Origin of the sequence: Nocardia otitidiscaviarum NBRC 14405 (assembly GCF_000308635.1) — a bacterium.
GTDB classification, from domain to species: Bacteria; Actinomycetota; Actinomycetes; order Mycobacteriales; family Mycobacteriaceae; genus Nocardia; species Nocardia otitidiscaviarum.
The window spans coordinates 113670-170136 of record NZ_BAGD01000026.1; the positions used below are offsets into that span (position 1 = coordinate 113670).

Genomic DNA, 56467 nt, shown 5'->3' on the forward strand with positions numbered 1-56467 from the left:
GTCTCCGGGCGCAAGGTGGCGGTGCCCTACGCCGACACCGCGCGCTGGATCCTGATCCCCACCGACAACGGCATCGCGGTGGTGGACGGGGACGCGGCAGGGCTGACCCGCACCGCCAACCCCACCTCCGACGGCGTACCGGAATTCACCCTCGTCCTCGACGACGTGGCGATACCGGCCGAGCGGCTGCTGCCAGGCGGACTCGCCGAACTGCACCGCTGTGCGCTGGCGTGCCTCGGATCGGTGGCCGACGGTCTGCTCAAAGGGGTGATCGCGCTGACCGCCGAACACGTGCGCACCCGCCAGCAGTTCGGCCGTCCGCTGGCCGAATTCCAGGCGGTGGCACAGCAGATCGCGGACGTGTACGTGGTCTCGCGCACCCTGCACGCGGCCGCCGTCTCGGCGAATTGGGCGTTGGCGCAACCAAGCGATTCCGCCGAGCACAACGAACGTACCGATGACGACCTCGACGTGCTGGCCTACACGGTGGCCGCGGAACTGCCCGCGGCCCTGCAGAAGTGTCACCACCTGCACGGTGGCATCGGCGTCGATGTGACTCACCCGCTGCACCGCTACTACTCACAGGCCAAGGACATTGCCCGCTGGCTCGGCGGCGAATCCTTCCGGCTGGACCGACTGGGAGCCAGATGTACATCGAACTGACCGCCGAACAGCGGCGGTTGCGCGACGATCTACGTTCGTACTTCACCGGTCTCGTGACTCCCGAAGAGGAGGCCGAGATGCTGGTGAACCGGCACGGCGACGCCTACCGCGCGGTGGTGCGTCGAATGGGCTCCGACGGCTGGCTCGGTGTGGGCTGGCCGAAGGAGTTCGGCGGCCAGGGCTTCGGGCCGCTGGAACAGCAGATCTTCTACAACGAAGCCGTGCGCGCGGACGTGCCGGTGCCGCTGGTCACCCTGTTGACCGTCGGCCCGGCACTGCAAACCTTCGGCACCGAGGAGCAGAAGCGCAAGTTCCTGCCCGGAATCCTCTCCGGTGACATTCATTTCGCCATCGGCTACTCGGAGCCGGAGGCGGGCACCGACCTCGCCGCGCTGCGCACCAGCGCGGTGCGCGATGCCGACGGCGACTGGATCGTCAACGGGCAGAAGATCTTCACCACCGGTGCGCACGAGGCCGACTACATCTGGCTGGCGGCGCGCACCGGCACGGTGGAGTCCCGCCACCGCGGCATCACGATCCTGATCGTGGACACCACCGATCCCGGCTACTCGTGGACGCCCATCATCACCTGCGACGGCGCGCACCACACCAACGCCACCTACTTCGACAATGTGCGCGTGCCCGCGTCCATGACCGTCGGCGACGAGAACGGCGGCTGGAAGCTCATCACCACCCAGCTCAATCACGAGCGGGTGAGCCTGGGCCCGTCCGGCAAGATCGAACAGCTCTACGACCGGGTGCGGGAGTGGGCGCGGACGCAGGGTGTGCTCGGCGAGCCCGACGTCCGGCGCGCCCTGGGCCGCCTGCACGCCATGGTGCGGCTGAACGAACTGCTGAACTGGCAGGTGGCGTCCAATATGGAACGCTCCGACGCCGATCCGCGCGATGTCATCGCCGACGCCTCCGCCACCAAGGTGTACTCCACCGAGGCGCTGCAGGAGGCGGGTCGCCTGGCGGAGGAGATCGTCGGCCGCTTCGGCGATCCCGCCGAACTCGCCACCGCCGACCTGCTGACCTGGCTGGACCGGCGCACCAAGCAGAACCTGGTGGTGACCTTCGGCGGCGGCGTGAACGAAGTAATGCGCGAGCTGATCGCCCAGATGGGCCTGCGACTACCTCGCGTCCCCCGGTAGGAGTCGAGGTGTCCGGAGCCGTCGCGGTCGTCTCGAAGTCATGCGCGCTGTGTCCGATGGCCCAGATGGGCCCGCGACTGCCTCGCGTCCCCCGATAGGAGTCGAGGTGTCCGGAGCCGTCGCGGTCGTCTCGAAGTCATGCGCGCTGTGTCCGATGGCCCAGATGGGCCCGCGACTGCCTCGCGTCCCCCGATAGGAGTTCCCCAGTGTCACAGAGCTTCACGGCCGACGATATCGTCGCGGCCGCCGAGAAGATCAAGGCGGCGGGACAGTCCGCGCCGCGTCTGGCCCGTGATCCGGTGAACCAGCCGATGATCAACAACTGGGTGGAGGCCATCGGCGACACCAACCCGATCTACGTGGATGTGGAGGCCGCGCGGGCGGCCGGGCATCCCGACGTGGTCGCGCCGCCCGCCATGGCGCAGGTGTGGACCATGCTGGGCCTGAACGGGGTCCGGCCCGCCGACGATCCCATGAACGCCACCAACGACCTGCTGGACGCGGCCGGGTACACCTCGGTGGTCGGCACCAACTGCGAGCAGATCTACCACCGGTACCTGCGGGTCGGCGAACAGGTGAACGTGCGCAGCGCACTGGATTCGCTGGTGGGGCCCAAGCGCACCGGGCTGGGGGAGGGGTGGTTCGCCACCTACCGCACCAGCTGGTACGTGGGCGACGAACTGGTCACCGAAATGCTGTTCCGCATCCTCAAATTCGCGCCGGGAGCGGCGAAACCCGATCCGGCCGAAGACCTCGCGAAGCGGGTGCGGCCCACCGTCTCCAAGGACACCGAATTCTTCTGGGAGGGAACCAAGCTCGGGGAGCTGCGCATCCAGCGTCGCCCCGACGGCACCCTCCAGCATCCGCCGGTTCCGGCGCTGTGGAAGGACAAGACGGAGCAGACCGACTATGTGGTGGCCTCCGGGCGCGGCACCGTGTTCAGCTTCGTCGTACATCACGCGCCGAAGGTGCCCGGCCGCACGCTGCCGTACGTGGTGGCGCTGGTCGAACTGGAGGAGGGGGTGCGGATGCTGGGTGAGCTGCGCGGTATCGACCCCGCCGAGGTCGAGGTGGGGTTGCCGGTCGAGGTCGGCTTCGAGGCGCTCGACGATGACAACACCGTGCCGTACTGGAAGGCTGTGCGATGACCGCTCTGGAGCCCGCCACCGTGCGGGTCGGAACCACGCTGCCCGAGTTGGTGATTCACGCCGACCCGACCTTCGTGATCAGCTCGGCGCTGGCCACCCGGGATTTCCAGGACGTGCATCACGATCGCGACAAGGCGGTCGAGCGCGGTTCCAAGGACATCTTCGTCAATATCCTCACCGACACCGGCCTGGTGCAGCGTTTCGTCACAGACTGGGCCGGGCCGCGCGCCATCGTGAAGTCGATCGCGCTGCGGCTGGGCGTACCGCTGTACGCGAACGACACCCTGACCCTGACCGGCACCGTCACCGCCGTCGAAGGCGATGAGATCACCATCGAGGTCGTCGGCCGCGACAGCCTCGGCGACCACATCACGGCCAAGGCCGTCATCTCGCTGCAGGAGGCAGTCAAGTGACCACAGCAAGCGGTGGTCGGCCGACCGGCGGACTGAGCGGCCGCGCGGCCATCGTCGGCATCGGCGCGACGGATTTCTCCAAGGATTCCGGGCGCAGTGAACTGCGCCTGGCCGCCGAGGCGGTCACCGCCGCGCTCGCGGACGCCGGGCTGACCCCGGCGGACGTGGACGGCCTGACCACCTTCACCATGGACACCAACACCCAGGCCGCCGTGGCGCGCGCCACCGGCATCCCGAGCCTGAAGTTCTTCAGCAACATTCCCTTCGGCGGCGGCGCGGCCGCGGCCACCGTGCAGCAGGCCGCCATGGCGGTGGCGACCGGTGTCGCGGATGTGGTGGTGGCCTACCGCGCGTTCAACGAGCGCTCCGGAAATCGCTTCGGCCAGTTCGCCACCCACCTGGCCACCGGCAACCCGTCCTCCTCGGGTGTGGACAACGCCTTCTCCTACACCCACGGCCTCGGCACCCCCGCCGCCCAGGTGGCGATGGTGGCCCGCCGCTATATGCACGTCTACGGCGCGACCAGCGCGGACTTCGGCCGTGTCGCCGTCGCCGACCGCAAACACGCGGCCGTCAACCCCGCCGCCCACTTCTACGGCAAGCCGATCACCCTGGAGGACCACCAGTCCTCCCGCTGGATCGCCGAACCCCTGCACCTGCTGGACTGCTGCCAGGAAACCGACGGCGGCGTAGCCCTGGTCGTCACCAGCGCCGAGCGCGCCCGCGACCTCCCCAACAAACCCGCCGTAATCCTCGGCGCCGCACAGGGTTCCGGCGCCGACCAGTACGTCATGACCAGCTACTACCGCGACGCCCTCACCGGCCTCCCCGAAATGGGCCTGGTAGGCGACCAACTCTGGTCCCAGAGCGGCCTCACCCCCGCCGACATGCAAGCCGCCATCCTCTACGACCACTTCACCCCCTTCGTCCTCATGCAACTCGAGGAACTCGGCTTCTGCCCCCGCGGCGAAGCCAAGGACTTCATCGCCGACGGAGCCATAGAACTGGGCGGCCGCCTCCCCCTCAACACCCACGGCGGCCAACTCGGCGAGGCCTACATCCACGGCATGAACGGCATCGCCGAGGGCGTCCGCCAAATCCGCGGCACCTCCGTGAACCAGGTCGACGGCCTGGAGAACATCATCGTCACCGCGGGCACCGGCGTACCGACATCGGGCCTGATCCTCAGCACAAACTGACCGCTCCGGACGCACCCGTGCGCCGGGGGCGCAACCGCCTACCCCTGACGCACCGGCCGGTTGGCACGCGGGCGTTTGACAACGGCCAGATGCGCGGTGACGTAGCGGCCACGTGTGCAGCAGTCGTGTGGCCGTAGGCGGGTCGGCGTGTTGTCTATGCCGCTGACGAGTATTTCCGCCGATGCCTGGTATCTCGGATGGTATTTTTCTGGTATGGCTTGGACCATGCGCCGAGGCGCAAGTCGAGTCCGAAGGGCGCTCCAGCAGGAGATCACCAGGGATGCGGTCCGGGAGTACCTCATGCGGCATCGTCGATGGACGGAACCGCTGGTCGGCGACGAGTATACGTTCGACATGGGTGGTCCGATCGGCAAGGACGACATCCAGGATGCGATGAACCGGCCCGCATGATCGTCGTCGCCGGCACCTCGGGTCTGCTGGCACTGTTCAACCGCTCCGACCCGGAGCATTTCGCGGTACGGCGGGCGGCGGACGTCGCGAGTGCGCTGGTGGTGAGCCCGCTCGCGCTGACCGAGGTGCATCATGTGGCGAGCGCCCGCGTCGGCCGCAAGGTTGCCGATGCGATTTTGGGCAAGCTGGCCGATCGAATCGCCGCCACGCGCATCGTGCTCGGGGAAATCGTTGCCGCACAGTTGCATTCGGCCCTGGAGGTCCGCACCGCGTACCACGACCTCAACCTCGATATCGTCGACGCGACCTGCGTGGTGCTGGCCGACCACTTCGACACCGATCTGATTCTGACTCTGGACCGCAGGGATTTTCGCGTGATCAGGCCATTGCGCCGATACGCGGCATTCCAGATCCTGCCCGACGACTTCGTCGGGGGATAGTGACGCAAACAGCCGCACCGCTGGTGATCGGCCGAAGGACTATTTTTCGGCGGGGAGGCGTTCGGGTGGCTCCTGAATGTAGGGGTCGGGTCTGAACGGTTCGCATGTTTGCCGGGCCAAGTCGTTCTGCTGGCCAGGAAGTTCGGCGAACTCTTCGGTGGACTGGTCTACTACCAGCGGTCGTGGTGTCGAAGCCTTCTGCCCGCTGGCGGATGCCTCGGTGGTCATGGCGACGGTGTATCGGATGGGGGAATAGGATTCGGTGGGATTGCTCAACCTCAGTTCGCCGTCGTCGCCCATCTCGTAAACGCCGGGTGTGTTGAAGCGGCAGATGGTAACGACCCATTGGGTGTCGTCTTGCTGCGCGATGTCGACGGCTCGGTATGTTGCGCCCCCAGTCTCTGGGACGAGACCTCCTGGTATGCCGATATAGGGTCGACCTTCTTTGGTTACCTTGTCGTAGATCTCCGACAAATAGGACTCGTCTTCGCTGACGATGTAGTTGGTGATAGCCAGTCGAACACTGAGGGCAACCGCCGCCGCGTCCGCCTCTGCTTCATTGGCTGGGACTGCGATGTTCGACCTGAACTGCGGCGATGGATAGGGAAATGCTGCTGCCTGCGATTGCGACGTCTCGACCGTGCTCGTAACCGTTGCGGCGGGTGGCGAGCCAGTCGAGCACGCCGTCACCATGGCTGCGATCAACGTCGGAAGGGCGACGCCAGTGAGAGTTCTGAAACTCGGTTTCAAGTGTATTCACCACTTAATCTAGGGTTTCTGCTGACCTGTTCGGATAACCTCTAGGCTGGACCCATCCACGCCTACCCCCATGACGGTCTCCATGCCGTGAACCAGGCGATAGAAGGTGTTCAGGTCCGTGAATCCTTGCCCATTGAGGTAGTCCCAGAACTGTATCTTCTTCTCATCATTCACCGGGTTGTTCAAATCTATCGGCGTATTCGTAGCCGGGTCGATGAATTGCTGATCGAGTCGCCCGTTATCGAACGCGGATTGCATTATTGCCCGCTCGAAGTCCCTATATGCCTGGTCGTTCAGTTTAGACTCGCTGGGATACTGGACTGCCAGCTTATCTGGTTTGTCGATGTAGTCCTTTATGAGCGCGTCGACGCCCGCGTTGACAAGGAGCTTACCATTGGAGTTCACAGTGTCGATGGTGAACTTCTCTCCATCGGTCAGGTCTCTACCGATCATCCCGGGTAGCTTCTCGGTCAAGGCAAATTTGGCTGCATCCCCTGCATTGCCAACCAGAATATCTCCGATAATGTTCGCTGCCGCGAGCTTCCGGTCGTAGATCTCCTGTTGTTTATCGTTGTACTTGCTGATATTCTGCTCATCCTGATAGGTGAGCGCATTGGCTGCGGCATTCGTGATCCGGCTGTCCAGGCCAGCGAGTTGCTCGATATGAGGTCGCAGGTATTCTCCTGGCGACTGGTCGGTCTGGGAGAATGCGGCGTTCAACATCCTGGCCTCGTAGGCTTGGCGGCCCACCTCGAGCGTCAGGCGGCCCTCCTCGGACTGGCTGGCCAAGTACAACATTCGGTTGGCGCTGATGGATTCCAGTTGCGCCTCTCCGTAATCGGCGAGGTAGGCATTCCGGGGATTGCCGGCGGAGTCGATATAGGCGTCGATATTCGAACCCATCACATTCGCGAGTGCCCGGGACAGTTCCGGGTTGTCGGCGAATCCCTTCTCAGTCCGCTCGAATTCGCTCACGTCGAGACCGCCGGGGCGGTTCACCTGTGGCTGATCACCGCTGGGCTCGTACTCCTCGCGTGGTGCGAACAGATCGGGCAGGTGGGTAAGGGCCTCCCGGGCGCGCAGCGCTTGTTCGGTCGGCTGTCCGTCCGGGCCGACCTCGTGGGATTCGGTGCCGATCCAGTTGATCATCCGGCCGGCGGCCGTCCCGTCGTCCTCCCAGTCGCGCTGGAATATCCCGCGGATCACGTCCGGCTCGTACGGTTTGTAGCTCTGCCCCGGAACGTCCTTGCCGAACAGTTCCTCACTGCCGTTTCCGGTCAGCACCGCATAACTCGACTCGTGGTTGCGGGCACCGACCGACAACAGATCCTGGGCGGCCTGCTCCGTATTCGCCTTCCATTCCGCATCACCGGTGACAGGATTGATCTGCCACTGCCCATATTTCTGTTCGAAGGCGTCGTTATCGACCAACCATGCCTGGTGCGCGGCCTGACGGTCCAGTTCGACGCCGAGTCGCTCACCGGGGATAAAGCTCTCATCGGATGCTGCGAGGAACGATCCGAATCGAGCGACATCGTTGGAGTACTCGACGACCCGCGAGCTTTCCATCCAGCCCATCGGTCCCGCGCGATAGTCGTCGGGCACGTCCGAGGTGTTGCCGTCGGGGCCTGCGAGCAAGTTGTTGGGCCGGGTTCCCACGAACTCGCGGATTTCGGGGTGGAGTTGGTCCCAGCCACCAGTACCGGTGACGTTGCCGTTCTCGTCACGGGCGACGACGTTCTCGTTGGAGAGGGTCAGCAATCCGTTCGCGAGGTCTTCGCGAAGTGCCAGCGCCTCGGGTGATCCGTTCTTCTCCAAGCGGTCGGCGAGGTCGAGGAGACCGTCGCGTCCGGCTTCGTCATACAGGTTCTGCAAGTAGTCGAGTGTGGGCTGAGGAACGGTGACTTCCTCGCCGTTCGCGATGGCGGCGAGCTGCTCCGGGGTCAGTTCCAGTGCGGCGATTCGAGCGCCGATGCGGGCGGTCTCCTCATCGGATAGTCGGCCGTCGGCAATGGTCGCGCCGTCTTCCTGTCCTTGAGTTCGGCGGTCAGGGGCGTCCGGGAGCTCCTTGAAGGCGTTGGTGATGCTGTTGGCGACGGTGTCGGCAGCGGTCCCGGCAGCGGCCAGTCGTTTCTTCAGTTCGGTCCCGTAGTCACTGGCTTGGCGTTCGAGGGCGGCGATTTTGGTGGTGACGTCCTCGCTGCTGGGTTTCACCCCGTTGACCTCGGCGCTGGCGGCGAGGATCTGGCTGTCGCTGACGGCTACTTCACCGGTCTCCCGCCACTCGTATCCGGCGTCTTGGATTGTCTGCACCTGGTCGGCGACGGATTGCTTGGCGGTGCTGACGGTTGCGAGGTTATCGGCGATGGCGGTACCGGCCGCGGTGATCGCGGTACCGATCTTGTCGCCGTTTGTGGTGAGGGTGGTGCCGCGGTCGCGGAGGGAGGTGCCGAACTTGCCGCCGATCGCGGTGTCCGAGCCCTTTATTCCGTTGGTGGCATTGCCGAGTTGAGTGCGGAACCCCTCGGCCTGCTGGGTCCAGAACGTGGCTTGTCCCGCAAGTGCTTCGAGATCCCAGGATAGGACCTGTGACACGGTCGGACTCACCGCCCACCACCCGCCTGCTGGATTCTGGTGGCGGAGGCGGCATCCTGACCGAACTGCGTGACGATGCCGTTATTCGTGAGAGTGGCCACGAAACGAAGCTCTTCGGACGCTGCCTGAATAACTGCAACGGCTTTGGACTCGCCCGAGACACAGGCCGCATTGACGCTGGTGCCCGCGAGCAGCTCGGTGGTCGCCAACGCCCGGTTCGATTGGCCATCGGCTATTCCATCGAGACCGCCGGCAGCGGTGTCGAGCGTTGACACCACCGTGCGTGCGCCCTCTTTATCGAGGAAAACGAGATCATCGGCCACCAGGCACCCCCCGGGTTCGTTCGTTCCGAGCTGCAACGTTAGCCGATGAAACGGTGACCGTCAGCGCACACCCCAGCTGCCCACACCACCGAAACGTGCCGGGTATCACGCCGCGTACGCCCGGCGGAGGTCTGCCCTGCCCCAGGTGTAAGGTCGTCGGCCAGCAGCGTCTTGTGTGAAGGGGCATGATGTACTCACCACAATCCGGCGCGGATACATTGCGCGCCAGGATGAGTCGGCTCGCCGACGCCCAGAACTCCAGCCACGCCACATTGTCGGCGGCCGGGATCACCGTCGACGTCAAAGCCAGCGGTGAGGTCATCGGCATTCACTTGGCCTTCGACATTCACCAGGTCCCGGATTTCACCCGCTTGGGACAGGTGATCACCACATTGATCAACCGAGCACGAACCCAAGCGCAGCAGGAGATCACCCAACTTGTTCGTGAGGTACGGTCCGATCAGCGGATGGTGACCGTGCTCGAGAACGCCTTCGACGCCCCCGAGCGTGACCGCGCCGCCTCTTCCCCTACGGAGGCATGGGATGACGAATATTGGGAGCGACAGAAGTCGCCGTTCGCGCCGGAATGATCCTCAGCACGAACTGAACCACCCCGAAGCGTCGCTGCGTCTCGAGGTTCGGTAGCGCTGCTCATCCTCACGATGGACAACGCTGTGGCTCCTCAGGATTCCGCGGGCAGTCCGGCGGCATGGCGCATGGCCGCCTGGCCACGCAGCGAAGGGTGCGCAGACAGACGTAGCCCGCTGGTTCGGACGTAGGGTGAGAGCTCATGGAGTCGGACAGCAACCTGGAGAACTTACGGTCAGCGCTCTCATGTGTCTTCGAAAAACTCGGTGCGGAAAGCCTCACCGAGCCCGACCGGGTCGAGTTGGTGATGCGCGCCGAGATTGTTCAGGATCAGATCGACGCGATCCAGGACGCCGTCGGCGAAGAGTACGTGCGGACTGCGACACTGCCGGAGCCCTCAGGTGATCGGTTGTTCTGAAGCGCCGCGGGGCAAACGGGATTCACTGGTGGGAGAGCGCAGCGCCACCTGCTCGGCGGTCGACATTTCGGCCGGAGAGCTTCAGATGGAGTGGGTTATCGCGGTCGGGGAAGAGCTGGGCTAGCGCTGGCGGTATCCGTCAACCACTGGACGATCGCCTGGTTCGTTTCTTCCGGCCTTTCTTGCTGGATCCAATGGCCGCAGTCCAGATTGACGATTTCGACGTTGGGGACGAACTCCGACAGTTTGTCCGCCTTCTGGACCGGGTCGCGGTCGCCGTAGATCATGAGCGTGGGTTGTCGGATGATCGGGTTCGCGTCCGCCAGCAGGTGCCAGTTGCGGTCGAGATTTCGGTACCAATTGATGCTGCCTGTGAAACCTGAGGTTTCGAAGGCGGAGGTGAAGACGGCCAGTTCGCTGTCGCTCAGCAGGGGTTCTCCCCGTGGGGTTTCCGCGTTGGCGAGGTTGATCATCAGCATTCCCGGCTCCGGCGCTTCGAGTGGCACGTTCTTGCGGTAGAGGTTGCGGAGGAAGCGGGACGTGTTGGCCTCCAGTGCGGCGTCCGCGACGCCTGGCTGTCGATTGAAGTGCACGAAATAGAAGTCACCTCCGAGGATTTCCGCCATGGACTCGATCCAGGGCCGTTCGCCGCGCTCCTGGTAGGGCAGGCTCAGATTTATCACCCTGTTCACGCGGTGTGGATGCAGCAGGGTCAGGCCCCAGACGACCATCGCGCCCCAATCGTGGCCGACGAAGGTGGCGTCCTCGTATCCGTAGTGATCGAGTAGGGCGACGAGATCACCCGACAGGTGTTCGATGTCGTAGTCCGTTACCTCGGTCGGGCAGGACGAGTTGCCGTAACCCCGCTGGTTCGGGACGACGACGTGGTAGCCCGCGGCGGCGAGGGCGGGCATCTGACGTCGCCACGAGAAGGCATGTTCGGGCCAGCCGTGACAGAGCACTATGGGGTTTCCCGCATTCTCCCGGCCTGCTTCGAAGACTTCGAGTTCCACTCCGTTGACCGGAATGAGGGTGGGCTCGGGAAAATCGGTCGGATAGGTCATGGTCATGTCGCCATCTTGCGGAGCGAAACCGGTCATCTCATGACCGGTTTCTGTGAAATTCTTGCCGATGTGCGAACAGACCGACTGGTGGCCACCCTCCTGCTCCTGCAACAGCGCAAACAGGTGACGGCGGCGGAGGTCGCACGCGAGCTGGAGGTCTCCGAGCGCACCGCCCGCCGCGACCTCGACGCCCTGGCCATGGCCGGGGTGCCGGTCTACTCCACCCAGGGCCGCGGTGGCGGCTGGCGGCTCGTGGGCGGCGCCCGCACCGACCTGTCCGGTTTGACCGCGAGTGAGGCCCGCGCCCTGTTCCTGGTCGCCGGTCCGGCCTCCGCCGGGACGCCAGCCGTGAAAACGGCCCTGCGCAAGCTCGTCCATGCCCTGCCGGAGCCCTTCCGGGTGCAGGCCGAGGCGGCGGCGTCGTCCGTTGTCGTGGATCCGCAACCATGGGGGTCGAGCAGGGTCGAGCACCGGCCACCCCGCTTCCTCGACGAACTCCAGGACGCGGTGATCCGAGGCATCCAGCTGCGGCTCGGCTACGTCGACAGCACCGGAGCGGAAACCGAGCGAACCGTCCACCCGTTGGGTGTCGTCGCCAAGGGCCCCTCCTGGTACCTCGTCGCCAACACCGAAGCCGGTCGGCGCACCTTCCGAATCGACCGCGTCTCATCCGCCGTTCCGACCGACGATCCCGTGCACCGACCCGACGACTTCGACCTCGCCGAGAGCTGGCGCGAAATCGCCGACGAGGTCGACCGCGAACGAACCCCCCTCGAAATCCAGGCGGTCTGCGTGCCCCACGGCATCGACATCCTCCGGCGGGCGTTCGGCGGTCGGCTCGACGTGGGCGGCCCCACCACCGACGGCCACATCGAGGTCGTGATCCGCGGCCACAACGAATCCATGCTGGCCGGTGAACTTTCCGGACTGGTCGAATGGCTCGAGGTGACCGGCTCTCCGGGCGTGCGCCACCACTTGGCCGCGATCGGCCACGCGCTCGTCGAGAGATACGCCTGAGATCCATGGGCGTGCCGTAGCCGGTGGTGCCGAATCGTGGCTCGCGAGCTACTCCCGTGACCTCGACGGCATTCAGTCCGCCGGGCGGCGGTCGGCCAGGCCCTGGATGAGCCAGGCGTAGAGGAGGATCACCACTATCGGGGCGGCGATGGGGGCCCAGGCCAGGTGGATCGGTAGCAGGGCGGCGGCTCCGGCGGCGAGGGTGAAGACGATGGCGCCGGCTACCGAGGGGATGGTGGTGGGGACTACTCCGAGGGGGGCGGAGACGGTGGCGGTGTTGAGGAGGTAGGTGGTGGCTACCAGGCCGATGGCTCCGGCTTCGACCGCGCCGGTGTCGAGCCAGGCGACGACGGCGAGGGCGGCCAGGACGGCGGCGACGGCGAGGACGCGCCAGCGCCAGCCCGCGACGACGAGGGCGAGAACCGGGAGGGCCGTCCAGGGTTCGAGGAGGCCGACGGCGGTGGTGAGGAGCAGGCCGGACAGGACGGCGAGGAATCTGGTCATCGGCGCACCCGGACGGTCCGGCGGTGTTCGGGGATGAGGCGCATGACCTGGTCGAGGCGGGTGCCTTCGGGCCAGGCGACGATGTCGACGCCGACGGTGCCCATATCGCGGTACATGGAGGCGCGTTCCAACTGCCACATGCGGGCCAGGGTGTGGTCGAGGCCGTCGGCGAAGGGTGCGCCGCGCAGCACGTCCACCACCACGACGACGTGCCCGCGTTTGCGCAGATCGATGAGTGCCAAGGCGAATTGGGTGTCCAGCAGGGTGGAGAAGGCCACCACGATCGCGCCGATCGGCACGGCGGTGTGCGGGGCGAGGGTGCCGGAGGTGGGGATGTGTTCCTCACCGACGTCCAGGACGGCGTCGACGATGCGGTAGAACTGGCGGCGGCCGATATCGGGTCGCAGCCAGCGCGGCGACTTGCCGAGGCAGACCACGGCCGTGCGGTCACCGGCCTGCAGCGCCGACTGCGCCACCTGTGCCGCGCCGCGCACGGACAGCTCCAGCGAATCCGACGCCGGGCCGGGCGCCTGTAGTGAGGTGTCCACCAGCACAACCACATCCGCGGCCCGGTTGGTGAAGCGTTCGGTGACGAACAGCCGTCCGCGGCGCGCGCTCACCGGCCAGTTCACCGTGCGCAGCTGATCGCCCGGTGCGTACGCGCGCACATCGGCGAATTCCACGCCCGGCCCGTGCCGCCGGGTGAGATGGGTGCCGATGCGTTCGGGTAATTCGGTGCGGGGCAACCGCATTCGCTGCGGATCGGCGATCGGGTACACGAAGACCTCCCCGGCGGGCAGCCGCACCGACGCCACCGCCAGCCCGGCCGGGCTCAGTGCCGACACTCGGATGGGCACCGGAAAACGTCCCCAGCGTGGCGACGACAGCGCCAAACGCAGTCCGGCAGGTGCGGTTCCGGAGTCGACCGCCTCCTCCACGCGCATCTCCATGCCCGGAATCGGCTCCGGATGCAGCCGCAGCAGCGCATGCCCGGACTCCACGAATGTCGCGACCGCCAGGGTCACTTCCTCGGTTTCGAAGCAGCGCAGGATTCCGGCCCCGTCCACTTGGATGCGGGTGCGCGACTGTTGCAGCGGCGCGGTCGCCAGCACTCCGAGCATGGGGGCGGCGAAGACGACCAGCTGCCATTTGCCCAGCACGATGGCCAGCACCAGCGCGGGTGCGGAGGCCACGGCCAGCATGTACACCAGCGGCGCGGGCCGCCACCGCAATTCGGCCTCGGTGGCGGTGCTGGTGTCGCGGTGCCTCATGTCGTGGTGGCGCGCGGCACCGGCAGCCGTCGCAGCAGTTCGGCGATCACGTCCTCGCCCCGGATGCGGCGCACCCACATCTCGGGGCGCAGTGTGATGCGGTGGGCCATGGCCGGAATGGCGAGGGCTTTCACATCCTCGGGGACCACGAAGTCGCGGCCGTTCAGCAGCGCCCGCGCCCGCGACATCTGCACCAGGTCCAGTTCCGCGCGCGGGCTCGCGCCCACCTCCACCTGTGGATGGCCGCGGGTGGCCGACGCCAGCGATACCACGTAGCCGACCACGTCGGGGTGCACGCTCACGAACTCGACGGACTGCCGCATCTCCAGCAGGCCCTCGGCATCCACCACCTGCCCCACCTGGGTCGGGGCGGAACCGCGTTCGAGCCGCCGCCGGATCATCTGCGTCTCGTCCTGTTCGGACAGGTAGCCCAGGCGCAGTTGCATGGCGAAGCGATCGAGCTGGGCCTCGGGCAGCGGATAGGTGCCCTCGTACTCGATCGGGTTGTCGGTGGCCATGACGACGAAGGGCTGTGGCAGCGGGAAGGTTTCCCCGTCGATGGAGACCTGCCCCTCGGCCATGGCCTCCAGCAGCGCGGCCTGGGTCTTGGGCGGGGTGCGGTTCACCTCGTCGGCGAGCAGCATATTGGTGAACACCGGCCCGCGCCGGAAGCTGAAACGGCCCGAATGCATGTCGTAGATGGTGGAGCCGATGAGGTCGGCGGGCAGTAGGTCGGGGGTGAACTGCACGCGGGTGAAGTTCAGGCCCAGCGCGGCGGCGAAGGAGCGCGCGATGAGGGTTTTGCCCAGGCCGGGCAGGTCCTCGATGAGCACGTGCCCGCCGGACAGCACCGCGATCATGATCAGCTGCAGTTCTTCGCGTTTGCCGACCACCACCCGGGACAGTTCCCGCAGCACCGCGTCGGTGCGCTTGATGGTGATGTCCATCGGTGAGGTCATAGTTCTTCTCGCATCTCGGGTGTCACATGTTCTGGAGGCGGCGCAGGATCTCGTCCAGCGCCGCGCGGCCCGGTGCGCGGGTGGTCTGGTCGCGCAGTGCGGAATTGGCCGGGTCCACCCAGCGCCACAGTTCCGGACCGAACTGCAGCACCCCGGCCGCTTCGGCGGCCCGCCGGTTCTTGGTGTGGCGGTGGCCGCTGGAGAGTTCGAATTCCTTGGCCAGCAGCGGTCGTAGGTGGCGGTCCCAGTCGGCGCGGGTGCCCTCGGAGCGTTCGGCCAGCATCTGTGCCCGCGCCTGCCAGCGGCGCAGCATCTCGGCCGGGCCGTTGTCCACCTCGTTGTCGGCCAGGTCGTCGCGTTCGATGCGGCGGGCCCGCTCCACCAGCGACCAGATGAGCAGCGCCAACGCCCCGGCCACCGGAACGGCGGCGAGCATCAGCAGGGTTTCCCGCTGATTGCCGAAGGCGAGCACCTCGAACAGGGCCACCAGCAGCAGCGCGCCGATCACCACGGTCGTTCGGTTCATATCCGGACCCCCATCCAGACATGTGGCGCAGCAAGAATTTTCATACTTTTTGCCCCTGCAGATCCTGCAATACGATACGCAGCAGCTGCTCGGCCCGCATCCGCTGCCACTCCAACATCGAATGCGGGCTGAACCGGGCCTCCTCGAACAGAGCCACCAGCTCCCGCGCGGACGCGTCGTGCAGCACACCGCGTTCGAAGGCCCGCGCCAACACCTCGGACGGGGTGTCCGAGACCAGCGGGGCCACCTCGCGCGCCTGCGCCAGACCCCGTTCCATGGCCACGTAGCAGGCGATGATGGCGGTGCGCGGATCCTGGCCGGGCGCGATCATGGCCGCCAGGCCCATCTCGGCCACCTTGGCCAGCGAGACCATTTCGCGGCCCGTCTCCGGTGTGGGCGGCGTGGTGTGCGCCATCGGCCTGCGCCGCGAGCCCACCGCGACCACCACCAGACCGGCCATGGCCACCGCCACCAGCGCTACCGCTCCGGCTCCCACCAGCATGAGCGCGGTACCGGAGAGCCGGGGTGCGGTGCCGGGGTCGGGGGGCGTGGTATCCGGTACCGCGGTGGCGGTGTCCGAGGCGGTCGGGGCCGTGCGCTTCTCCGTCGGTTCGTCACGTGCGGGGCCGGCCAGGAGTACCGAGACCACCGCGGTGAGCAGTAGGGCGAGGGCGGCCAGTCCGATCAGGATCAGCAGTCCGAGCCGGTTGAGCCGCCAGTGTTCGCCGCCGGAGTCCCGATCGGGTTCCGGCATGGCCAGCGGCAGCCGATGCTGGCTGTTGATGACGCCCGCGAGCAGGATCACCATCGAGACCAGCAGCAGGACCGGCATGAGGGCCACCGCCACCACCGGGGGTGTGTGCGGTGCGCGGGGGCCGCCGGTGCCGGGGATATGGCCGCGCAGGGCGAGGACGGCCAGCACCAGGAGCGCGATCAGTCCGATCGCGCGCGATGCCACGGCTCGCACCCCGGTCACGAGCACCCCCAGCCAACCTGAGTCCTGCACAAAACAGGGTCATAGTTACATGCCAAGCGGTTCGTCGGGCGGGAAATGGCGAACACGGATTACCCGCGATCACCGCATAGGTCACCGGCTTTCGGGAAGTACCCAGATCACCGCGGATTCGCTTGTGAACTCGCACAACACCTGTGGGATCCGCAGCGCCGATCTGAAACGGGTTATCTCGAAGTTCGAATAGTCCGCGGACCCGTCGATGCCGACGTCACCAAACCCGCTCAGGCCGATTCCAGCAGCGGATCGACACGCCCGGCATCCGCCCGCCGCGCCACCAGCCGACCCAGCGCCCGGAAATCCCAGCCCGCGCTCAGCCAGGGTTCGGGATCCAGGGTGTTGCGGGCGTCGATGAGCACCCGGCGGCGCGCCACCGAACTCAGCAGCGCCGGATCGAGTTCGCGGAATTCGCGCCATTCGGTCAGATGCAGCACCACATCCGCGCCGAGTACCGCGGCGGTCGCGTTCGGCGCGTACCGCAGCTGGGGGGCGATCCGGCTGGCGGACCGGTTGGCCTCCGGGTCGTAGACGGTGACCTCGATTCCGGCGTGGTGCAGCCGCACGGCCACATCCAGAGCCGGGGAATCGCGCACATCGTCGGAGAGCGGTTTGAACGCCGCGCCCAGCACGGCCACCCGGCCGGTGGGCCGCTCGTCGGCCAGTATCTCCAGGGTCTCTCGCACCACGCGCTCGCGGCGGCGCAGATTGATGGCGTCGACACTGTCTAGGAAGCGCACCGACTCCGGCACGCCCAATTCACCGGCGCGGGCGATGAGCGCGCGCACATCCTTGGGCAGACAGCCGCCGCCGTATCCCAGCCCCGCACCCAGGAATTTGCGGCCGATGCGGTCGTCGTGGCCGAGCGCGTCGGCCAGCAGGTTCACATCCGCACCGGTGATCTCGCACAGTTCCGCCATCGCGTTGATGAACGAGATCTTCGTGGCGAGAAAGGCATTGGCCGACACCTTGACCAGCTCCGCGGTCGGCAGATTGGTGACCACCACCGGCGCGCCCTCGGCGATGGCGGCGGCGTACACCTGCCGCAGCGCCCATTCCGCGTCCGGCGTGGTGACGCCGAAGACCAGGCGATTCGGGTGCAGGGTGTCGTACACGGCGTGGCCCTCGCGCAGGAATTCCGGATTCCAGGCCAGTTCCACGGCGATGCCGCGCGGTGCGAGTTCGTCGATGCGGGCGGCGAGGGCCTCGGCGGTGCCCACCGGGACGGTGGACTTGCCGACGATCAGGCAGTTGCGGGTCAGATGCGGCACCAGCCCCTCGATCGCCGTGTACAGCTGCGTGAGGTCCGCCGCGCCCGTGGGGCTTTCCGGGGTTCCGACGCACAGGAAATGCACGTCGGCGAAGCTCGCGGCCTCGGCCAGCGAGGTGCCGAAGCTCAGGCGGCCCTGGTCGACGTGCTTGCTCAGCAATTCCGGTAGGCCGGGCTCGTGGAAGGGCACCCGCCCCGCCGCCAGCGCGGCCGCCTTGGCGGCATTGTTGTCGACGCCCAGCACGTCGAATCCGAGTTCGGCCATGCCCGCGGCATGGGTCGCGCCGAGATATCCCGTGCCGATGACGGATATGCGCAACATCAGCAGGCCTCCTTGGTGAGCCGCTCGTCGCCACGACGCTCGGCGATGACCTCGCGGTAGTAGCTGACGAGCAGGTGGTTGACCGCCGCCCAGGAGCGGTTCCGCACACTCTGCTGGGCGGCGGCGGCGGTCCGGTGGCGCAGCGCGGGATCGTTCACGAGCTGCTCGACGAAGCCGACTATGGCGTCGGCATCGCCTGGGGGATAGAGGAATCCGGTGCCGGGCTCGACCACGTCGACGGGTCCCCCCGCGGCCGGTGCGACCACGGGCACGCCGGAGGCGAGGGCTTCCTGCGCTGCCTGGCAATAGGTTTCGTGACGGCCGGTGTGCACGAAGACGTCGAGGGAGGCGTACGCGGCGGCCAGCTCCTCGCCGTGCAGGACGCCGAGGAAGGTGGCGTGCGGCAGCAGTTTTCGCAGCCGCGCCTCCTCCGGCCCGCCGCCCACCACGACCAGTCGCGTATTCGGCAGCCGCCGCAGGTGCGCGAGCAGTTCCAGTTCCTTCTCGGGAGCGAGGCGGCCGATATAGCCGACCAGGGCTTCGCCATTGGGGGCCAGGCGTTCTCGCAGTTCCCGGGAGCGGCGCGCCGGGTCGAACTGCTCCAGGTCCACCCCGCGCGGCCAATGCGCCAGGCCGGGCACGCCCATGAGCTCGAGCTGCCGCAGGCTCGCGGTGGACGGGGCCAGGGTGCGGTCCACCCGCAGATGGATGCGGCGGGTCAGCTCGGTCATGGCGCGCACGCCGCCGGGCAGGTCGTAGCGCTGCGCGAAGCCCACCAGATCGGTCTGGTAGATGGCGACCGAGGGCACATCCCGTTCGGCGGCGACCACGGCGGCCTGGTAGCCGAGGGTGGCCGGGGAGGCGATATGCACCACGTCGGGCTGGAAGGAGTCCATGATGCGGCGCAGGCGGCGGCGCGTCTCCAGCCCGATCCGGAAGTCGCGGTAGAACGGCAGCCGCGCGCCGCGGGCCACGTGCACCGGGAATCCGGCGTAACTCCGCGGACCGGTGGGGGCGAGCAGTTCGGCCTGGTGGCCCTCGGCGGCGAGATGGTCGAGTACCCGGCGCACCGAGTTGGTGACGCCGTTGACCTGCGGCAGGAAGGATTCGGCGACGACCAGCACCCGCAGTCGGTCTTCGCGCTGGTCGGCAAGGGGCAGAGGCTCGGAGATCGACTCCCGGGCCTTGTTCAGGATTCGCATCGGGTCCCCTCCGGTCGGTGCTGCCTCCTGCAAGCACCGTAAGAAGCCGCCCGCAACGTCAGCCCCCGTGTGCGCTAACGGGACATGAACCCCGAACGTCGGTCCGGTCGGTGAGTTCACTCGGCCGTCAGACCCGCTTCGCGTACATGATCAATGCTGGTCGCGACCGTGAAATCGAAGGGTGCCGAGCCGGCTCAGCGCCCGCCCGAGATCCGCCACCCCGGCCACGTCCCGCCCCAGCTCGCTCCGGACGACCCGCGCGTACACCCACAGCTCCAGGTCTGCGTCGTAGAGCACATCGACCAGATGCACGAACCGCATGACCCATTCCGGATCGACCGCACCGAGCGCGGGCACCTCGCAGACCGCCCAACGGTGAAATCTCCCGGTGAGTTCCAGGAAGTCCGCCGCCGACACCGGGATTCCGCACAGCTGCGCGAAATCGACGGTCAACGCCCCGGATTCGGCCCGCCGCGCGCGCACCATGCGGTGACCGATCGGCACCGCCACGTCACCGCGCACGCCGCAATCGCCGACGATGTACGCCCCACCCGCGAAGCCCCCGCCGGTCCCGCCCGCCGTGCGATAGTCCCGGGGACCGTCCACCGACACTACGTCGAGATGCTCGCGAATCCGCTCGATGGTCGGCACGAACAGGTGGTGGAACAGCGGATTGGGCAGCAGCCGCTCCGGCGGATAGTTCGAGGTCACCACCAACGTGATGCGCCGCGAGAACAACGTTTCGAGCAGCCGCGCGACCAGGGTGGCATCACCCGGATCATGTACGTGGAACTCGTCGAAGCACACCAGTTCGGCACCGTCCAACAGCGCGTCCACCGCCCCGCCGATGGAACCGGTCTCGTGCACGGCCCGATGCAGCCGGGCGAAGAATCCGTGGAAATGAAAGCGCCGCTTGCGATCCGACCGCACCTGCGCGAAGAACCGATCCATGAGCATGGTCTTCCCCCGCCCCGGTCGCCCGTGCAGATACACCCCGCGCACCCGCCGCCACCGCCGCCCGAGCCGCCCGTCGACCTCCGCCAGCCGCTGCGCCGCTACCGCCTGATCCGCGTCCAAGGCCACCGCGTCGACGCTCATCCCGCCCTCCTCGCCTCTACATCCGTCGAGGTCCCTCTACAGGTGTAGAGGCGAGCGATAAGGCCCGCCAGGGAAGGTGATCATGTCCACACCGCCGGACCGCCATCCGGATGGCCCTCGGTGACGAATGCGACTGCATCTGATCGACACCTCGGCAGCCGCCCGGGTCCGGCACGATGCCGTGCGAAAGGTGATCTCCGGACTCATCGTGGACCGGGCCGCCGCAACGTGCGCGACGGTCGATCTGGAGGCTGGGTTCTCCGGCCGGAATCTGGCGGAGGTTCAGAAGGTCGCGCATGCGCGCCGCGCCGGTTACATCAACCTGCCGATCAACGAGTCCATCGCGGACCGTGCGCGTGAGGTACAGCTGTTGATGGCCCGGCACGGGCTGCATCGTGCAGCCGGGGTCATCGATCTACTGACGGCCGCCGTGGCCGAATTCCACGGTGCGGTACTCGTGCACTACGACTCCGACTTCGAGCACATCGCCGCCGTCACCCGGCAGCCGCACGTGTGGGTGGCACCTCCGGGGAGCATCGACTGAGACCGCGCGAGGGGAACTGATGGCGGCATCGGTCGAGTAGTCACCGCCACCAGTCCCCTCGGCGATTACGCGAGGGTGAGGACCACGTCGTTGAGGACGGGGGCGTCGTCGCGCTCCACGACGGTGGCGGTGATGTGGAGGTCGTTGTCGGTGCGCCAGATTCGGGTGCGGATGGTTTCGCCGGGGTAGAGGACGCCGGCGAAGCGGGCGCGGAAGCCCTTGACGCGGGTGGCGTCTCGGTCCAGGACGGTGTCGGTGGCGGTTTTGAGGACCAGGCCGTAGGTGCACAGGCCGTGCAGGATGGGGTTGGGGAAGCCGGCGTTGCGGGCGAATTCGGGGTCGGAGTGCAGGGGGTTGCGGTCGCCGCACATGCGGTAGAGCAGGGCCTGCTGCGGGAGGGTGGGGGTGAGGACGTCGAAATCGGGTGCGCGGTCGGGCAGTTCGGTCTTGGAGGAGGGGCCGCGTTCGCCGCCGAAACCGCCCTCGCCCTTGGCGAAGATGGAGGAGCGCGCGGTCCACAGGGGTTCACCGTCGGAGCCGGTGACGGTGTCCTCGCGCCACACCACCGCGGCGGAGCCCTTGTCCCAGATATCGGTGACGCGGCCGACGGTGGTGGCCTTGCCGGAGGCGGGAATCGGGCGGTGCACCACGATCTCCTGACTGCCGTGCACCACCTTCGCCAGATCGATGTCGATACCGGTGAACCGCACCCTGGGCGGCTCGGTCTCGTGGAAGGTGGGCGCGACGGTGGCGAAGGACGGCAGCACCTGCGGCTCCCGGTCGTCGAGATACCGCAGCTCCGCCGCATCGGTCCACCGCGCGCCCGCCCCCAGCGCCAGGTGGTAGTGCTGCACATCGCTGGGCGACCAGGCGAACTCCCGCCCGGGGATCTCCGCGCCGAGCGCGCTGGTCAGGTCGATGGGCATGTGGTCTCCTCGTGAATCTCGGTGGGGCGGCGCTCCCAGGGCACCGCCGCGTCGCTATCGGGGCTGTGGCCGCGTGGACGAACCCATGCGGCTTCGATCCTCTTGCCGCTTCTGCATCGGCGCAACCCCTGTGCTCGCTCGTCGGGACGGTCCGAGCGGCCGCGTCGGGACCGGTCGACCGGCGTCGCGTCGGGGTTGCCGCGTTCCTCGCGTTGTTCAGATATCAAGTCCCGCAAGAGGATTGCCGTTCTTTCGGGTGCGCGCTACCGTGGCCGTTCGGGGTCCACTTCGGGGGGCGGTCGCCCGTCGGGCCGGTATGCCCCCGGCGGGCGACCGCCGTGTATTCGGATGTATCGCGTATTCGGTTGTACCGCCCGTGGTGTGCAGGGCACCGGTGGGCGGGGGTGGGTTGGGCGCGCTCGCTGTGACCCGGACGCGCCCAACCCGATCCTGAACCGGGTTGGGACGGTTCAGGACGCTTCGGCGGCGGCCTCACCCTGCTTCGCCTTGGCGGCGATATCGAGGACGGCCAGGTAGGCGAAGGTGATGGCCGGGCCGATGGTCGCGCCGGGCCCGGCGTAGGTGTGGCCCATGGCGGGGGTCGCGGTGTTGCCGGAGGCGTAGAGGCCCTCGATCACGGTGCCGTCCTCGCGCAGCACGCGTCCGGCGGTGTCGGCGACGAGTCCGCCCTTGGTGCCGAGGTCGCCGGGCACCATCTTGGCCGCGTAGAACGGCCCCTGCGCCAGTGCCGCCAGGCACGGGTTCGGCTTCACGGTGGGGTCACCGTAGTACCGGTCGTAGTGGCTCTTGCCGCGCCCGAAGTCCTCGTCCACCCCGGTGTCGGCGAACGAGTTGAACCGTTCCACGGTGGCGGTCAGATTCGCCGCGGGCACCCCGATCCTGGCGGCCAGTTCCGCGAGGGTGTCGGCCTTGACGATGTTGTCGTTTTCCATCCAGCGGGACGGAATCCGCTGACCAGGCTGCAATCCGGCGAAGATGTAGCGGTTGCGGTAGCGCTGGTCGAAGACCAGCCAGGCGGGAATGTTCTCGCCCGGACCGTCACCCTGCCCGTATTCGCCGCCGTACATGGTGTGCACGGCCTCGACGTAAGGAGCGGACTCATTTCCGAATCGCTTGCCGTCGGCGTTGACCATGATGGTGCCGGGCAGATTCCGTTCGGCCAGTGCGAACCACGGCTTGCCGCCCTTGAAGATGGTCGGCCCCCACCAGGCGTCCTCCATGAAGTCCACCGCGCCCCCGGCCTCCATCCCGGCGATGATGCCGTCGCCGGTGTTGGCCGCCGCGCCGGTGGTCCATTCGGTGCCGATGGGCTGGCGCTGGTACTTGGTGCGCATCTCGGCGTTGTGCTCGAAGCCGCCGCTGCCCAGCACCACGCCGTAGCGGGCGCGGAAGACGACGGGCTTGCCGTCGCGCAGCGCCTCCACGCCGACGACCCGGCCGTCCTCCACGACGAGCTTGGTCATCGGGGTCTCGAGCAGCACCGGCACGTTCGCGTCCATGAGCCCCTTGCGCATGGCGGCGATGATCGCCTGCCCCATGCCGAGGATGTGCTTGCCGGTCCATTTGGCGAGATAGGTGCGCGCGCCGACCCGCATGGCGCGCATGATGCCCTTGGGGTGGCGGCGGATGAGGTTCAGCCGCACGAAGTCGGCCTGCATGACCACGACATTGAGCGGAGCCTTGGCGTAGGGCGGCTCCAGTTTGAAGCGCTCCTCGCCGAGGATCTTGGCATTGAACGGCGCGGGTTCGCAGGAGCGGCCCTCGCCTCGGCCGCCGGGTGCCTCCGGGTAGTAGTCGGAGTAGCCGGGCACCCACTTCATCTTCAGCGGGGTGTGGTCGAGCACGAAGTCGAAGGCTTCCGCGCCGCGGTCGATGTAGGTGTCGATCCGGTCCGCGGGCACCACGTCGCCGATGATGCTGTGCAGGTAGGTGCGGGCTTCCTCGCGGTCGTCGGGCCGTCCGGCGGCTTTCAGCGCCTTGTTGCCGGGAATCCACACGCCTCCACCCGAGCGCGCGGTGGATCCGCCGTAGTGGGGTGCCTTCTCGATGAGCACCGCACGCAGCCCGTGGTGGGCGGCGGTGAGCGCGGCGGTCATTCCGGCGGCTCCGCTGCCGACCACCACCACGTCGTAGCTGTGCTCGCTACTAACCGGATCGTTCATGTAGAACACGTTATAGAATCAAACCAGGTTTGGTCTATCTTGGTCTGGCAGCTGGGACTCTCGGGGCGAAACCCCGATACGAAACTCGTTTCAGTTCCTATGCTCGGTACGGCCCGGGTCAACGGCCTGACCCTCGATGGAAGGAAACAAGCGTGCTGTCCGACGCGGTACGGAAGGAACTGGCAGAAGAGCTCGCGGTCGCCGAACGGGATCGAGTGCCGCTCGATCCGCTGGTGGCGCGGTATGCGGACATCGACGTCGTCGACGCGTACGAGATCCAGCTCATCAATATCCGGCAGCGGGTCGGCGGCGGCGCACGTGTGATCGGTCACAAGGTCGGGCTCTCCTCCAAGGCCATGCAGCAGATGATGGGCGTGGACGAACCCGACTACGGCCACCTGCTCGCGGAAATGGAAGTGTTCGAGGACATTCCGGTGGACACCTCGAAATACCTGTACCCGCGGGTGGAGGTCGAGGTGGGATTCGTGCTGGGCGCGGATCTGCCGGGCGAGGACTGCACCGAAGCCGACGTGCTGGCGGCGACCGTCGCCTACGCACCCGCCATCGAACTGATCGACACCCGCATCAAGGAGTGGAAGATCGGCCTGTGCGACACCATCGCCGACAACGCCTCCTCGGCGGGCTGGGTGCTGGGTCCGCAGCGGGTCGCCCCGGATCAGTTGGATATCAAGAAGATCGACGCCGTGCTCACCCGCAATGGTGAGGTGGTGGCGGAGGGACGCAGCGACGCCGTGCTCGGCGATCCGACCATCGCGGTGGCGTGGCTGGCGCGCAAGGTCGCCTCGTTCGGGGTGCGTTTGAAGAAGGGGGACATCGTGCTGCCCGGTTCCTGCACCCGCGCCATCGACGCCCGTCCGGGTGACGACTTCACCGCCGAGTTCGCCGGACTCGGTTCCGTCCGTCTGCGTTTCAGCTGAGAAGACGTTTCCGCTGAGAAGACACCGAGTAGGAGAACTGCCGTGACTGCGAACAAGGTCACCGCCGCGATCGTCGGATCCGGCAATATCAGCACCGATCTGCTGTACAAACTGCTGCGGTCGGAGAAGGTAGAGCCGCGCTGGATGATCGGCATCGACCCGGACTCCGAGGGCCTGAAGCGGGCACGCGGACTGGGCCTGGAGACCTCGGCCGAGGGCGCGGACTGGCTGCTCGCCCTGCCCGACAAGCCCGATCTGCTCTTCGAGGCCACCTCGGCCTACGTGCATCGCGCGTACGCACCGAAGTACGAGGCGGCCGGTATCCGCGCCATCGACCTCACCCCCGCCGCCGTCGGCCCGGCCGTGATTCCCCCGGTCAACCTGGATTCGCTGGTCGAGGCCCCGAACGTCAATATGATCACCTGCGGCGGGCAGGCCACCATTCCCATGGTGGCGGCCGTGTCCCGGGTGGTGCCGGTGGAGTACGCCGAGATCGTGGCGTCGGTGTCCTCGGTGTCGGCCGGTCCCGGCACCCGCGCCAATATCGACGAGTTCACCAAGACCACCTCCAAGGGTGTGGAGACCATCGGCGGGGCCAAGCGCGGCAAGGCCATCATCATCCTGAATCCGGCCGAACCGCCGATGATCATGCGCGACACCATTTTCTGCGCGATTCCCGAGGACGCCGACCGCGACGCCATCGCCGAATCCATCCGCGCCATGGAGAAGTCCATCCAGGAGTACGTGCCCGGCTACCGGCTGCTCAACGAACCGCAATTCGACGAGCCGTCGCTGGTTTCCGGTGGCATGGCGAAGGTTTCGATCTTCGTGGAGGTGGAGGGTGCGGGCGACTTCCTGCCGCCGTACGCGGGCAACCTCGACATCATGACCGCCGCCGCCACCCGGGTGGGCGAGGTCGTGGCCGATCAGATCCTCTCGGCTCGGGTGTAAGGAGATTTCATCATGGACAACGTGTTCAAGCCCTATTCGGGCGAACTCGATGTGCGCGTCACCGACACCTCGCTGCGGGACGGCTCACATCACAAGCGCCACCAGTTCACCGTCACCGAGGTGCGCGATATCGTTGCCGCCCTCGATGCCTCCGGGGTGCCGGTCATCGAGGTCACGCACGGCGACGGCCTGGGCGGTTCCTCGTTCAACTACGGGTTCTCCAAAACCCCGGAGCAGGAACTGATCAAGGCCGCTGCGGAGACCGCCAAGCGCGCCAAGATCGCCTTCCTCATGCTGCCGGGCGTCGGCGTCAAGGAAGACATCAAGATCTCGCAGGACAACGGCGCGAGCATCTGCCGCATCGCCACCCACTGCACCGAGGCCGACGTGTCGATCCAACACTTCGGGCTGGCACGGGAACTCGGGCTGGAGACCGTCGGCTTCCTCATGATGGCGCACAGCACCACCCCGGAGATGCTGGCCAAACAGGGCCGCATCATGGCCGACGCGGGCTGCCAGTGCGTATACGTGGTGGACTCCGCCGGCGCGCTGGTGCTGGAGCAGGTCACCGACCGGGTGGCGGCGCTGGTCGCCGAACTCGGTGACGACGCGCAGGTCGGCTTCCACGGTCACGAGAACCTGGGCCTGGCCGTGGCGAACTCGGTGTACGCGGTGCGCGCGGGCGCCACCCAGATCGACGGTTCCGCACGGCGTTTCGGTGCGGGCGCGGGCAATCTGCCCGTCGAGGCGTTCATCGGCGTCTGCGACAAGCTCGGCATCAAGACCGGCGTCGACTTCTTCGCCGTCACCGATGCGGCCGAGGATGTGGTCCGCCCGGCCATGCCCGCGGAATGCCTGCTCGACCGTCAGGCGCTCATGATGGGGTACGCGGGCGTCTACTCGTCGTTCCTGCGGCATGCGGAGCGGCAGGCCGAGCGGTACGGCGTCTCCGCCGCGGAGATGCTGGTGCGTGCGGGTCAGCGCAAGCTGGTCGGCGGTCAGGAGGATCAGCTCATCGACATCGCCCTGGAGTTGCAGCGGGAGCGTTCGGCCAGCGCCTGAACCCGAGCCTCCCCGCCGACGGGAAGGCGGCGACGCCGCTCACCCGCGCCGGATGACTACCCTGAGACTGCCGCTGAGCTCGGAGGGACAACTGAACTCGGGGGCATGCCGGGCCGCGACCCACAGGTCGCGGCCCGGTTCTCTGCACCGGCCGCGTACCGCCACACCGCGAGTAGATCCTCGCGCTCGAGCATGGGACTGTCGGCAAGGATCTCCTCGACGCTCACACCCGCCCCGAGGAGATCCGCCAGCAGCGCCACCGGATACCGCAGCCCCCGGACCGTGGGCAGCCCCCGGCAGATGTCGGGATCGGATGTGATGCGCTCCATGTCGGCCATGGCCTCGAACGCTACGCGCGAACAGTAACCCTTCTCTGAGGCCGCGATGTCCGGGGCCTATGGTCTCGGCTACCGTCCGGTCCGTCTCTGCTGAAAGACTGTGAGACCAAATTTCGAGATTCTGAGCCATACATCGTCTTCATGATCATTCGTAGTGTTGCCGTATCGGATCGAACGGAACAACAGTGGGAGTGACAATGCGAGCGGTGATTCAGAAGTCGGTCGGCGGGCCCGAGGTGCTCGAGGTCGCGGAGATCGAACGGCCGGAACTGCTGTCGGGTGAAGTGCTGGTGCGGGTGCACGCCAGCTCGGTGAACCCGGTCGACGTGGCGGTGCGGGCGGGCGCCATCCCGCTGCTGGGCGAGCCGCCCTTCGGCGTCGGCTGGGATATCTCCGGCGTGGTCGAGGCCGTCGCCCCGGGTGCGCGGTACGCGGTCGGGGAGGAGGTCTACGGCATGCCGTTCTTCCCGCGCGCCGCCACCGGCTACGCGGAATACGTGGCCACGCCCTCGCGTCAGGTGGCGCGTAAGCCCAAGTCCCTCAGCCACGTCGAGGCCGCCGCCCTGCCGCTGGCCGCGCTCACCGCCTGGCAGGGCCTGGTCGACAGGGCCGGGATCACGGCGGGCGACCGGGTGCTGATCCACCGGGCGGCCGGTGGTGTCGGCCATCTGGCCGTACAGATCGCCAAGGCCCGCGGGGCGCACGTGATCGCACTGGCCAGCGCCGCCAAACACGACTTCGTGCGGGAACTGGGCGCGGACGAGGTGATCGACTACCGCACCACCGACTACGCCGAGGTGCTGCGCGACCTCGACGTGGTCCTCGACTCCAATGCCGACGGTGAGCGCTCGCTGCGGGTGCTGAAGCCGGGCGGCGTGCTGGTGAGCATCATGGAGCACTTCAACCCCGAGCGCGCGGCGCAGGTGGAGGCCGCGGGCCGCCGCTTCGCCGGAGTCTCGGTCGAACCCGACTACGCCGCGTTGGAGGCCATCGCGGAACTGGTGGACGCGGGCAAGATCCGCCCGCACGTCTCGCGCACGCTCCCGCTCGAGGAGGCGGCCACCGCCCACGAGCTGGTGGGGTCCGGGCAGACTGTGGGCAAGGTCGTGCTGGCGGTGAACTGACCGCCGCGGATCGCGCGCGGCCCGCCACCCTTGGCGGTGGCCGGACCGTGCGCGCGGTCGTCGCGGGAAGGAGTGAGTGGATGGACGTGCTCAGTGAGGCATTGGCGTCGATGCGGACGGGTGCGCCCAACTCGGTGCGCACCGATGGGCGCGCGCCGTGGGCGATGCGGTTGCCGGAGGTGCTGGGCGCGGGATTTCACGTGGTGCTGCACGGGACGTGCTGGATCGTTCCCTCGGCCGAGTCGTCCGAGGCGGTGGCGCTCGGGCCCGGCGATGTGATCTTCCTGCGCGACGGCGCGGGACACATCCTCGCCGACCATCCCGACACTCCCGCCGAAGAACCTCGGCCGGAACAATATTCGGGACGGCCGCCGGTGGGCGCGGTGTCCATCGGCGGGGACGGCCCGCTCACCAGCCTGCTGTGCGGCAACTACCACCTGGACGGGTCGCGGCGGCATCCGCTGCTGCGGCAGTTGCCGGAGTTCATCCACCTGCCCGCCCGGCACGGGCACCATCCGGAGTTGACCGCCGCCGTGCAGCTGCTCGGCGCGGAGCTGGACAATCCACGTATCGGCTCGCACGGCATCGTGCCCGCGCTCATCGATTCCCTGCTGCTGTACATCCTGCGGGCCTGGATCGAAGACCAGCCCGCTTCGGAATCGGTGGGCTGGGCCGCCGCGCTGCGTGACCCGGCGGTCGCCCCCGCCCTGGCCGCCATCCACGCCGACCCGGGGGCCGCCTGGACGGTGCAATCCCTGGCCGACCGCGCGGGCCTTTCCCGCGCCGCCTTCGCCAAACGCTTCGCCACCATGGTCGGCGAACCGCCGCTCGCCTACCTCACCCGCTGGCGGCTCACCACCGCCGCCCGGCTGCTGCGCGAAGACGACATCCCGGTCGGCCAGATCGCCGCCCGCACCGGGTACACCTCCGAATTCGCCTTCGGGAAGGCGTTCAAGCGCGAATACGGCCTGCCGCCGGGGCAGTACCGCCGCCAGATCCGGGTTGCCGCCTGACGGAACGACAACCGGCCCCCGCGAACAGGGTTCGCGGGGGCCGGTCGACGTCAGCGTATTGCTTCGAACCCTCCTACAACCAGGTGTCCAACGTGGTGGTGGTGAGGAAGTGCTCCAAATCGGCGCGCCATGGCGCGGGCTTGGTCTTCTCCGGCTCGATGGCCGTGTACTGCCCCCGGTAGAACAACAGCGGCCTGCCGGAAGCCGTGGCTTCCGACAGGGCCAGGACCCGTCCGATCACGATGAAGTGATCGCCGCCGTCGCGCACATCGGCCACCGTGCACTGGATCGTGGCCAATGCGCCGTCCAGCACCGGGAGGTCCAGATCCGAGGTGTGCCACAGGGTTCCGGCGAACTTGTCGGGTTCGCGGGAACCGAAGCGGGCGCACACCTCCTGCTGGTCCTCGGCGAGGATGCTCACGCTGAACCGCCCGTTGCGTTCGATGGCCGCCCAGGAGCGTGAGCCCTTGGTGGGACAGAACAGCACCAGCGGCGGTTCCAGGGACAGGGCGGCGAAGGACTGACAGGCGAACCCGATCGGCGTCTTCACTCCCTCGACCTCGTCGAAGGTGGTGATGATCGTGATGCCGGTGCAGAACTGCCCCAGCACATTCCGGAACCCGCGTCCGTCGATCTCCGGGTACTCCTCGGTCGTCATCTCCGCCCCGTCGCTCACTTGAATCCCACGCTGAAGTCGTGACCCCACAGGCTGACCGCCGTCGACTCCCGCGCGATCCACGACTCGTCTTCGACTTCCAAACCCTCACAGCCGAATTCGATATCGAACCCGCCGGGCGTCTTCATATAGAACGACAGCATCTTGTCGTTGATGTGCCGCCCCAGCGTGGCCGACATCTTCACCTTCTTGCGCAGGGCGCGGTCCAGGCAGAGCCCGACATCGTCGGAATTCTCCACCTCCACCATGAGGTGCACGATACCGGTGGGGTTGGGCAGCGGCAGGAAGGCCAGCGAGTGATGGCGCGGATTGCAGCCGTAGAACCGCAGCCAGGCCGGATCGCCGTCGGCGGGCCGCCCCACCATCTGCGGCGGCAGCCGCATGGAGTCGCGCAGCCGGAAGCCCAGCACATCCTGGTAGAACGCCTGTGCGGCGGCGTCGTCGGTGCAGGTGAGCACCACGTGCCCGAGCCCCTGCTCGGCGGTGACGAACTTGTGCCCGTACGGGCTCACGAACCGCCGCGCCAGGTACTGCGCCCCGTGGAACGCCTCCAGCACATTGCCGGAGGGGTCCTCGAAGCGGATCATGTTCTCCACCCGCCGATCCGCGAGCTCCTCCTTGGTGGCCTCCTTGAACGCCACCCCGTGCTCGGACAGCCGCTCCCGCAGCGCTTGCAGCGCCGGGGCGTCCACCACCTCCCAGCCGGAGACCAGCAGCCGGTCCTTGTCGCCGGGGACGATCACCAGCCGCGCCGGGAAGTCGTCCATCCGCAGGTAGAGGGCATCCGGATCGGGGCCGGGAGCCTCCATCATGCCGAGTACCTTGAGCCCGTAGTCGCGCCAGGCCGCCATATCGGTGGCCTCGATGCGCATATATCCGAGCGCTCGAATTCCCATGCTCACTTCTCCTTGACACCGAGCAGGAAGTCGGTTGCCAGCCGGTTGAATTCGTGGAACTTCTCCAGCTGGGCCCAGTGGCCGCAACCGCCGAACACGTGCAGCTGCACCCGCGGGATCATCTTCAGCGCCACCAGCGCGCCGTCGATCGGGTTCACGCGATCCTCACGACCCCAGATCATCAGCACCGGTTGCCGCAGCTTGTAGGCGTCGCGCCAGATCATGCCCTTGGCGAAATCCGCTCCGGCGAAGGACTTTCCCATGGCGCGGGTGGCGGCCAGCGCCTCGGGCGCGGAGGCGGAGGCGAAGCGTTCCTCGATGAGTTCCGGCGTGATGAGCGACTGGTCGAACACCATGATCCGCAGGAACGCCTCCAGGTTCTCCTTGGTGGGCTCGACATTGAACTTGGACAGCAGCTTCACGCCCTCGGTGGGGTCCGGCGCGAACAGGTTGGTGCTCAGTCCACCCGGACCCATGAGCACCAGCTTGCCCGCCCGGTCCGGGAAGTCCAGCGCGAACCGGGTGGCCGTGCCGCCGCCGAGCGAATTGCCCAGCAGGTGCACGCGTTCGGTGATCTCCAGGGTGTCCAGCAGATCCTTCAGCGCGGTGGAGCTGTGCACGAAGTACTGCGGGTGGTCCACCGGCTTGTCGGAGCGTCCGAAGCCGGGCTGGTCCACGGCGAGGACGTGAAAGTCCTTGGCCAGCACCGGAATGTTCTTGGCGAAGTTGGACCACGAGCTCGCGCCCGGACCGCCGCCGTGCAGCAGCACGATGGTGGGGCCGTTGCCGACGCCCGCCTCGTGGTAGTGCAGCTTCAGGTCCGGCCGCACCTGCGCGTAGCGCGAGGTGGATTCGAAGGTGATCTCTCCCACTGCGGTCATCGGCTACACCATCGTATCCGCGATCGGGAGCCCGAAGGCGTGGGTGCCGTACATGACGTAGGCGCGCTCGGGATCATTGGCGGCGTGCACGCGTCCGGCGTGCGCGTCGCGCCAGAACCGCTGCAGCGGAGTGCCGTTCGCCAGTGCGGTGGCACCGGACGCCTCGAACAGTTTGTCGATCGAGGAGATGGCGCGACCGGTGGCGCGGACCTGGTCGCGGCGGGCGCGAGCCCGCAGGTCGAAGGGGACTTCGCGACCCTCGACGAGGTAGGCGTACTCATCGGCCACATTGCCCGACAGCTGCCGCCACGCCGCGTCGATATCGCTGGCGGCCTCGGCGATGCGCACCTTGCCGAACGGATCGTCCTTGGCGTTCTCGCCCGCGTAGGCCGCGCGCACCCGCTTGCCCTGATGTTCCACGTGCGCCTCCAGCGCGCCGTAGGCCATGCCGACGATCGGGGTGGAGATGGTGGTGGGATGGATGGTGCCCCACGGCATCTTGTACACCGGATCGGTATTCTGCTCCAGGCCAGGAGATTTCAGATCGCTCATGGCACGGAAACTGAGGAAGCGGTGCTTGGGTACGAACACGTTCTCGACCACGACCGTGTTGGATCCGGTACCGCGCAGGCCGACCACATTCCACACGTCGTCGATGCGGTATTCGGTGCGGGGGATGAGGAACGAGCCGAAATCGACCGGCTTGCCGTTCTTGATCACCGGTCCGCCCACGACCACCCAGTCGGCGTGATCGGAGCCGGAGGACCAGGCCCACGATCCCTTCACGGTGTAGCCGCTGCCGTCCTCGGTCACCACGCCCGCACCCATGGGCGCGTACGACGAGGAGATGCGGACGTCGGTGTCCTCGCCCCAGACCTCTTCCTGCGCCCGCTGGTCGAACAGGGCCAGGTGCCAGTTGTGCACGCCGATGATGCCCGCCACCCAGCCGGTGGATCCGCAGGCGCTCGCGATCTTGCGCACGGTGTCGTAGAAGACGACCGGGTCGGCGGCGTGCCCGCCCCACTGGCGCGGTTGCAGCAGCTTGAAGAACCCGGTCTCCTGCAGATCCTTGACGGACTCCTCGGGCAGGCGGCGCAGGTCCTCCGCCTCCTGTGCGCGGTCGCGCAACGTGGGCAGCAGCGCCTCGACCCGCTCCACTACTTCTTGCGTCATCTCGCCAGTTGCTCCTGCCTGGTAGATCGGGAACGTATTCGTCTGGGTTCGAGACTAGAACACGTTCCTATTCCGTGTCGAGAACACGGCGACTCCCGTGGTCGAATGAGGCTCTCGCCTGCTCATCGATCTCTGGCTGGCGCATAACCCTGACTATTTTGTAACGTGTTCTAGTACTTCCAGAGGAGGATGGACGATGGCAACAACCCCCCAGGGGCCCCGCGGAAAGGTCCGTGAGATCGACGTGGGCAGCATGCCCACCCGGTATGCCCGGGGCTGGCATTGCCTGGGCCTGGCCGACACCTTCCGCGACGGAAAGCCGCACTCGGTCAACGTCTTCGGAACCAAACTGGTGATCTTCGCCGACAGCAGCGGCGAACTGCAGGTACTGGACGCGTACTGCCGCCACCTGGGCGGCGACCTGTCGATGGGCGAGATCAAGGGCGACGAGGTCGCCTGCCCCTTCCACGACTGGCGCTGGGGCGGCGACGGCAAATGCAAGGCGATCCCCTACGCGCGCCGCGTGCCACCGCTGGCCCGCACCCGCGCCTGGACCGCGCTCGAGCGCAACGGGCAACTGTTCGTCTGGCACGACCACGAGGGCAACCCGCCGCCGGACGAGGTGACCATTCCCTACATCGACGGCGCGTTCATCGACGCCGAGGGCAATCCGCTGGAGCGGATGAGCGACGCCTGGACCCCGTGGACCTGGCACACCATGCTGATCGAGGGCTCCAACTGCCGCGAGATCATCGACAACGTCGTGGATATGGCGCACTTCTTCTATATCCACTACGCCTTCCCGACCTTCTTCAAGAACGTCTTCGAGGGCCACATCGCCACCCAGTACCTGAAGACCAAGGGCCGCCCCGACATCGGCTCCGCGGCCGAGGCCGGTGTGGACGTGCTGCTGGAGTCGGAGGCGTCGTACTTCGGACCGTCGTACATGATCAACCCGCTGAAGAACATCTACAGCGGCTTCGAGGTCAACTCGGTTCTCATCAACTGCCACTACCCGGTCACGCAGAACTCCTTCGTACTCCAGTGGGGCGTCACCCTGGAGAAGCCGAAGGGGCTGCCCGACGAGCAGGCCCAGAGCTTCGCCGAGAAGATGACCGACGGGATCAGCGAGGGCTTCCTGCAGGACGTCGAGATCTGGAAGCACAAGTCCAAGATCGACAACCCGCTGCTGACCGAGGAGGACGGCCCGGTCTACCAGCTGCGCCGCTGGTACGACCAGTTCTACGTGGACGTGGCCGATGTCGACCCGCGCTCGACGCAGCGCTTCGAATTCGAGGTCGACACGTCCAAGGCCAACGAGGCATGGGAACTGGAGGTCGCCGAGAACCTGCGCAAGAAGCGGGAGGCCGAGGCGGCCGCAACCACGCAGGAGGCGAACGTCTGATGACCAACTGGGCGAAGGCACCCGATTTCGCGGACAGTCCGGAGCGGCAGGCACTGGTGCGCGCCCAGACGGTCGAGGACAAGAAGCACTACATGGAGGCGGGCTTCACCCCGCTCGCCTGCCAGTCCTGCGGGACCGAGGTACTGGTGCGCAAGCACAGCACCCACCAGAAGACGGTGCAGTGGACGGTCGACCCGGCCGCGCACTGCCCGGTCTTTCGCCGCATGGCCGAAGCCGGGCCGATCTTCGGCAAGCCCGACTCCTGCCCCAAGCTGGAGAAGACCATCGAGCACGCCGTGGCCGAGGGGATGCTCGAGATCGATTCCTGACGTATTCGGCTAGTCCAGCCGGAAATCCGCGAAGTCGAAGCCCGGGGCGACCACGCAGCTCACCAGCACATAGTCGTCGCCGAGCGGGCGGGCCGCCTGCGAGACGCCGCCGGGCACGATCGCCTGCGGTCGCTGGCCCCGCTCGACATCGGGGCCGAGGATGATCTCCTCGCCGTCGATGTTCAGCGCCAGCGGTCCGCCGCGATGCCACAGCCACAGCTCGTCCGAGGTCACGGTGTGCGGGGCGGACTTCTCGCCGGGCAGCAGCAGGAAGTAGATGGCCGTGGCGCTGGCGCGCGGTCCGCCGTAGCCCGGTGGCGTGAATTCCACCGGGCTGCGCCAGGTTTCCCGATACCAGCCGCCTTCCGGATGGGGGAGCAGATCCAGTTCGGCGGCCAGTGGCGGTCGGTCGTCGCTCATGCCCACCAATCTAGGCCCATGCCCGCCGTGCCGAGGCCGCCGCGCTGGGCACCGCCGCGCTGAGGCCGCCGCCGTGAGCCCACCGAGCTGAGCGCACCACGCTGAGCCCTGCCGCCTCGACGCCCGCTCACCAGCCCTCTATGCGCCATGTAATGCCGTGCGGTGCCAGCGCGTTCAGCACCTCTTCGGCGTCGAACGCCTCGGCCGGGGCCAGCGCGCCAGGCTTCGCGGTTCCGGCGGCCAGCCGCACGCCCCCCTCTGCCGCCATCAGGGCGGAATCGCGGTAGGAGTCCACGCCGCTCACCACCCCGCGCACCCGCTCGCCGCGTGCCCCGAAGGCGTCCACCACCAGGTCGTATCGCAGGTCCGAACTCGGCTCGTCCGGCATTGCGGCCAGCGCCTCGGCGGTGAATCCGCTGAGGTGAGCGAGGATTCGGATATCGAGCGCACCGGCCACGTACGACACCTCGGAATGCCGGGGCACGGTCAGCACCGGCGGTTGCGCGAACTTCGCCACCTCGGTCGGGGCGCTGTCGCCGGGGAAGGTCATGGTGGTGTGGCGGGCGGTGGGGCCGGTGCGCAGTTCGCCGTGCTCGTAGTGCCAGCCACCTGAGATGAACCAATCCCGGCTGGCCAGAATCGTTTTCGCGCTGCCCTTGGAACCATTGCCACCGCTGCGGCTCAGGTGGCTGATCACGATCTCGGCCGGGCCGGACACCCGGCGCGCGGTCAGATGGGACAGCAGATCGCCGGGCAGGTTGCTGTCGGTAATGCCGGAAACCACTGTGACACCGGCGGCTTCGGCGCGTGGCCCGTACTCGTCCAGGACGCGTTTCAGGAACAGCTGCTCCCCGGAGGTGTCGGTGTAGTGCGCGCCCGCGTCGATGGCGGCGGCCAGGATCGGTTCGCCGAGCTCGACATAGGCGGGCAGGGTGCTGATCACGGTATCGGCCCCGGTGAAGGCGCGGACCAGTGCGGCGTGATCGCGCACCGCGGCGACGCGGATATCGGCGGCGGGGATACCCGCCGACGCGGCGGCGGCGCGCAGCCGGTCGGCATCGCGGCCGACCAGGATCGGGGTGAGTTCGCGGCGGCGGAGTTCGGCGAGCACGTATCCGCCGGTGTGGCCGGTGGCCCCGTAGACGGCGATGGTGGGCTGCGCGATGCTGTTCGTCGATGTCATGTTACCGACGGTATTGCGTCGGATTGAGCATATGCATGGTTATTGAGCTCAGATGTATGTTCATAACACTCACTCGGTGAGCGCTATGGTGAACCGGTGGACGTTCTCAGCGAGACAATCGCCGCCATTCGCACCGGCAACCCCACCTCCGGCATGTTCATCCGGCACGCACCCTGGGGGCGGCACTACCCGGTCATGCCCGGCGCGGGCTTCCACGTGATCCTCCAGGGCTCGTGCTGGCTGCTGCGGCCCGACGCCGAACCCATCGCGCTCGGGGTGGGCGATGTGCTGCTCATGCCGCGCGGGGCCGATCACACGCTGGTCGACAGCCTGGACAGCGCGGTCACCGAGACGGCGCGACCCGGCGAGCCGCGTGAGATCGCCGGGACCGGTATGCGGACCGCATTGCTGTGCGGCGCTTACGAACTCGGTCGGCAGCGCAGCCATCCGATACTCGACGACCTGCCCGAGTTCGTTCATCTGCCCGCCCGCCCCGGCCGCCATCCGGCGCTACGCGGAGCCGTCGATCTCCTGGCCGCCGAGGTCGCCGAACCGCGGCCCGGCACCGATGCGGCCATTCCGGCACTGCTGGACACCCTGCTGCTGTTCTTCCTGCGCGCCTGGTTCGACGAGCAGGCCGAGGCTCGAACCGCCGGGTGGGCGGGCGCTTTCGCCGATCCCGCCGTCGCCACCGCGCTGCGCGCCATGCACGCCGACCCGGGCCGCGCCTGGACGGTGCCCGAACTCGGGGCCGCCGCCGGGGTCTCGCGTGCCACGCTGGCCCGCCGCTTCACCGCCACCGTGGGTGAACCGCCGCTGTCATATCTGACCCGCTGGCGTCTGCTCACCGCCGCATGCCTGCTGCGCGACACCGACACGCCCCTGGCGGCCGTGGCGCGCCGGATCGGCTACCGGTCCGAATTCGCCTTCGCCAAGGCGTTCAAGCGCGAATACGGCCTGGCCCCGGGGCAGTACCGGCGGGCCGTGGACAAGCCCGAGGTGATCGCGGTCTGAACGGCTGTGTCCCGGCCGACTTGTGTACGACAATCAAACAGGGTAGGCAAACCTAATCGTATTGTGTCGCCAGTCGAAACGAGGACGACGTGGATCTGTCCAGACGCCAGTTGTTCCAGGCCGGTGGCGGGCTCGGCCTCGCCCTGCTGCTCGCCGCCTGCGGCGGCACCGAAACCGATGCGCCGGTCGATGAGTCCGGACCGCCGCGGCGGGGCGGCACGCTGCGGGTGGGAGCGCTGGGGCGGCCCGGGGCCATCACCCGCGACCCACACGGGTCGCAGGCCAACGAGAGCGACTACCTGATTCTCAGCCTGCGCTACGACACCCTCACCGTGCCGGGCGAGAACACCATCACCGCACCGCGATTGGCCAGCGAATGGCAGGCGTCGCCGGACCTGAAGACCTGGCGCTTCACCATCGCGCCCGGCGCGACATTCCACGACGGCAAGCCGGTCACCGCCGCCGATGTCGTGTATTCGCTACGGCGACTGCGCGAAACGCCCGCCGGGGCCTCGCGCCTCCCGGGCATCCAGGCGCGCAATATCACCGCCGACGGCGACGGCACGGTGGTGCTCGTCTCCGACTACCCGAATGCCGAACTGCCGCAACTGACCCGGCTCACCACCTTCGTGGTGCCCGACGGAACCACCGATATCGAGAACGCACCGGGCACCGGGCCGTTCGTGCTGGAGTGGTTCCGTGGCGGCAATGCCCGGCTGGTGCGCAACGAGCAGTGGTACGGCGGCGAGGTGCATCTCGACGCCGTCGAGGTGAGCATTTTCGAGAGCCCGCAGGCCATGGCCACGGCGCTCATGTCCGGGCAGATCGACCTGGCGTCCAATGTGGGCGCGGTGGCGGCCCGAACCGTGGCGGGCCGCACGGATATTCGCACCGTCCGGCGCGCCGACGACATGGCCATGCCCATTGTCATGCGCACCGCCGAGGGCAGCCCCTTCGCCGATCCGCGCGTGCGGGAGGCGCTGCGGTTGGCCGTCGACCGCGAGGCCATGGTGGCCCAGGTGCTGTCGGGCTACGGCACCGTCGGCAACGACATCCTCGGCACCGGTGATCCGGAGTACGCCCGCGACATCCCGCAGCGGACCCGAGATCTCGACGCGGCGAAAAAGCTGCTGCGCGAGGCCGGATTCGACACCGCCGAGACCTACTCGCTGTACACCACCGAGGACATCGCCGGGCTGGCCGAATCTGCGACGCTGTTCGCCACCCAGGTCCGCGAAGCCGGGGTGAAGGTGGAAGTGGTCAAACAGGAGTCGGGCTCGTTCTGGGACGACACCTGGTTGAAAGGCGACCTCTACACCACCTACTGGGGCACCAACGACTCCGTCCTGTTCTTCGCCAGCAAGACCATGGTCTCCGACAGCGGGCAGAACGAAGCCGGTTGGCGCGACACCGAATTCGACGAGACCTACCGCACCGCCGTGGCGACCGCCGACGCCGGGGCGCGCGCGGACCTGCTGCGCAAGCTCCAGAGTATCCAGTACGACCGCTCCGGATACCTGCTGTGGGGCATGGCCGACGGCATCGACCTCGCGGGCTCGGCCGTCCGCGGCCTGCCGAAGCTCCCCGGATACGGAAGGGTGCAACTCGAAGGCGCATGGCTGGCCCGCTGACACCCCTCGACCACACCGCCGACCCGGACGAGCCGGGCCGGACGGCGGTTGCGGGCGCGACTGTGTCGGAGTCGGTGTCTTCGGGCGGGATTGTGCCGGACGCGGCGGCATCGGCTGGGCCGGTGTCGGACGCGCTTGGGCAGTCTGCGCCAGGGGCGCAGGGTGGGCAAGCGCAGCCGCGCACCCCGGAGGCGGACTCGTCCTCGATGGCTGGTCCGGGCTGCGGATCCTCGGCGGAGCACGGCGCGCTACCGGAACAACGGAGTCGGCTCCACGAGGGCGGCGATGGGTTGCCTCGCCCGGTGCGGCGAGGCGGGTGGCGGCGCAGGGTGATACGTGGTGCGCAGCGCCACGAGGGAAGCGACGGTGTGCCGTACCGGGTGAGGCGCGACAGCGTGCGGCGGGTGTGGCACGACAGGTGGCGGCGCACTGCGGGACGACTGAACTCATTGTGTTCGAAGGCGTACCGGGAACTACCGCGCACGGCGGCGCATGCACGACCGCTGCGCTGGGTGGGACGCGTCGCACTGCTCCTCGCCAAACGCGCACTGCTGCTGGTGATCCTGCTGGTGCTGGTGTTCGTGACAGTCGACCTGCTGCCCGGTGATGCCGCGTCGGCTACCGCCGAACGGGGCGAGAGCGCCGCGGACGTCGAGCGGCGGCGGGTCATGCTGGGGCTGGATCGTCCGGTGCTGCAACGCTGTTGGGAATGGCTGAGCGGGCTGCCGACCGGGGACCTCGGTCTGTCGGCGCGGGGTGTGCCGGTGCGGGAGCTGGTGTCGGGGGCCTTCCCGAACACCCTGCTGCTCGGCGGGCTGGCGCTGCTGCTCACCGCCGTGGCCGCACTCGCCCTGGGATGCTGGGCGGCGCTGCGCCCCGGCAGTCCGCTCGACCGCGCCATCTCCGGCACCGCCACCGCCATGCTGGCGCTGCCCGAATTCGTGGTGGCGGTGGCGCTGGTCGCGCTGCTCTCGCTCTGGGTCGGATGGCTGCCCGCCGTCACCATCACCGGTGCGGACGGCGGCCCGGCCAGCCCGGACATGCTCATCCTGCCGGTGCTGGCGCTGACCATTCCGCAGACCGGCTGGAACATCCGCATCGTGCGCGCGGCCCTCGCCGACGAGGCCCGGGAGCCGCATGTGGAGGCCGCCGTCCTGGACGGTCTCGCGCCGCCTCGAATCCTGCTGCGCCACATGCTGCCCGGCGCGCTGCCCGCCATCGTCACCGGACTGGCCACCTCGACCGGCATGCTGCTCGGCGGGGCCGTGGTGGTGGAGGCCGTCTTCAATTATCCCGGCGTCGGCTCGGTCCTCGCCTCCGCCGCCGCCGACCGCGACGCACCCCTGGTGGCGGGCGTGACCGCGCTCGCCGGTGCCGTCATCACCCTCATGCTGCTCACCGCCGACCTGATCCGCGACGCTCTCGGAGGCCGCCGATGACTCGACTCCGGCCCGCCGCGACGGATACTGGTCGCGTCGCGAATGCCGACCGCGCCCGGCTCCCCCTGGCCGAGGTCGGCTGCGGCGTGCGCGTTGTCCGCAGCAGGCCCGCTCCGGGGGCGCGATCGCACTCGGTTCCCGTCCCACCCGGCGGCGCGTGGCCGGTCGGCACCCTGAAGCGGCTCGGCGGCTCGGTCCTCCCCGGAGGGTCGGGTGAGGTCCGGTGATGCGCCCGCGCCCGGCCGCTGTCCGTCCTCGCGCACGGCTGCTGTTCATCGCGCGGTTGCTGCCTGCGCTGGTGCTGGTGGCGGTGGCGCTGGCGGGGCCGTGGCTGGCCCCGCATCCCATCGACACTCCGGTGACCGGACCGTACGCCGAACCCGGCGGTGCCGCCCCGCTCGGCGGCGATCTGCTCGGGCGCGATGTGTGGAGCCGGGTGCTGGCGGGGGGACGGGAGCTGGTGGTGTCCGCATTGCTGGCCGCCGTGCTGGTCACCGTGGTCGCGGCCGGGCTCGGCGCGGTGAGCGCGCTGCGGCCGGGGTTCGGGCGGGTGGTGGACCGGACGGCCGATCTGCTGATCCTGCTGCCCGCCGTGCTCGGGCTGTTGCTCATCGCACTGTCATGGCCGGGCGGGGGAAGAGTGGCGATCATCACGGCAGCGGTGGTGCTGGGGGTGCCGTACGCGGTGCGGCTGGTGACCGGCGCGGCGGCCCCCATCGCGGCATCCGGCTACGTCGAGGCCGCCGCCGCGGGTGGTGAGCACCTGTGGCACCTGGTCTTCCGCGAGGTGCTGCCCAATTTGCGGGCCATTCTGCTGGCCCTGTTCGGGCTGCGGTTCGTGGCCGCCGTCTATATCGTGGCGACCGCGGGCTTCCTCCAGATCGGTCCGCAACCCCCGGCCGCCGACTGGGCACTCATGATCCGGGAGAACGGTCCCGGCGTCCTCCTCAACCCTTGGGCGGTGATCGCCCCTAGTCTGCTTATCGGGGTGCTCGCCATGAGCGTCAATCTCGCGGCGGCCGCCCTGGCACCACAGGTAGGACGAAAGGCGGTGAGCCTGCGATGAACTCCGCACGGCTACCCAAGCGGCAGCTCCAGACCGGCGACGAGATCACGCCGGAGCACGAGGAACAAACCCTCACCCTGCCCGCCGACGGCGCGGCGCCCGCGGATCGCCCCGGCCTCGCACGCGTCGTGCGTGCCGTCCAACTCGGTAGGGAGGCGACCAAACGCTGATGCCCGACGCCGGTCCCACCACGCCGCCCGGCCACCCCGCCGTGCGGGTGCGCAATCTCGCGGTCGCCGCGACGGACGGGCGGATGCTGCTGCGCGACGCGTCCCTCGATGCCGAGCCCGGCCGAGTCGTGGCGCTGACCGGACTCTCCGGCGCGGGCAAGACCACCCTGCTGCGCGCGCTCACCGGCATTCTGCCGCCCGGCACCACCCGCACCGACGGCACCGTGGAGGTGCTCGGCCACGACGTATTCGCCCTGGACACCACTGCCCTGCGCGAGCTTCGCCGCACCCGCATCGCCTTCGTGGGCCAGGATCCCGGCTCCGCCCTCAACCCGCGCATGCGGGTACGCGCCCTCGTCCGCGAACTCGCCACCGACCCGTCCACGGTGACCGACCTGCTCACCGAGGTCCGCCTCCCCGCCGACCTCCGCTTCACCACCCGCCGCCCCACCGCCCTCTCCGGCGGTCAGCAGCGCCGCGTGGCCCTGGCCCGCGCCCTGGCCCGCCGCCCCGACGTCCTCCTGCTCGACGAACCCACCGCGGGCCTGCACCCCGAACTCCGCGACGACATCGCCGACCTGCTCCGCACCCTGGCCCACACCCGCGCCCTGGCCATCGTCCTCACCTGCCACGACCGCGCCCTGGTCGACCGCATCGCGGATACCGAAGTCCACCTCGAATCGGGCGATCCCTCGGTCCACACCGTCACCGCGCCCGCCGAGCCACCCCGCCCGTTCGCATCCGAGGCCGCCGCCGGCGACGACCGGTCGCGGCGAGCGGCTGCACCCGACCACTCGGCCGATCGCCTGCCGTCGAACGGTCTGCCGACCGGTCCGGGTGAGCGCGGCCCTGCCGCCTCGACGACGGCCGCCGATGTCGCCACACCGGTCGAACAGACCGGGGCAGCGCCCACGGCGGCGACCTCGGCCGGAAGTGTGCCGTCGGCATACTCGCCTGTCCGTGCGGGAGAGCCGGAGTCGGCGAACAGCGTCCCGGCGGGCTGCGGCGGGTTCGTGTCGGGGCGGGGTGAGAACCTGCCCGGTGACCGTGTCGCGGCCGGAGCCGTCGGCGGCCGGACGGGCGATGCGAACGGTACTGCCCTCGTGGGCGGACGTGTCGTCGGCTCGCAGGCAGCCGCGAGCGATCCCGGTCGGCTCGCGGCATCGTCGCATAGCGCGGAAGTCGCTGCTGTGCCCAACGAGTCGCTGCTGGTGGTGCGGGGCCTGGAGGTCTCCTTCGCGGGGAGCGGGCAGCGGGTGCTGCACGGAGTCGATCTCGCCGTCGGGGCGGGGCGGGCGGTGGGGATCGTGGGGCCGTCGGGGTCGGGGAAGACGAGTGTGGCGCGGGCGGTGGTGGGGTTGCATCCGCCCGAACGGGGGACGGTGACGCTCGACGGGGTGGCGTTGCGTGGGGAGTCGCGGCGGCGGAGCCGGGAGCAGCGGCGGCGGGTGCAGTTGGTGCCGCAGTCGCCGCTGGGGGCCTTGAATCCGAGCCGGAGCGTGGGGGAGACGCTGGGGCGGCCGCTGCGGCTGCATCGGCGCTGCGCGGCGGGGGAGCGCGCGCGGCGGGTGGCGGAGCTGCTGCGGCAGGTGGAGCTCGCACCGGATTACGCGCGGCGGTATCCGCACGAACTGTCCGGCGGGCAGCGGCAGCGGGTCGCCATCGCGCGGGCGCTGGCCGCCGAGCCGGATGTGCTCATCTGTGACGAGGTGACCTCCGCACTCGACGACCGCACCGGCGCGGCGATCATGGACCTGCTGGCCGGGCTGCGCGCGAGTCACCGGCTCGCGCTCGTGCTCATCGCGCACGATCTGCCGCTCATCGCCGAACGCACCGACACCGTCACCGTGCTGGACGCTGGACGCGTGGTCGAATCCGGCAGTACGGCAAGTGTTTTCGCCGCACCGACGCATGAGACCACCCGCGCCCTGCTGGCCCCGGACGCGCTGACGCGAGCGGGTTGACGGCCGCCGCTGCTCAGCTGAACGGGCTCGCGGGCCGGGCCTGCAAGTCCCCGTCCACCCAGATGTCGACCTTCTCGTTGTAGAAGCACACCAGCCCGGCAACCTTCTGGCTCTCCGGCAGCGGCGTCGGGTACCCCCACGCGATGTCCGGATACTCCCGCTCGCCGATCCGCACGGTCCAGTACGAGGCGGTCCCCTTGTACGGGCACTGGCTGGTGGTGTCCGACTCGCGCAGCAGCTCCATGCGCACATCGGTCAGCGGCAGGTAATACCGTGCGGGCAGCCCGGTTTCGAAGAGGATGCGCGGATTGCGGGAGTCGGCGACGGTGGTGCCGTCGATATCCACGCGGACGTGGCGTGAGCTCGCGAGGATGTCAACCCGGCTGTAGGGATCGCGCGGGTGGACGTAGATCGGCTCGTCCTCCTCGAACCAGGCGTCCATGGCGTCGAAGTCCAGCCGCACCAGCTCCCGCAGTTCCGGCACGGGGGAGTCCAGGTAGCGCACGGCCGCGCCGAAGGCAGTGGCATTGTCGGCCAGTACGTCGAAGGCGGTGCCGTCGCCGAGTTCGGTGGAGCCGCGGGCGTCGCCGGAGGGCTCGAGCTTGGCCGTCAGATCGGCGGCGGGCAGGTAGTAGGTGGGGTAGTGGGGGTGTTCCCACACCAGGACGGGATGGCGGGTGTCGGCGACCAGGTGACCGCCGAGGTAGGTCCGCACGCGCTTGGCACACGGCTCGACGCGGACCCCGCTCCGATTCGTCTCGCTCATACCTTCCGACGCTACGCCGAATTCGTTTGCGGCCACCCGGCTCCGGCCGTCGGCGCACCTCGGGGACGTCGGATCACCCCGCTCCGCCCTGCCGAGTTCGGGACCGCGAACGGCGGGTCCCCTCGGCGGCCGAGCTCACACCTCGGGTTCTGGTCGCATGACCAGGGCCGATATGGTGTAGCCGCAACATTCGAGCAACAACCCAGAAGGTGGCGGTCAGAGTGACGGTGCCGATCACACAGGAGCGGGAGGGGCTGCGGCCCGGACTGCGGCGACGTCATATGACGATGATCGCCATCGGCGGCGCGATCGGCGCGGGCCTGTTCGTCGGCTCCGGCTCGGTCATCCAGACCGCGGGACCCGCGGCGGTGCTGTCCTACGCGGCGGCCGGGCTGCTGGTGCTGTGCGTACTGCGGGCGCTGGGCGAGATGGTGGTGGCCCGGCCGGTGGCCGGATCGCTGGCCGAGTACGCGCGCATGTCCATGGGGCCGTTCGCCGGATTCGTGGTCGGCTGGCTGTACTGGTACCTGTACGTCATCCTGGTCGGTGCGGAGGCCGTGGCCGGTGCCGCGATCCTCGGCGCATGGGTCGATCTGCCGCAGTGGGTGCTGTCCGCCGCCCTGCTGGTGATCATGACCGCCGTCAATCTGGTGTCGGTGAAATCCTTCGGCGAATTCGAATTCTGGTTCGCCTCCATCAAAGTCGTGGCCATCGTGCTGTTCCTGGTGCTGGGCGCGGTGTACCTGTTCGGGCTGTGGCCCGACGCCGACGGCGGCCTGCACAATCTGACCGGGCACGGCGGGTTCGCGCCCAACGGCGTCACCGGGGTGTTCTCCGCCATCGTGGTGGTGATGTTCGCCTTCGGCGGTACCGAGATCGTCACCGTGGCGGCCGCGGAATCCAAGGAGCCGGGCCAGGCCGTCGCCCGCGCCACCAACAATGTGCTGTGGCGGGTCGGCCTGTTCTATGTGGCCTCGATCTTCCTCATCGTCTGCATCCTGCCCTGGAACGACGCCGAGGTGTTGCAGAGCCCGTTCGTCAGCGCCCTGGACCACATGGGCGTTCCCGCCGCGGGCACCATCATGCAGGTGGTCATCCTGACCGCCGTGCTGTCGGTGCTCAACTCGGCCATCTACGTCTCCTCCCGCATGCTCTACGTCCTCACCCGCGACGGCGACGCCCCCGCCGGTCTGGTGAAGGTGAACAGGCGCGGCGTCCCCGCCCGCGCGGTGCTGCTCGGCACCGTCGCCGCCTGGGGTGCGGTCATCGCCTCCTACGTCTCCCCGGACCAGGTCTTCACCTTCCTGGTGAACTCCATCGGCGTGGTGCTGGCCTTCGTCTACGTGGCGATCATGTTCTCCCAGCTGAAACTCCGCTCCCGCCTCCGCCGCGAGGACCCCTCCGCCCTCACCTACCGCATGTGGGGCTACCCCTACCTCAGTTGGCTCGTCATCGCCGCCATCGCCATCGTCTTCATAGCGATGGCCCGCAACCCCGACCAGCGCAACCAACTCCTGGCTTCCACCATCAGCCTCCTGGCGGTAGCCGCCATCTACCCGCTGCGCGCCAAGTTCGGCAGGAAGCCCCCGACCCGCGAGGTCGAGGTCCTGCACCACTAGTCGCGGCGGCGTTCCCCGGGTTCGTCATCGGGATCGTCCGAGCCACGCCCCATCGGCTCGGATGTCCCCGGGCCGCCGAACTCCGCCTGGATGCTCGTTCCGGGCGGTACACCCCCGTATCCCATGGTCGCGAACGGATGGTTGAACTCCCCGCCGCCAACCCCGTACCGCTTGATCCTCCGCCGCCGCAGCCACAGCAGCCAGATCGGCGCGATGGCCACCACCACCGCCATGATCAGCACAACCCACGCTCCGTCATCCATAGCGAACCCCTCTCGCCGCCGGGCATACGGTCCTGCGGAGATTGTGCGGCTCCGCGTTCCGGAAGGCCCGCAAGCGCGCCGCGTCACGGGGGTGGGGACGACCACAGGGTGGGACTACTACCGGAGGCTGGGTTCAGTCGTCGCCGAGGGTGATGGCTTGGGCCTCCGTGACGCTGTGCGGCGCGGGGTCGTGGTCGTCCACGCCGCGCAGGAGTCCGCGGCCGGACAGGAGGACCGCGACGGCGGCGGCGGTGCAGGCCGCGCCCACCCAGAACGGCAGGGACATGTGGTGTTCGCCGAGTTTGCCCGCCAGGTAGGGGGCGGCCGCGCCGCCCGCGAAGCGGACGAAGCTGTAGGCGGCGGAGGCGGTGGAGCGTTCGACCGGGGCCGAGAGCATCACGGCCTCGGTGATGAGGGTGTTGTTCACGCCGAGGAACAGGCCCGCGAGGACGGTGCCGACCACCAGGACCGGCTTGTGTTCGGTGAGCAGGGCCATGACGGCCAGATCGGCGGCGAACAGGGCCAGCGCCAGCGCCATCATCGGCACGGTGCCGAAGGCGCGCTGGAGTTTCGGCGCGAACCAGACCGAGGCCACGGCCAGCAGCACACCCCAGCCGAAGAAGATGAAGCCGATCTCGTAGGTGCCCATGTCCAGGGGGAACGGGGTGTAGGCGAGCAGGGTGAAGAAGCCGTAGTTGTAGAGCAGGGCGGTAATGCTCACCAGCAGCAGCCCGGGGTGGGTCAGGGCCTTGAACGGTGCGGTGATGGAGGTCGGCCGGGCGGGCCTGGGCGTCTCCGGCAGCAGGATCACCAGCCCGATGAAGGCCACCGCCATGAGTACGGACACCCCGAAGAACGGTGCGCGCCAACTGAAGTGGCCGAGGAATCCGCCCACCAGCGGCCCCGCGGCGATACCGATGCCCAGCGCCGCCTCGTAGAGGATGATGGCGCGTGCCACGCCGCCGCTGGCCGCGCCCACGATGGTCGCCAGCGCGGTGGCGATGAACAGCGCGTTGCCCAGCCCCCACCCCGCGCGGAAGCCGACGATCTGCCCGACCGTATCGGAGCCGCCCGCCAGGGCCGCGAACGCGACGATGATCGCCAGCCCCGCCAGCAGCGTCTTCTTGGCTCCGAACCGGCTCGACACGACACCGGTGATCAGCATGGCCACGCCGGTGACCAGCATGTAGCTGGTGAACAGCAGCGTCACCTGCGACGGCGACGCGTGCAACTGCTCACCGATCGGCTTCAGGATCGGATCCACCAGCCCGATGCCCATGAAGGCGATCACGCTGGCGAACGCCACGGCCCACACGGCCTTGGGCTGCTTGGTGTTGGAAGTTGGGGTGGGGGTCCCGCCGGTGGCGGGCCGGGCATCCGACATGGTGCTCACAAGAGTCTCCCTCATCGTCACGGCATTCGTTGTATATGCTAACCAAAATGATTGCGTATGCTAACTATTTCTTACCGTGACACGCCGCACAGGCCGGTGGCCAGGGCGAACGCCCCGCTGCCACCGGCCTGTGCCGATGCAACTTCCCGCTATGCCGGTCGTGCCAGCGGCCGCGCGGGATATCCGAACAACTGCGCCAGACCGTGCGCCCGCTTGAAGAACAGATGCGCGTCATGCTCCCAGGTGATCGCGATACCGCCGTGCATCTGCACCATCTCCGACACCACCGCGTTGAGCGCGTCGGTGCAGTACAGTCGCGCCGCCGCCACATCAACCGGGTCCACATCGCCCGCGGCCAGCGCCGCGATGGCATGGTGGGCGATGGACCGGGCCGACTCCACCTGCACGTACATATCGGCCATCCGATGCTTGAGCGCCTGGAAGCTGCCGATGGGCCGCCCGAACTGTACTCGCGACCCGGTGTAGTCGACGGTCAGGTCCAGGCACCGCTGCGCCGCCCCGACCTGCTCGGCCGCGACCGCCAGCCAGGCGGTCTCCCGCAGCCGATCCACCTCGACGGCGCCGAGCCGCCGCGCGGCCACACCGTCGAAACCGATCTCGGCCAGCCGCCGCGAGGGATCCTGGGTCGGGACCGTCGTCCGCGCGACCCCGTCCGCCGTGCCGTCCACCTCGAACAGCCCGTCGGCGGTCAGTACCAGCAGGGTGTCGGCATACGCACCGTCGAGCACGTAATGCGCGGTGCCGGTGAGCTTTCCGTCCGTGACCGCGACCCCGAACTCGTCCCAGCCGCGCCGCCCGGCCCAGCACAGGGCAAGGGTGCGCGCACCCTCGGCCACCTCCGGCAGCAGCCGCTCGGTCGCCTCGGCATCCCCCGCGAGCAGCAGCGCCCGCACCCCCAGCACCGCCGACCCGAGCATGGGCGGCGCACTCAGCGTGTGGCCCAATTCCTCGACCACGAGCAGAGATTCGACCAACCCGGCCCCGATGCCGCCGAACTCCTCCGGAATCGCCAGCGCCGCCACCCCGACCTGTTCGCACAGCAGCCGCCACAGCTGCTCGTCGTAGCCGCGCGGCCCCTCGATCCCACGCCGCACGGCCGCACTGTCGCCGTGCTTGGCCAGCACCGCGCGCACGGTGCTCGCGAGTTCCTGCTGCTCCGCACTCAGACTCATGCTGTGCCCCTCTCGATCCGAGCGGTGTGCCGCATGAGGCACTGCCGCCACACGTGCGGCGGCCTCATGTCGCCGTTCCGTCCGAACGCAACGCCCCGGCGATCCGGGCACGGTGGAAATCCGGTGTGCCCCACGCCGAGCGCAGTGCGGTCACCTTCGTGATCCACAGCGACAGATCGCATTCGGCGGTGTAGCCGATGGCCCCGTGCACCTGGAGCGCGGTGCGCGCGGCCCGGTACGCGGCCTCCCCAGCGGCCAGTTTGGCCGCGGAGATGTCGCGCGCCGTGGTCGCGGTCGCGTCCTGCGCCGAGAGTGCCGCCCGGTAGAGCAGCGGCTGTGCCATATCGAGGCCGATGAGCACGTCCGCCAGCTGATGCTTGATGGCCTGGTACTGCCCGATCGGCTTGCCGAACTGGTGGCGCTGCTTCACGTACTCCGCGCTGATGTCCAGCAGCGCCCGTCCGGCCCCCAGGAGTTGGGCGGCGGTGGCGAGCGCACCCGCGTCGAAGGCGGTGTCGATGGCGGCGCGCACCCCGTCACCCTCGGCGAGCACGGTCTCCTCGATGACGGGGAACAGCCGCCGCGCCGCGTCCACCGAGCGAATGTGCTCCTGCGGCGTGGCCAGCGAGACTCGGTCACCGGTCGCCACCAGCACCACATCGGCCGTATCGGCATCCAGGGCGAGCGGTTCCGCGGCAGTGCCCGGCGCGGGCAGAGCGATGGTGCCCAGTACGGCTCCCTCGGTGAAGCCGCCGAGCCAGCCGCCGGTCTGTTCGGTACTCGGAAGTGCTTGCAGCAGTGCGGGAAGCACCGCGGCCGTCTCCACCAGCGGTCCGGGTACGGCGGCCCGGCCGATCTCGGTGCACGCCACCACCAGCTCCACCGGACCGGCCCCGAAACCACCGTTGTCCTCGGTGACGGTGAGCCCCAGCGCACCGGCCTCGGCCAGCTGCCGGATGAGCGCCTTCCCGGCGGTCGCGTCCCCGGCGGCCCAGGCGCGTACGGTATTCGGCGTCTTGGCGGCCTCGCACATCTTGCGCAGGCTGGCCGCGAAGTCGAGTTGTTCTGCTGTCAGAGCGAATCGCATGTCGTTCTCCGGTCGACTATCGCGGCAGGCCGAGCAGGCGTTCGGCGATGATGTTGCGCTGAATCTCGTTGGTGCCCGCGTAGATCGGGCCGGCCAGCGAGAAGAGGTAGCCGTCGGTCCACGCCGACTCCTGTTCGGCGGCGGCGCCGTGCAGCTCCAGCGCGGTTTCGTGCATGGCGATATCGAGGTCGGACCAGAACACCTTGTTCACCGAGGATTCCGCGCCCAGCTGGCCGCCCTCGGCGAGCCGGGTGACGGTGGCCCAGGTGTTCAGCCGGTACGCCTCCGCACCCACCCAGGCGTCCACCACGCGATCCCGCGCCGCGGTATCGGCGGCGTCGGCGACGGTGCGCCACAGGTCGATGAGCTTGGCCGCGGTGGCGGTGAACCGTCCGGGGCTGCGCAGCGAGAGTCCGCGCTCATTGCTGGAGGTGGCCATGGCGACCCTCCAGCCGTTGTTCGGTTCGCCGATCACGTCCCGGTCGGGCACGAACACATTGTCCAGGAAGATCTCCGCGAACCCCGGCTCGCCGTCCAACTGCGGAATCGGACGTACGGTGACGCCCTCGGCGGTGAGCGGGAACATCAGATAGGTCAGCCCGCGATGCCGCTGCGCCTCCGGGTCGCTGCGGAACAGTCCGAAGCCCCAATCCGCGTAGGACGCCCGCGAACTCCAGGTCTTCTGTCCGTTGAGCAGCCAGCCCCCGTCGGTGCGCTTGGCGGTGGACCGGATCCCGGCGAGGTCGCTGCCCGCCTCGGGTTCCGACCACGCCTGCGCCCAGATATCCTCGGCGCGAGCCATTCTCGGCAGAATGCGAGCCAACTGCTCGGGCGATCCGTGTTCGAACAGGGTCGGCGCGAGCAGGAAGATGCCGTTCTGGCTCACCCGCCCGGGCGCTCCGGCCGCGTAGTACTCCTCCTCGAAGATCACCCATTCGGTGAGCGAGGCGTCCCGGCCGCCGTACTCGGCGGGCCAGGCCACACACGACAGCCGGGCGTCGGCGAGCACCGCCTCCCATTCCCGGTGCGCCTCGAAACCCGCCTGGGTGTCCATGGACGGCAAGGGAGCGGCGGGTACGTTGGCGGCCAGGAACTCCCGCACCTCACGCCGGAATTCCTCGGTCCTGGTATCGAATTCGAGATCCATCTACTTCACCCCGTTCCGGTCGGCGGCCGCCTTCATGGATCTGGCGTTCATGCCGCCGAGTGAATCGGCGCCGACCTCGGCATTGTGCGCGTGCGCGAAATGGTGCAGTCCGAAGACCGAATCCATGCCGGCGCGCATGCCCATCAGGTCCTCGCACTGGTTGACGGCTTTCTTGGTGAGCGCCAGCCCGAACTGCGGCATCTCCGCGATCCGCTCGGCCAGCGCCAGGGTGTGGCCCTCCAGCTCCGCGCGCGGGACCACGCGATTCACCATTCCCCACTCGTATGCCTGTGCGGCACTGAAGCGTTCACCGGTGAACAGGATCTCCTTGGCGCGGCGCGGGCCCAGCACCCACGGATGCGCGAAATACTCGACGCCCGGAATGCCCATGCGCACCACCGGATCGGAGAAGAAGGCGTCCTCCGACGCCACGATCATGTCGCAGCACCAGGCCAGCATGAGCGCGCCCGCGATGCACGCGCCCTGCACCATGGCGATGGTGGGCTTGGGGATCTCCCGCCAGCGGCGGCACATGCCCAGGTACACCTCGGATTCGCGGGCGAAGCGCTGGTCGCCGCCCTGGCGGTCGACGTGGTCCCACCACAGCGCGGCCTTGTTCTCGTAGCTGACGTGGTGATCGCGCCCCGGCGTGCCGATATCGTGTCCGGCACTGAAATGCTTTCCGGCGCCGGCCAAGACGATCACCTTGACCTCGGGATCCTCGACCGCCCGGGTGAAGGCGGCGTCGAGGGCGTAGGTCATGACCGAGTTCTGCGCATTGCGGTAGTCGGGTCGGTTGAGGGTGACGATCGCGATCGGTCCGCGCGTCTCGTAGCGCACCACCTCGCCCTCGTCGGGGATCGGCCCTGGTTCCTGGCTCACGCTCTCTCCTCGTTCTCCGCACGGCCGGTGTCGTCGCGCAGCTGCCGCTTGAGCACCTTCCCGGCGGCGCTGTAGGGCAGCTGATCACGGAATTCGACGTAGCGCGGCACCTTGAAATTGGCCAGCAGCGTCTTGGCGTGCGCCACCACGTCGTCGGCGGTGAGGCCCGACCCGGCCTTGCGCACCACGAACGCCTTGCCGACCTCGCCCATCCGTTCGTCCGGCACCCCGATGACCGCGGTCTCGGCGACGCCGTCGAGCCGGGCCAGGGCCTGTTCGACCTCGGCGGGGTACACATTGAACCCGCCGCAGATGTACATGTCCTTGAGCCGGTCGGTGATCTTCAGGTAGCCGCGTCCGTCCAGGGTGCCGACGTCGCCGGTGTGCAGCCAGCCGTCACAGTCGATGGTGTCGGCGGTGGCCACCGGATCGTCGAGATAGCCCAGCATCACCTGGGATCCGCGGATGAGCACCTCGCCGTTGTCGGCGAGTGCGACCTCGAAGTCGCCGATGGCACGACCGCAGGTGTTGGCGATGGTCTCGGCGTCGTCCTCCGGGCGGCACATGGTGCCGAAGCCGCCGGACTCCGAGAGCCCGTAGGCGGTGAGCACCACATCGAATTCCAGTTCGGTGCGCATTCTCTCGATGAGTACGACCGGCACGGTGGCCGCACCGGTGACCGCCACCCGCAGGCTGCTCAGATCGGCGTCGCGACGCGCGGGATGCTCCAGGATGGTCTGGTAGATGGTGGGCGGCCCGGTCAGCACCGTGATGCGGTGGTCCTGCACCAGCCGCATGGTCTCGGGCACGTCGAAGGTGGCCTGCGGCACGATGGTCGCACCGGTCACCAGGCACGCGAGAATGCCTGCCTTGTAACCGAAGTTGTGGAAGAACGGCGGCACCACCAGGTAGCGGTCGGTGCTGTTCAGGGTGGCGCATTCGGACCAGGCCCGCGCGCCCGCGAGCGCCTGGCGGTGCGCGATGAGCGTGCCCTTGCTGCGCCCGGTGGTGCCGGAGGTGAACAGGATGTCCGAGAGATCGTCCGGGGAAACGGATTCCGCGCGGGCGATGGCGTCCGCGGCGCTCACCTGTTCGGCCAGCGCGGCCAGGTTACGCCAGGTCAGGGTGTCGTCACCGGTGCGCGCGGCGGCATCGCCCGCGGCGGACACGCCGACGCCACCCGTGCCGATCGCGGCGGCATCATCCGTGACAGCCGTGCCAGCATCATCGGTGCCGCCCGGACCGGTGTCGCCCGGAATCACGATGGTCGTCCCGATCTTCAGATCCGGGGCGGCTGCCCGCAATTCGGCGAGTCGGTCGCGGCCCAGGAACGGCCCGGCGATGAACAGCGCCTTGGCGTCCACCCGCGCCAGCACATCCGCGGCCTCCTCGGCGACGTAGCGGGTGTTGAGCGGGACGATCACCGCGCCCACGTAGTGGGTGGCCAGCACGGCCGTCACCCAGTGGTGTGTATTGGGAGCCCAGATGCCGATCCGGTCGCCGCTGCCGATCCCGCGCGCCAGCAGCGCCCGGGCCGTCTCACGCACCGAGTCGAGCAGTTCCGCCCAGCTCAGTCGTACGGCACCGTCGACGACGGCGGGGGCATCGCCGTAGGCGCGCGCCGCGTCGTGCAGAGCCAGCGGAGTGGTCTGCGGAGGTGGTGTCATCGGAATTCCTGCCGTCCGGGAATGGGTCTAACAAAGCAAGTGCTTGGTAGGTTACTCTACCGACGTGAGCATGATCCAGACCCCCGAACCGGCCAGTGGGATGGAGGCGGGACGCGACGCCGAATTCCGCGCCGAAGTGCGTGAATGGCTGGCCGAGAGCCTCACCGGGCAGTTCCGCGAACTGCGCGGTCTGGGCGGTCCCGGCCGCGAACACGAAGCCTTCGACGAACGCCTCGAATGGGACCGCGCCCTGGCCGCCGCCGGGCTGACCTGTCTGGGCTGGCCGGTGGAATGGGGCGGCCGCGACGCCACCCTGCGGCAGCAGATCATCTTCCACGAGGAGTACGCCAAGGCGGACGCGCCCAGCCGGGTCTCGCATCTGGGCGAGGAACTGCTCGGCCCCACCCTCATCGCCTTCGGTACCGAGGAGCAGAAGCGGCGCTTCCTGCCGGGCATCCGCGGTGTCACCGAACTGTGGTGCCAGGGCTATTCCGAGCCCGGCGCGGGATCGGATCTGGCGGCCGTGTCCACCGCCGCTCACCTGGACGGCGACGAGTGGTCGATCACCGGGCAGAAGATCTGGACCTCGCTGGCGCACCTGTCCGACTGGTGCTTCGTGGTGGCGCGCACCGAGAAGGGATCGCAGCGGCATCGCGGCCTGTCCTACCTGCTGGTTCCCATGAAGCAGCCCGGTATCGAGGTGCGCCCGATCATCCAGCTCACCGGGACCGCCGAATTCAACGAGGTCTTCTTCGACAATGCCCGCACCGCCGCCGATCTGGTGGTCGGCCAGCCGGGCGACGGCTGGCGGGTGGCCATGGGCACGCTCACCTTCGAGCGCGGCATTTCCACCGTGGGGCAGTCGATTAGATACGCCCGCGAACTCGCCGACCTGGAGGCGGTGGCGCGGGAGAACGGGGCGATCGACAATCCGGTGATCGCCGACCGGCTGGACCGGGCCTGGGTGGGGCTGCGGGTGCTACGCGCCCACGTGCTGCGCACCCTGGACGACGGCCACGGCTCGGCCACCGTCGACGCCCGCACCGCCGCCGGGCACGCGTCGGTCACCAAACTGCTGTGGGCGAATTGGCATCGCGGCCTGGGGGAGCTGGCCATGGACGTGCTCGGCGCGCCCGGCCTCATCGCCGACGCGCCGGGTGACGACCTCAATGCCTGGCAGCGGCTGTTCCTGTTCAGCCGCGCCGACACCATTTACGGGGGATCGAACGAAGTGCAGCGCAACATCATCTCCGAGCGGGTGCTCGGACTTCCGCGAGAGGCTCGGCCGTGACCGATTTGTCCATTGCTCCCGAACCGACCCCCGGCCACGGCCTGCTGGCCGGCAAGATCGCCGTGGTGACCGCCGCCGCGGGCACCGGCATCGGCTCCGCCACCGCCCGTCGGCTGCTGTCCGAGGGCGCGGACGTGGTCGTCTCGGATTGGCACGAACGTCGGCTGAAGGAGACCGAGGCGGCGCTGCAGGCCGAATTCCCGGATCGCCGGGTGGCCTCTTTGGCCTGCGACGTGAGCAGCACCGAACAGGTGGACGCGCTGTTCACCGGGGCCGTGGCCGCGCTGGGGCGCGTCGACATCGTGGTCAACAATGCCGGGCTCGGCGGTGAGACGCCCGTGGTCGACATGACCGACGAGCAGTGGGACCGGGTCGTCGACATCACCCTGAACGGCACCTTCCGCGCCACCCGGGCCGCGCTGCGGTACTTCCGCGAGGCGGCCCACGGCGGCGTGATCGTCAACAATGCCAGCGTGCTGGGCTGGCGCGCCCAGCACGGCCAGGCGCACTACGCCGCCGCCAAGGCCGGGGTGATGGCACTGACCCGCTGCTCCGCCGTCGAGGCGGCCGAATACGGGGTGCGGATCAATGCCGTGGCGCCGAGCATCGCGCGGCACGCCTTCCTGGACAAGGTCACCTCGGCCGATCTGCTCGACCACCTCACCTCGCAGGAGGCTTTCGGCCGCGCCGCCGAGCCGTGGGAGGTGGCGGCGACCATCGCCATGCTCGCCAGTGACTACACCACCTATCTGACCGGTGAAGTCATTTCGATCAGCAGTCAGCGCGCCTGATTTCATTCGCCTTCTGTCGGATCGCTGATTTATCCACAGGAAGGAAAATGGCTGGCGCGCCCATGCGCTCGGTGTGCAATCCTGGTTTAGGCCGATGCCACACGTCGAAGGGCGCGACCCATGGGTCGGGATCAGCGACAACAAGCCCAGGAAGAACTGGAACTCGAGCTGGTGCGCGAGGTGGTACTCGCGCGCCGCCGTATCGACAATGCGGTACTCGCCGCTCTCACACTGGGAGCGGAATTACTGGACCACGACTCCGAACGCGCCACCGCCATGCGCGCGGCGCGAATTCTCGAACAGCATGCGGTGGCGGAGGACGACGTCACCCGCGATCCGCGTGGCGCGCTCCGCCACGATCTCGCCCGTGATCGCGAACGGGCGCGGCGAATCGGCCTGTCCCGCGCCTCCTTCGGCGACAGCGAGGAGGCGCGCCGCCGCCACAAACGCACCGCCCTGCTGTGCGAGGTCCGGGCGGATCTGCTGGAGGTGGTGCGGCGCTGCCGTCAATTCCATTACGACAATGTGGCTTTCGCCGATGGCATCGCCGAGGGGCTGTGTGCCGCCACCGACAAGCTGGTGGTGGGTGCGGATATGGAGACCTACCGCGCCTGGCAGCGCGGCATGGTGCTCAAGCTCAGTGAGGAACGCGGCGACGGCGGTGTCCCCCGGGTCATGGCCACCGTGGA

The 56467-nt window shown here is 68.5% G+C and carries 57 protein-coding genes (2 of these 57 only partly in view); 28 read left to right on the top strand and 29 right to left on the bottom strand.

What is annotated here, in order from left to right; translation table 11 throughout:
* The 7 genes from ON31_RS03055 to ON31_RS03085 all read left to right on the top strand — a co-directional run.
* Positions 1-663: the 3' portion of an acyl-CoA dehydrogenase family protein gene (locus ON31_RS03055; RefSeq protein ID WP_039808995.1), read on the top strand. It extends 405 nt beyond the left edge of the window; 663 of the gene's 1068 nt are visible here — the last part of the coding sequence; the start codon falls outside the window, past its left edge; its stop codon occupies positions 661-663.
* A complete protein-coding gene (locus ON31_RS03060) occupies positions 648-1817 on the top strand; it encodes an acyl-CoA dehydrogenase family protein (protein WP_039808997.1) in 1170 nt (389 codons plus the stop codon). Before ON31_RS03055 ends, ON31_RS03060 begins: the two co-directional genes overlap by 16 nt.
* A gap of 206 nt (positions 1818-2023) precedes the next feature.
* Positions 2024-2965, top strand: coding sequence for a bifunctional MaoC family dehydratase N-terminal/OB-fold nucleic acid binding domain-containing protein (locus ON31_RS03065; RefSeq protein ID WP_039808999.1), 942 nt, complete (start codon positions 2024-2026; stop codon positions 2963-2965).
* The gene (locus ON31_RS03070) at positions 2962-3378 is read left to right on the top strand and encodes a MaoC family dehydratase (RefSeq protein WP_029925280.1); all 417 of its coding nucleotides are present in this window, start codon (positions 2962-2964) and stop codon (positions 3376-3378) included. Before ON31_RS03065 ends, ON31_RS03070 begins: the two co-directional genes overlap by 4 nt.
* Positions 3375-4577, top strand: a complete 1203-nt coding sequence (gene ltp2 / locus ON31_RS03075; RefSeq protein WP_255221959.1) for a 17-hydroxy-3-oxo-4-pregnene-20-carboxyl-CoA lyase — start codon at positions 3375-3377, stop codon at positions 4575-4577. The genes ON31_RS03070 and ltp2 overlap by 4 nt, the downstream gene beginning before the upstream one ends.
* Before the next feature lie 147 nt (positions 4578-4724).
* Positions 4725-4988, top strand: coding sequence for a hypothetical protein (locus ON31_RS03080; protein WP_157533572.1), 264 nt, complete (start codon positions 4725-4727; stop codon positions 4986-4988).
* Positions 4985-5428 (top strand): PIN domain-containing protein, encoded by a 444-nt coding sequence (locus tag ON31_RS03085; protein ID WP_039809004.1) that lies wholly within the window; start codon positions 4985-4987, stop codon positions 5426-5428. Before ON31_RS03080 ends, ON31_RS03085 begins: the two co-directional genes overlap by 4 nt.
* A 39-nt stretch (positions 5429-5467) precedes the next feature.
* Here ON31_RS03085 and ON31_RS36445 read toward each other — a convergent pair whose 3' ends face one another.
* From ON31_RS36445 to ON31_RS03100, 3 genes are all read right to left on the bottom strand, one after another.
* On the bottom strand, positions 5468-6133 hold the full coding sequence (locus tag ON31_RS36445; protein WP_147287028.1) for a hypothetical protein: 666 nt from the start codon (positions 6131-6133) through the stop codon (positions 5468-5470).
* Between the two features lie 63 nt (positions 6134-6196).
* Positions 6197-8794 (bottom strand): TPR repeat domain-containing protein, encoded by a 2598-nt coding sequence (locus tag ON31_RS03095; RefSeq protein WP_147287029.1) that lies wholly within the window; start codon positions 8792-8794, stop codon positions 6197-6199.
* Positions 8791-9105, bottom strand: a complete 315-nt coding sequence (locus tag ON31_RS03100) for a hypothetical protein (RefSeq protein ID WP_039809011.1) — start codon at positions 9103-9105, stop codon at positions 8791-8793. The genes ON31_RS03095 and ON31_RS03100 overlap by 4 nt, the downstream gene beginning before the upstream one ends.
* 230 nt (positions 9106-9335) lie before the next feature.
* On the opposite strand from ON31_RS03100, the gene ON31_RS03105 reads away from it, so the two are divergent.
* Together ON31_RS03105 and ON31_RS03110 are read left to right on the top strand one after the other, a co-directional pair.
* Positions 9336-9695 carry a hypothetical protein gene (locus ON31_RS03105; RefSeq protein ID WP_039809013.1) on the top strand — a complete coding sequence of 120 codons (360 nt, stop codon included), beginning with the start codon at positions 9336-9338 and terminating at the stop codon, positions 9693-9695.
* A gap of 200 nt (positions 9696-9895) precedes the next feature.
* A complete protein-coding gene (locus ON31_RS03110) occupies positions 9896-10111 on the top strand; it encodes a hypothetical protein (protein WP_039809015.1) in 216 nt (71 codons plus the stop codon).
* Between the two features lie 95 nt (positions 10112-10206).
* Here ON31_RS03110 and ON31_RS03115 read toward each other — a convergent pair whose 3' ends face one another.
* On the bottom strand, positions 10207-11181 hold the full coding sequence (locus ON31_RS03115; RefSeq protein ID WP_255221960.1) for an alpha/beta fold hydrolase: 975 nt from the start codon (positions 11179-11181) through the stop codon (positions 10207-10209).
* Positions 11182-11244: 63 nt separating this feature from the next.
* Here ON31_RS03115 and ON31_RS03120 point away from each other — a divergent pair, with 63 nt between their 5' ends.
* On the top strand, positions 11245-12192 hold the full coding sequence (locus ON31_RS03120; protein ID WP_039809150.1) for a helix-turn-helix transcriptional regulator: 948 nt from the start codon (positions 11245-11247) through the stop codon (positions 12190-12192).
* A 72-nt stretch (positions 12193-12264) separates the two neighbouring features.
* Here ON31_RS03120 and ON31_RS03125 read toward each other — a convergent pair whose 3' ends face one another.
* From ON31_RS03125 to zapE, 8 genes are all read right to left on the bottom strand, one after another.
* On the bottom strand, positions 12265-12696 hold the full coding sequence (locus ON31_RS03125) for a hypothetical protein (protein ID WP_039809016.1): 432 nt from the start codon (positions 12694-12696) through the stop codon (positions 12265-12267).
* Positions 12693-13967, bottom strand: coding sequence for a DUF58 domain-containing protein (locus ON31_RS03130; protein ID WP_039809018.1), 1275 nt, complete (start codon positions 13965-13967; stop codon positions 12693-12695). The genes ON31_RS03125 and ON31_RS03130 overlap by 4 nt, the downstream gene beginning before the upstream one ends.
* Positions 13964-14926 (bottom strand): AAA family ATPase, encoded by a 963-nt coding sequence (locus tag ON31_RS03135; protein WP_039809020.1) that lies wholly within the window; start codon positions 14924-14926, stop codon positions 13964-13966. The genes ON31_RS03130 and ON31_RS03135 overlap by 4 nt, the downstream gene beginning before the upstream one ends.
* Before the next feature lie 22 nt (positions 14927-14948).
* Complete coding sequence (locus ON31_RS03140; protein WP_039809021.1) at positions 14949-15452, bottom strand: hypothetical protein; 504 nt, start codon at positions 15450-15452, stop codon at positions 14949-14951.
* A gap of 40 nt (positions 15453-15492) precedes the next feature.
* On the bottom strand, positions 15493-16410 hold the full coding sequence (locus ON31_RS03145; RefSeq protein ID WP_039809152.1) for a DUF4129 domain-containing protein: 918 nt from the start codon (positions 16408-16410) through the stop codon (positions 15493-15495).
* 278 nt (positions 16411-16688) lie between these two features.
* Complete coding sequence (locus ON31_RS03150) at positions 16689-18050, bottom strand: UDP-glucose dehydrogenase family protein (protein WP_218007283.1); 1362 nt, start codon at positions 18048-18050, stop codon at positions 16689-16691.
* A 2-nt stretch (positions 18051-18052) separates the two neighbouring features.
* Positions 18053-19255 (bottom strand): glycosyltransferase family 4 protein, encoded by a 1203-nt coding sequence (locus tag ON31_RS03155; RefSeq protein WP_081592182.1) that lies wholly within the window; start codon positions 19253-19255, stop codon positions 18053-18055.
* A gap of 150 nt (positions 19256-19405) precedes the next feature.
* Positions 19406-20353, bottom strand: coding sequence for a cell division protein ZapE (zapE, locus tag ON31_RS03160; RefSeq protein WP_039809023.1), 948 nt, complete (start codon positions 20351-20353; stop codon positions 19406-19408).
* A 127-nt stretch (positions 20354-20480) separates the two neighbouring features.
* On the opposite strand from zapE, the gene ON31_RS03165 reads away from it, so the two are divergent.
* Complete coding sequence (locus ON31_RS03165; protein WP_039809025.1) at positions 20481-20897, top strand: PIN domain-containing protein; 417 nt, start codon at positions 20481-20483, stop codon at positions 20895-20897.
* A gap of 65 nt (positions 20898-20962) precedes the next feature.
* On the opposite strand, the gene chsH3 is transcribed toward ON31_RS03165, so the two are convergent.
* On the bottom strand, positions 20963-21823 hold the full coding sequence (gene chsH3, locus ON31_RS03170) for an enoyl-CoA hydratase ChsH3 (RefSeq protein ID WP_039809026.1): 861 nt from the start codon (positions 21821-21823) through the stop codon (positions 20963-20965).
* A gap of 470 nt (positions 21824-22293) precedes the next feature.
* The gene (gene kstD, locus ON31_RS03175; RefSeq protein ID WP_039809028.1) at positions 22294-24015 is read right to left on the bottom strand and encodes a 3-oxosteroid 1-dehydrogenase; all 1722 of its coding nucleotides are present in this window, start codon (positions 24013-24015) and stop codon (positions 22294-22296) included.
* Positions 24016-24158: 143 nt separating this feature from the next.
* On the opposite strand from kstD, the gene ON31_RS03180 reads away from it, so the two are divergent.
* Genes ON31_RS03180 through dmpG form a run of 3 tightly spaced genes read left to right on the top strand, consistent with a single transcriptional unit; the run spans position 24159 to position 26957 of the window.
* Entirely contained in the window at positions 24159-24944 is a 786-nt protein-coding gene (locus tag ON31_RS03180; protein WP_039809030.1) for a 2-keto-4-pentenoate hydratase, read from the top strand.
* A 42-nt stretch (positions 24945-24986) separates the two neighbouring features.
* A complete protein-coding gene (locus ON31_RS03185) occupies positions 24987-25895 on the top strand; it encodes an acetaldehyde dehydrogenase (acetylating) (protein ID WP_039809032.1) in 909 nt (302 codons plus the stop codon).
* Between the two features lie 12 nt (positions 25896-25907).
* Complete coding sequence (gene dmpG / locus ON31_RS03190; RefSeq protein ID WP_039809034.1) at positions 25908-26957, top strand: 4-hydroxy-2-oxovalerate aldolase; 1050 nt, start codon at positions 25908-25910, stop codon at positions 26955-26957.
* Positions 26958-27013: 56 nt separating this feature from the next.
* Here the strand turns inward: dmpG and ON31_RS03195 are convergent, their stop codons facing one another.
* Positions 27014-27295: a DUF433 domain-containing protein gene (locus ON31_RS03195; RefSeq protein WP_039809035.1), complete on the bottom strand. Its 282-nt coding sequence runs from the start codon at positions 27293-27295 to the stop codon at positions 27014-27016.
* A gap of 197 nt (positions 27296-27492) precedes the next feature.
* Between ON31_RS03195 and ON31_RS03200 the strand changes: the two genes are divergently transcribed.
* Both ON31_RS03200 and ON31_RS03205 read left to right on the top strand, forming a co-directional pair.
* Complete coding sequence (locus tag ON31_RS03200; RefSeq protein ID WP_039809037.1) at positions 27493-28419, top strand: NADP-dependent oxidoreductase; 927 nt, start codon at positions 27493-27495, stop codon at positions 28417-28419.
* Between the two features lie 80 nt (positions 28420-28499).
* Positions 28500-29432: an AraC family transcriptional regulator gene (locus ON31_RS03205; protein ID WP_039809039.1), complete on the top strand. Its 933-nt coding sequence runs from the start codon at positions 28500-28502 to the stop codon at positions 29430-29432.
* A 73-nt stretch (positions 29433-29505) separates the two neighbouring features.
* Here the strand turns inward: ON31_RS03205 and hsaB are convergent, their stop codons facing one another.
* The 4 genes from hsaB to hsaA are packed head-to-tail and all read right to left on the bottom strand — an operon-like array spanning position 29506 to position 33058.
* Positions 29506-30090: a 3-hydroxy-9,10-secoandrosta-1,3,5(10)-triene-9,17-dione monooxygenase reductase subunit gene (gene hsaB / locus ON31_RS03210; RefSeq protein ID WP_039809157.1), complete on the bottom strand. Its 585-nt coding sequence runs from the start codon at positions 30088-30090 to the stop codon at positions 29506-29508.
* 14 nt (positions 30091-30104) lie between these two features.
* On the bottom strand, positions 30105-31004 hold the full coding sequence (gene hsaC / locus ON31_RS03215; protein WP_039809041.1) for an iron-dependent extradiol dioxygenase HsaC: 900 nt from the start codon (positions 31002-31004) through the stop codon (positions 30105-30107).
* 2 nt (positions 31005-31006) lie between these two features.
* Positions 31007-31885: a 4,5:9,10-diseco-3-hydroxy-5,9,17-trioxoandrosta-1(10),2-diene-4-oate hydrolase gene (gene hsaD / locus ON31_RS03220; RefSeq protein ID WP_039809042.1), complete on the bottom strand. Its 879-nt coding sequence runs from the start codon at positions 31883-31885 to the stop codon at positions 31007-31009.
* 3 nt (positions 31886-31888) lie between these two features.
* Complete coding sequence (gene hsaA, locus ON31_RS03225; protein WP_039809044.1) at positions 31889-33058, bottom strand: 3-hydroxy-9,10-secoandrosta-1,3,5(10)-triene-9,17-dione monooxygenase oxygenase subunit; 1170 nt, start codon at positions 33056-33058, stop codon at positions 31889-31891.
* 196 nt (positions 33059-33254) lie between these two features.
* Between hsaA and ON31_RS03230 the strand changes: the two genes are divergently transcribed.
* Complete coding sequence (locus ON31_RS03230; protein WP_039809046.1) at positions 33255-34463, top strand: 3-ketosteroid-9-alpha-monooxygenase, oxygenase component; 1209 nt, start codon at positions 33255-33257, stop codon at positions 34461-34463.
* Entirely contained in the window at positions 34463-34792 is a 330-nt protein-coding gene (locus ON31_RS03235; protein ID WP_039809048.1) for a hypothetical protein, read from the top strand. Before ON31_RS03230 ends, ON31_RS03235 begins: the two co-directional genes overlap by 1 nt.
* A 9-nt stretch (positions 34793-34801) precedes the next feature.
* Here the strand turns inward: ON31_RS03235 and ON31_RS03240 are convergent, their stop codons facing one another.
* Together ON31_RS03240 and ON31_RS03245 are read right to left on the bottom strand one after the other, a co-directional pair.
* Positions 34802-35212, bottom strand: a complete 411-nt coding sequence (locus ON31_RS03240) for a cupin domain-containing protein (RefSeq protein ID WP_029925341.1) — start codon at positions 35210-35212, stop codon at positions 34802-34804.
* Positions 35213-35339: 127 nt separating this feature from the next.
* A complete protein-coding gene (locus tag ON31_RS03245; RefSeq protein ID WP_039809050.1) occupies positions 35340-36395 on the bottom strand; it encodes a saccharopine dehydrogenase NADP-binding domain-containing protein in 1056 nt (351 codons plus the stop codon).
* 96 nt (positions 36396-36491) lie between these two features.
* Between ON31_RS03245 and ON31_RS03250 the strand changes: the two genes are divergently transcribed.
* The 6 genes from ON31_RS03250 (at position 36492) to ON31_RS34410 (ending at position 43679) form a co-directional block, all read left to right on the top strand.
* Entirely contained in the window at positions 36492-37409 is a 918-nt protein-coding gene (locus ON31_RS03250; RefSeq protein WP_039809052.1) for an AraC family transcriptional regulator, read from the top strand.
* Positions 37410-37498: 89 nt separating this feature from the next.
* A complete protein-coding gene (locus tag ON31_RS03255; RefSeq protein ID WP_039809054.1) occupies positions 37499-39040 on the top strand; it encodes an ABC transporter substrate-binding protein in 1542 nt (513 codons plus the stop codon).
* Positions 39041-39552: 512 nt separating this feature from the next.
* On the top strand, positions 39553-40479 hold the full coding sequence (locus tag ON31_RS03260; RefSeq protein ID WP_039809055.1) for an ABC transporter permease: 927 nt from the start codon (positions 39553-39555) through the stop codon (positions 40477-40479).
* Between the two features lie 226 nt (positions 40480-40705).
* Positions 40706-41545 carry an ABC transporter permease gene (locus tag ON31_RS03265; protein ID WP_051036747.1) on the top strand — a complete coding sequence of 280 codons (840 nt, stop codon included), beginning with the start codon at positions 40706-40708 and terminating at the stop codon, positions 41543-41545.
* Complete coding sequence (locus ON31_RS36450; protein ID WP_157533574.1) at positions 41542-41715, top strand: hypothetical protein; 174 nt, start codon at positions 41542-41544, stop codon at positions 41713-41715. Before ON31_RS03265 ends, ON31_RS36450 begins: the two co-directional genes overlap by 4 nt.
* Positions 41715-43679, top strand: a complete 1965-nt coding sequence (locus ON31_RS34410; protein WP_051036748.1) for an ABC transporter ATP-binding protein — start codon at positions 41715-41717, stop codon at positions 43677-43679. The genes ON31_RS36450 and ON31_RS34410 overlap by 1 nt, the downstream gene beginning before the upstream one ends.
* A 13-nt stretch (positions 43680-43692) precedes the next feature.
* Here ON31_RS34410 and ON31_RS03280 read toward each other — a convergent pair whose 3' ends face one another.
* A complete protein-coding gene (locus ON31_RS03280; RefSeq protein WP_039809057.1) occupies positions 43693-44445 on the bottom strand; it encodes a DUF427 domain-containing protein in 753 nt (250 codons plus the stop codon).
* 221 nt (positions 44446-44666) lie between these two features.
* Between ON31_RS03280 and ON31_RS03285 the strand changes: the two genes are divergently transcribed.
* Positions 44667-46064: an amino acid permease gene (locus ON31_RS03285; RefSeq protein ID WP_255221961.1), complete on the top strand. Its 1398-nt coding sequence runs from the start codon at positions 44667-44669 to the stop codon at positions 46062-46064.
* Here the strand turns inward: ON31_RS03285 and ON31_RS03290 are convergent.
* The 7 genes from ON31_RS03290 to ON31_RS03320 all read right to left on the bottom strand — a co-directional run bounded on the left by ON31_RS03290 (position 46061) and on the right by ON31_RS03320 (position 53696).
* A complete protein-coding gene (locus tag ON31_RS03290; RefSeq protein WP_029925353.1) occupies positions 46061-46327 on the bottom strand; it encodes a hypothetical protein in 267 nt (88 codons plus the stop codon). The genes ON31_RS03285 and ON31_RS03290 overlap by 4 nt on opposite strands.
* Positions 46328-46460: 133 nt before the next feature.
* On the bottom strand, positions 46461-47711 hold the full coding sequence (locus ON31_RS03295) for an MFS transporter (RefSeq protein ID WP_039809168.1): 1251 nt from the start codon (positions 47709-47711) through the stop codon (positions 46461-46463).
* 158 nt (positions 47712-47869) lie between these two features.
* Positions 47870-48913, bottom strand: coding sequence for an acyl-CoA dehydrogenase family protein (locus ON31_RS03300; protein WP_039809060.1), 1044 nt, complete (start codon positions 48911-48913; stop codon positions 47870-47872).
* A gap of 64 nt (positions 48914-48977) precedes the next feature.
* Positions 48978-50000: an acyl-CoA dehydrogenase family protein gene (locus tag ON31_RS03305; protein WP_039809062.1), complete on the bottom strand. Its 1023-nt coding sequence runs from the start codon at positions 49998-50000 to the stop codon at positions 48978-48980.
* Between the two features lie 16 nt (positions 50001-50016).
* Positions 50017-51147: an acyl-CoA dehydrogenase family protein gene (locus tag ON31_RS03310; protein ID WP_039809064.1), complete on the bottom strand. Its 1131-nt coding sequence runs from the start codon at positions 51145-51147 to the stop codon at positions 50017-50019.
* On the bottom strand, positions 51148-52029 hold the full coding sequence (locus ON31_RS03315) for an enoyl-CoA hydratase (protein ID WP_039809066.1): 882 nt from the start codon (positions 52027-52029) through the stop codon (positions 51148-51150).
* Complete coding sequence (locus tag ON31_RS03320) at positions 52026-53696, bottom strand: FadD3 family acyl-CoA ligase (RefSeq protein ID WP_039809068.1); 1671 nt, start codon at positions 53694-53696, stop codon at positions 52026-52028. Before ON31_RS03320 ends, ON31_RS03315 begins: the two co-directional genes overlap by 4 nt.
* A 100-nt stretch (positions 53697-53796) precedes the next feature.
* Between ON31_RS03320 and ON31_RS03325 the strand changes: the two genes are divergently transcribed.
* The 3 genes from ON31_RS03325 to ON31_RS03335 form a co-directional block, all read left to right on the top strand.
* A complete protein-coding gene (locus tag ON31_RS03325) occupies positions 53797-54987 on the top strand; it encodes an acyl-CoA dehydrogenase family protein (RefSeq protein WP_440589917.1) in 1191 nt (396 codons plus the stop codon).
* On the top strand, positions 54984-55778 hold the full coding sequence (locus ON31_RS03330; protein WP_039809072.1) for an SDR family oxidoreductase: 795 nt from the start codon (positions 54984-54986) through the stop codon (positions 55776-55778). The genes ON31_RS03325 and ON31_RS03330 overlap by 4 nt, the downstream gene beginning before the upstream one ends.
* A gap of 120 nt (positions 55779-55898) precedes the next feature.
* Positions 55899-56467, top strand: the 5' portion of a protein-coding gene (locus tag ON31_RS03335) for a hypothetical protein (RefSeq protein WP_039809073.1). The gene runs 166 nt beyond the window's last position; 569 of the gene's 735 nt are visible here — the first part of the coding sequence; it begins with the start codon at positions 55899-55901; its stop codon lies off the right edge, out of view.

Bases quoted from the DNA above. Each gene is read 5' to 3' on its own strand.
- ON31_RS03165 (WP_039809025.1), top strand. From the start codon at position 20,481: ATGCGACTGCATCTGATCGACACCTCGGCAGCCGCCCGGGTCCGGCAC.
- hsaC (WP_039809041.1), bottom strand. From the start codon at position 31,004: ATGGGAATTCGAGCGCTCGGATATATGCGCATCGAGGCCACCGATATG.
- ON31_RS03300 (WP_039809060.1), bottom strand. From the start codon at position 48,913: ATGAGTCTGAGTGCGGAGCAGCAGGAACTCGCGAGCACCGTGCGCGCG.
- hsaD (WP_039809042.1), bottom strand. From the start codon at position 31,885: ATGACCGCAGTGGGAGAGATCACCTTCGAATCCACCTCGCGCTACGCG.
- ON31_RS03230 (WP_039809046.1), top strand. From the start codon at position 33,255: ATGGCAACAACCCCCCAGGGGCCCCGCGGAAAGGTCCGTGAGATCGAC.
- zapE (WP_039809023.1), bottom strand. From the start codon at position 20,353: ATGAGCGTCGACGCGGTGGCCTTGGACGCGGATCAGGCGGTAGCGGCG.
- ON31_RS03310 (WP_039809064.1), bottom strand. From the start codon at position 51,147: ATGGATCTCGAATTCGATACCAGGACCGAGGAATTCCGGCGTGAGGTG.
- ON31_RS03290 (WP_029925353.1), bottom strand. From the start codon at position 46,327: ATGGATGACGGAGCGTGGGTTGTGCTGATCATGGCGGTGGTGGTGGCC.
- ON31_RS03125 (WP_039809016.1), bottom strand. From the start codon at position 12,696: ATGACCAGATTCCTCGCCGTCCTGTCCGGCCTGCTCCTCACCACCGCC.
- ON31_RS03085 (WP_039809004.1), top strand. From the start codon at position 4,985: ATGATCGTCGTCGCCGGCACCTCGGGTCTGCTGGCACTGTTCAACCGC.
- hsaB (WP_039809157.1), bottom strand. From the start codon at position 30,090: ATGACGACCGAGGAGTACCCGGAGATCGACGGACGCGGGTTCCGGAAT.
- ON31_RS03115 (WP_255221960.1), bottom strand. From the start codon at position 11,181: ATGACCATGACCTATCCGACCGATTTTCCCGAGCCCACCCTCATTCCG.
- ON31_RS03135 (WP_039809020.1), bottom strand. From the start codon at position 14,926: ATGACCTCACCGATGGACATCACCATCAAGCGCACCGACGCGGTGCTG.
- ON31_RS03295 (WP_039809168.1), bottom strand. From the start codon at position 47,711: ATGTCGGATGCCCGGCCCGCCACCGGCGGGACCCCCACCCCAACTTCC.
- ON31_RS03245 (WP_039809050.1), bottom strand. From the start codon at position 36,395: ATGACATCGACGAACAGCATCGCGCAGCCCACCATCGCCGTCTACGGG.
- ON31_RS03235 (WP_039809048.1), top strand. From the start codon at position 34,463: ATGACCAACTGGGCGAAGGCACCCGATTTCGCGGACAGTCCGGAGCGG.
- ON31_RS03060 (WP_039808997.1), top strand. From the start codon at position 648: ATGTACATCGAACTGACCGCCGAACAGCGGCGGTTGCGCGACGATCTA.
- ON31_RS03240 (WP_029925341.1), bottom strand. From the start codon at position 35,212: ATGAGCGACGACCGACCGCCACTGGCCGCCGAACTGGATCTGCTCCCC.
- ON31_RS34410 (WP_051036748.1), top strand. From the start codon at position 41,715: ATGCCCGACGCCGGTCCCACCACGCCGCCCGGCCACCCCGCCGTGCGG.
- ON31_RS03305 (WP_039809062.1), bottom strand. From the start codon at position 50,000: ATGCGATTCGCTCTGACAGCAGAACAACTCGACTTCGCGGCCAGCCTG.
- ON31_RS03265 (WP_051036747.1), top strand. From the start codon at position 40,706: ATGCGCCCGCGCCCGGCCGCTGTCCGTCCTCGCGCACGGCTGCTGTTC.
- hsaA (WP_039809044.1), bottom strand. From the start codon at position 33,058: ATGACGCAAGAAGTAGTGGAGCGGGTCGAGGCGCTGCTGCCCACGTTG.
- dmpG (WP_039809034.1), top strand. From the start codon at position 25,908: ATGGACAACGTGTTCAAGCCCTATTCGGGCGAACTCGATGTGCGCGTC.
- ON31_RS03070 (WP_029925280.1), top strand. From the start codon at position 2,962: ATGACCGCTCTGGAGCCCGCCACCGTGCGGGTCGGAACCACGCTGCCC.
- ON31_RS03195 (WP_039809035.1), bottom strand. From the start codon at position 27,295: ATGGCCGACATGGAGCGCATCACATCCGATCCCGACATCTGCCGGGGG.
- ON31_RS03320 (WP_039809068.1), bottom strand. From the start codon at position 53,696: ATGACACCACCTCCGCAGACCACTCCGCTGGCTCTGCACGACGCGGCG.
- ON31_RS03205 (WP_039809039.1), top strand. From the start codon at position 28,500: ATGGACGTGCTCAGTGAGGCATTGGCGTCGATGCGGACGGGTGCGCCC.
- chsH3 (WP_039809026.1), bottom strand. From the start codon at position 21,823: ATGCCCATCGACCTGACCAGCGCGCTCGGCGCGGAGATCCCCGGGCGG.
- ON31_RS36450 (WP_157533574.1), top strand. From the start codon at position 41,542: ATGAACTCCGCACGGCTACCCAAGCGGCAGCTCCAGACCGGCGACGAG.
- ON31_RS03110 (WP_039809015.1), top strand. From the start codon at position 9,896: ATGGAGTCGGACAGCAACCTGGAGAACTTACGGTCAGCGCTCTCATGT.
- ON31_RS03155 (WP_081592182.1), bottom strand. From the start codon at position 19,255: ATGCGAATCCTGAACAAGGCCCGGGAGTCGATCTCCGAGCCTCTGCCC.
- ON31_RS03325 (WP_440589917.1), top strand. From the start codon at position 53,797: ATGGAGGCGGGACGCGACGCCGAATTCCGCGCCGAAGTGCGTGAATGG.
- ON31_RS03280 (WP_039809057.1), bottom strand. From the start codon at position 44,445: ATGAGCGAGACGAATCGGAGCGGGGTCCGCGTCGAGCCGTGTGCCAAG.
- ON31_RS03105 (WP_039809013.1), top strand. From the start codon at position 9,336: ATGAGTCGGCTCGCCGACGCCCAGAACTCCAGCCACGCCACATTGTCG.
- ON31_RS03130 (WP_039809018.1), bottom strand. From the start codon at position 13,967: ATGAGGCACCGCGACACCAGCACCGCCACCGAGGCCGAATTGCGGTGG.
- ON31_RS03140 (WP_039809021.1), bottom strand. From the start codon at position 15,452: ATGAACCGAACGACCGTGGTGATCGGCGCGCTGCTGCTGGTGGCCCTG.
- ON31_RS03200 (WP_039809037.1), top strand. From the start codon at position 27,493: ATGCGAGCGGTGATTCAGAAGTCGGTCGGCGGGCCCGAGGTGCTCGAG.